General features: G+C 55.0%; 51 protein-coding genes and 1 pseudogene (2 of these 52 running past the window's edge). 17 read left to right on the top strand and 35 right to left on the bottom strand.

What is annotated here, in order from left to right; translation table 11 throughout:
- A protein-coding gene (gene ttcA / locus HC231_RS11655) for a tRNA 2-thiocytidine(32) synthetase TtcA (protein WP_208231111.1) crosses the window boundary here: on the top strand, nt 1–498 show its 3' portion. 438 nt of this gene lie to the left of the window's left edge; the window shows 498 of its 936 coding nt (coding positions 439–936); its start codon lies beyond the left edge, outside the window; it ends in the stop codon at nt 496–498.
- A 166-nt stretch (nt 499–664) separates the two neighbouring features.
- Here ttcA and HC231_RS11660 read toward each other — a convergent pair whose 3' ends face one another.
- The 8 genes from HC231_RS11660 to HC231_RS11695 all read right to left on the bottom strand — a co-directional run bounded on the left by HC231_RS11660 (nt 665) and on the right by HC231_RS11695 (nt 7,285).
- A complete protein-coding gene (locus HC231_RS11660) occupies nt 665–808 on the bottom strand; it encodes a hypothetical protein (protein ID WP_208231112.1) in 144 nt (47 codons plus the stop codon).
- A 223-nt stretch (nt 809–1,031) separates the two neighbouring features.
- Nucleotides 1,032–1,853 (bottom strand): amino acid ABC transporter permease, encoded by an 822-nt coding sequence (locus HC231_RS11665; RefSeq protein ID WP_208231113.1) that lies wholly within the window; start codon nt 1,851–1,853, stop codon nt 1,032–1,034.
- On the bottom strand, nt 1,843–2,598 hold the full coding sequence (locus HC231_RS11670; RefSeq protein WP_246494777.1) for an amino acid ABC transporter permease: 756 nt from the start codon (nt 2,596–2,598) through the stop codon (nt 1,843–1,845). Before HC231_RS11670 ends, HC231_RS11665 begins: the two co-directional genes overlap by 11 nt.
- A gap of 31 nt (nt 2,599–2,629) precedes the next feature.
- On the bottom strand, nt 2,630–3,487 hold the full coding sequence (locus tag HC231_RS11675) for a transporter substrate-binding domain-containing protein (protein WP_208231114.1): 858 nt from the start codon (nt 3,485–3,487) through the stop codon (nt 2,630–2,632).
- Nucleotides 3,484–4,395 (bottom strand): transporter substrate-binding domain-containing protein, encoded by a 912-nt coding sequence (locus tag HC231_RS11680; protein WP_208231115.1) that lies wholly within the window; start codon nt 4,393–4,395, stop codon nt 3,484–3,486. The genes HC231_RS11675 and HC231_RS11680 overlap by 4 nt, the downstream gene beginning before the upstream one ends.
- Before the next feature lie 7 nt (nt 4,396–4,402).
- A complete protein-coding gene (locus tag HC231_RS11685) occupies nt 4,403–5,086 on the bottom strand; it encodes a DUF1847 domain-containing protein (protein ID WP_208231116.1) in 684 nt (227 codons plus the stop codon).
- 337 nt (nt 5,087–5,423) lie between these two features.
- Nucleotides 5,424–6,065 (bottom strand): glutathione S-transferase family protein, encoded by a 642-nt coding sequence (locus HC231_RS11690; protein WP_208231117.1) that lies wholly within the window; start codon nt 6,063–6,065, stop codon nt 5,424–5,426.
- Nucleotides 6,062–7,285 carry an aminotransferase-like domain-containing protein gene (locus tag HC231_RS11695; RefSeq protein ID WP_208231118.1) on the bottom strand — a complete coding sequence of 408 codons (1,224 nt, stop codon included), beginning with the start codon at nt 7,283–7,285 and terminating at the stop codon, nt 6,062–6,064. The genes HC231_RS11690 and HC231_RS11695 overlap by 4 nt, the downstream gene beginning before the upstream one ends.
- Nucleotides 7,286–7,697: 412 nt before the next feature.
- Between HC231_RS11695 and HC231_RS11700 the strand changes: the two genes are divergently transcribed.
- A complete protein-coding gene (locus tag HC231_RS11700; RefSeq protein WP_246494778.1) occupies nt 7,698–8,486 on the top strand; it encodes an amino acid ABC transporter ATP-binding protein in 789 nt (262 codons plus the stop codon).
- A 374-nt stretch (nt 8,487–8,860) separates the two neighbouring features.
- On the opposite strand, the gene zntB is transcribed toward HC231_RS11700, so the two are convergent.
- Nucleotides 8,861–9,844 (bottom strand): zinc transporter ZntB, encoded by a 984-nt coding sequence (zntB, locus tag HC231_RS11705; RefSeq protein WP_208231119.1) that lies wholly within the window; start codon nt 9,842–9,844, stop codon nt 8,861–8,863.
- A gap of 197 nt (nt 9,845–10,041) precedes the next feature.
- Nucleotides 10,042–11,658, bottom strand: a complete 1,617-nt coding sequence (locus HC231_RS11710; RefSeq protein ID WP_208231120.1) for a peptide ABC transporter substrate-binding protein — start codon at nt 11,656–11,658, stop codon at nt 10,042–10,044.
- A 177-nt stretch (nt 11,659–11,835) separates the two neighbouring features.
- On the opposite strand from HC231_RS11710, the gene mpaA reads away from it, so the two are divergent.
- The gene (gene mpaA, locus HC231_RS11715; protein WP_208231121.1) at nt 11,836–12,585 is read left to right on the top strand and encodes a murein tripeptide amidase MpaA; all 750 of its coding nucleotides are present in this window, start codon (nt 11,836–11,838) and stop codon (nt 12,583–12,585) included.
- A gap of 41 nt (nt 12,586–12,626) precedes the next feature.
- Nucleotides 12,627–13,130 (top strand): thiol peroxidase, encoded by a 504-nt coding sequence (tpx, locus tag HC231_RS11720; RefSeq protein ID WP_208231122.1) that lies wholly within the window; start codon nt 12,627–12,629, stop codon nt 13,128–13,130.
- A gap of 309 nt (nt 13,131–13,439) precedes the next feature.
- On the opposite strand, the gene HC231_RS11725 is transcribed toward tpx, so the two are convergent.
- The gene (locus HC231_RS11725; protein WP_208231123.1) at nt 13,440–13,706 is read right to left on the bottom strand and encodes a DUF7660 family protein; all 267 of its coding nucleotides are present in this window, start codon (nt 13,704–13,706) and stop codon (nt 13,440–13,442) included.
- Between the two features lie 283 nt (nt 13,707–13,989).
- Between HC231_RS11725 and HC231_RS11730 the strand changes: the two genes are divergently transcribed.
- The gene (locus tag HC231_RS11730) at nt 13,990–14,553 is read left to right on the top strand and encodes a GNAT family N-acetyltransferase (protein WP_208231124.1); all 564 of its coding nucleotides are present in this window, start codon (nt 13,990–13,992) and stop codon (nt 14,551–14,553) included.
- An 84-nt stretch (nt 14,554–14,637) separates the two neighbouring features.
- Here the strand turns inward: HC231_RS11730 and tyrR are convergent, their stop codons facing one another.
- From tyrR to pspA, 7 genes are all read right to left on the bottom strand, one after another.
- Entirely contained in the window at nt 14,638–16,209 is a 1,572-nt protein-coding gene (tyrR, locus tag HC231_RS11735; RefSeq protein WP_208231125.1) for a transcriptional regulator TyrR, read from the bottom strand.
- A gap of 247 nt (nt 16,210–16,456) precedes the next feature.
- Complete coding sequence (locus HC231_RS11740; RefSeq protein WP_208231126.1) at nt 16,457–17,500, bottom strand: YcjF family protein; 1,044 nt, start codon at nt 17,498–17,500, stop codon at nt 16,457–16,459.
- Nucleotides 17,497–18,894: a YcjX family GTP-binding protein gene (locus HC231_RS11745; protein ID WP_208231127.1), complete on the bottom strand. Its 1,398-nt coding sequence runs from the start codon at nt 18,892–18,894 to the stop codon at nt 17,497–17,499. The genes HC231_RS11740 and HC231_RS11745 overlap by 4 nt, the downstream gene beginning before the upstream one ends.
- Before the next feature lie 18 nt (nt 18,895–18,912).
- Nucleotides 18,913–21,681, bottom strand: a complete 2,769-nt coding sequence (locus HC231_RS11750; RefSeq protein ID WP_208231128.1) for a DUF2339 domain-containing protein — start codon at nt 21,679–21,681, stop codon at nt 18,913–18,915.
- A gap of 206 nt (nt 21,682–21,887) precedes the next feature.
- Complete coding sequence (gene pspC, locus HC231_RS11755; RefSeq protein WP_208231129.1) at nt 21,888–22,250, bottom strand: envelope stress response membrane protein PspC; 363 nt, start codon at nt 22,248–22,250, stop codon at nt 21,888–21,890.
- Entirely contained in the window at nt 22,250–22,477 is a 228-nt protein-coding gene (gene pspB / locus HC231_RS11760; RefSeq protein ID WP_208231130.1) for an envelope stress response membrane protein PspB, read from the bottom strand. Before pspB ends, pspC begins: the two co-directional genes overlap by 1 nt.
- Before the next feature lie 129 nt (nt 22,478–22,606).
- On the bottom strand, nt 22,607–23,272 hold the full coding sequence (gene pspA, locus HC231_RS11765) for a phage shock protein PspA (protein ID WP_208231131.1): 666 nt from the start codon (nt 23,270–23,272) through the stop codon (nt 22,607–22,609).
- A 226-nt stretch (nt 23,273–23,498) separates the two neighbouring features.
- Between pspA and pspF the strand changes: the two genes are divergently transcribed.
- On the top strand, nt 23,499–24,494 hold the full coding sequence (gene pspF, locus HC231_RS11770) for a phage shock protein operon transcriptional activator (RefSeq protein ID WP_208231132.1): 996 nt from the start codon (nt 23,499–23,501) through the stop codon (nt 24,492–24,494).
- A 153-nt stretch (nt 24,495–24,647) separates the two neighbouring features.
- On the opposite strand, the gene HC231_RS11775 is transcribed toward pspF, so the two are convergent.
- The gene (locus HC231_RS11775) at nt 24,648–25,112 is read right to left on the bottom strand and encodes a hypothetical protein (RefSeq protein ID WP_425490538.1); all 465 of its coding nucleotides are present in this window, start codon (nt 25,110–25,112) and stop codon (nt 24,648–24,650) included.
- A 370-nt stretch (nt 25,113–25,482) separates the two neighbouring features.
- Between HC231_RS11775 and HC231_RS11780 the strand changes: the two genes are divergently transcribed.
- Nucleotides 25,483–26,043 (top strand): GNAT family N-acetyltransferase, encoded by a 561-nt coding sequence (locus tag HC231_RS11780; RefSeq protein ID WP_208231133.1) that lies wholly within the window; start codon nt 25,483–25,485, stop codon nt 26,041–26,043.
- A gap of 134 nt (nt 26,044–26,177) precedes the next feature.
- Here the strand turns inward: HC231_RS11780 and HC231_RS11785 are convergent, their stop codons facing one another.
- From HC231_RS11785 to HC231_RS11840, 12 genes and pseudogenes are all read right to left on the bottom strand, one after another.
- Nucleotides 26,178–27,656, bottom strand: a complete 1,479-nt coding sequence (locus HC231_RS11785) for a cellulase family glycosylhydrolase (RefSeq protein ID WP_208231315.1) — start codon at nt 27,654–27,656, stop codon at nt 26,178–26,180.
- A gap of 273 nt (nt 27,657–27,929) precedes the next feature.
- Complete coding sequence (locus HC231_RS11790) at nt 27,930–29,513, bottom strand: ABC transporter substrate-binding protein (RefSeq protein WP_208231134.1); 1,584 nt, start codon at nt 29,511–29,513, stop codon at nt 27,930–27,932.
- 33 nt (nt 29,514–29,546) lie between these two features.
- Nucleotides 29,547–30,533: an ABC transporter ATP-binding protein gene (locus HC231_RS11795; RefSeq protein ID WP_208231135.1), complete on the bottom strand. Its 987-nt coding sequence runs from the start codon at nt 30,531–30,533 to the stop codon at nt 29,547–29,549.
- Complete coding sequence (locus HC231_RS11800) at nt 30,530–31,555, bottom strand: ABC transporter ATP-binding protein (protein WP_208231136.1); 1,026 nt, start codon at nt 31,553–31,555, stop codon at nt 30,530–30,532. The genes HC231_RS11795 and HC231_RS11800 overlap by 4 nt, the downstream gene beginning before the upstream one ends.
- Nucleotides 31,552–32,457 (bottom strand): ABC transporter permease, encoded by a 906-nt coding sequence (locus tag HC231_RS11805; RefSeq protein WP_208231137.1) that lies wholly within the window; start codon nt 32,455–32,457, stop codon nt 31,552–31,554. The genes HC231_RS11800 and HC231_RS11805 overlap by 4 nt, the downstream gene beginning before the upstream one ends.
- On the bottom strand, nt 32,454–33,428 hold the full coding sequence (locus HC231_RS11810; protein ID WP_208231138.1) for an ABC transporter permease: 975 nt from the start codon (nt 33,426–33,428) through the stop codon (nt 32,454–32,456). The genes HC231_RS11805 and HC231_RS11810 overlap by 4 nt, the downstream gene beginning before the upstream one ends.
- Nucleotides 33,429–33,473: 45 nt before the next feature.
- The gene (locus tag HC231_RS11815) at nt 33,474–34,235 is read right to left on the bottom strand and encodes an SDR family NAD(P)-dependent oxidoreductase (protein WP_208231139.1); all 762 of its coding nucleotides are present in this window, start codon (nt 34,233–34,235) and stop codon (nt 33,474–33,476) included.
- Nucleotides 34,219–35,271 (bottom strand): ketopantoate reductase family protein, encoded by a 1,053-nt coding sequence (locus tag HC231_RS11820; protein ID WP_208231140.1) that lies wholly within the window; start codon nt 35,269–35,271, stop codon nt 34,219–34,221. The genes HC231_RS11815 and HC231_RS11820 overlap by 17 nt, the downstream gene beginning before the upstream one ends.
- Nucleotides 35,268–35,969, bottom strand: coding sequence for a creatininase family protein (locus tag HC231_RS11825; protein ID WP_208231141.1), 702 nt, complete (start codon nt 35,967–35,969; stop codon nt 35,268–35,270). Before HC231_RS11825 ends, HC231_RS11820 begins: the two co-directional genes overlap by 4 nt.
- Nucleotides 35,970–35,982: 13 nt before the next feature.
- Nucleotides 35,983–36,950 (bottom strand): annotated as a pseudogene (locus HC231_RS11830) (isoaspartyl peptidase/L-asparaginase family protein).
- On the bottom strand, nt 36,947–37,906 hold the full coding sequence (locus HC231_RS11835; RefSeq protein ID WP_208231142.1) for a MurR/RpiR family transcriptional regulator: 960 nt from the start codon (nt 37,904–37,906) through the stop codon (nt 36,947–36,949). Before HC231_RS11835 ends, HC231_RS11830 begins: the two are co-directional and overlap by 4 nt.
- 281 nt (nt 37,907–38,187) lie before the next feature.
- On the bottom strand, nt 38,188–39,183 hold the full coding sequence (locus HC231_RS11840) for a LacI family DNA-binding transcriptional regulator (protein WP_208231143.1): 996 nt from the start codon (nt 39,181–39,183) through the stop codon (nt 38,188–38,190).
- Nucleotides 39,184–39,528: 345 nt separating this feature from the next.
- On the opposite strand from HC231_RS11840, the gene HC231_RS11845 reads away from it, so the two are divergent.
- From HC231_RS11845 to HC231_RS11875, 7 genes are all read left to right on the top strand, one after another.
- Nucleotides 39,529–40,614 (top strand): OmpG porin family protein, encoded by a 1,086-nt coding sequence (locus HC231_RS11845; RefSeq protein ID WP_208231316.1) that lies wholly within the window; start codon nt 39,529–39,531, stop codon nt 40,612–40,614.
- Between the two features lie 45 nt (nt 40,615–40,659).
- On the top strand, nt 40,660–42,174 hold the full coding sequence (locus tag HC231_RS11850) for a glycoside hydrolase family 32 protein (RefSeq protein WP_208231144.1): 1,515 nt from the start codon (nt 40,660–40,662) through the stop codon (nt 42,172–42,174).
- A gap of 58 nt (nt 42,175–42,232) precedes the next feature.
- The gene (locus tag HC231_RS11855; protein ID WP_246494779.1) at nt 42,233–43,261 is read left to right on the top strand and encodes an OmpG porin family protein; all 1,029 of its coding nucleotides are present in this window, start codon (nt 42,233–42,235) and stop codon (nt 43,259–43,261) included.
- 644 nt (nt 43,262–43,905) lie between these two features.
- Complete coding sequence (locus HC231_RS11860) at nt 43,906–44,166, top strand: DUF485 domain-containing protein (RefSeq protein WP_208231145.1); 261 nt, start codon at nt 43,906–43,908, stop codon at nt 44,164–44,166.
- Nucleotides 44,166–45,749 carry a sodium:solute symporter family transporter gene (locus HC231_RS11865; protein WP_208231146.1) on the top strand — a complete coding sequence of 528 codons (1,584 nt, stop codon included), beginning with the start codon at nt 44,166–44,168 and terminating at the stop codon, nt 45,747–45,749. Before HC231_RS11860 ends, HC231_RS11865 begins: the two co-directional genes overlap by 1 nt.
- 92 nt (nt 45,750–45,841) lie before the next feature.
- On the top strand, nt 45,842–47,296 hold the full coding sequence (locus tag HC231_RS11870) for a CoA transferase (protein ID WP_208231147.1): 1,455 nt from the start codon (nt 45,842–45,844) through the stop codon (nt 47,294–47,296).
- Between the two features lie 203 nt (nt 47,297–47,499).
- Nucleotides 47,500–48,387, top strand: coding sequence for a LysR substrate-binding domain-containing protein (locus HC231_RS11875; RefSeq protein ID WP_208231148.1), 888 nt, complete (start codon nt 47,500–47,502; stop codon nt 48,385–48,387).
- 83 nt (nt 48,388–48,470) lie between these two features.
- Here HC231_RS11875 and HC231_RS11880 read toward each other — a convergent pair whose 3' ends face one another.
- Nucleotides 48,471–49,427 (bottom strand): aminoimidazole riboside kinase, encoded by a 957-nt coding sequence (locus tag HC231_RS11880; RefSeq protein WP_208231149.1) that lies wholly within the window; start codon nt 49,425–49,427, stop codon nt 48,471–48,473.
- Nucleotides 49,428–49,673: 246 nt separating this feature from the next.
- On the opposite strand from HC231_RS11880, the gene HC231_RS11885 reads away from it, so the two are divergent.
- Nucleotides 49,674–50,918 carry an MFS transporter gene (locus HC231_RS11885; RefSeq protein ID WP_208231150.1) on the top strand — a complete coding sequence of 415 codons (1,245 nt, stop codon included), beginning with the start codon at nt 49,674–49,676 and terminating at the stop codon, nt 50,916–50,918.
- Between the two features lie 6 nt (nt 50,919–50,924).
- The gene (locus HC231_RS11890) at nt 50,925–52,376 is read left to right on the top strand and encodes a glycoside hydrolase family 32 protein (protein ID WP_208231151.1); all 1,452 of its coding nucleotides are present in this window, start codon (nt 50,925–50,927) and stop codon (nt 52,374–52,376) included.
- A 362-nt stretch (nt 52,377–52,738) separates the two neighbouring features.
- Here the strand turns inward: HC231_RS11890 and HC231_RS11895 are convergent, their stop codons facing one another.
- The 3 genes from HC231_RS11895 to HC231_RS11905 all read right to left on the bottom strand — a co-directional run bounded on the left by HC231_RS11895 (nt 52,739) and on the right by HC231_RS11905 (nt 55,668).
- On the bottom strand, nt 52,739–53,596 hold the full coding sequence (locus HC231_RS11895) for a hypothetical protein (RefSeq protein ID WP_208231152.1): 858 nt from the start codon (nt 53,594–53,596) through the stop codon (nt 52,739–52,741).
- 163 nt (nt 53,597–53,759) lie between these two features.
- Nucleotides 53,760–54,674: a formylglycine-generating enzyme family protein gene (locus HC231_RS11900; RefSeq protein ID WP_208231153.1), complete on the bottom strand. Its 915-nt coding sequence runs from the start codon at nt 54,672–54,674 to the stop codon at nt 53,760–53,762.
- Entirely contained in the window at nt 54,655–55,668 is a 1,014-nt protein-coding gene (locus HC231_RS11905; RefSeq protein WP_208231154.1) for a formylglycine-generating enzyme family protein, read from the bottom strand. Before HC231_RS11905 ends, HC231_RS11900 begins: the two co-directional genes overlap by 20 nt.
- A 417-nt stretch (nt 55,669–56,085) precedes the next feature.
- Here HC231_RS11905 and sapA point away from each other — a divergent pair, with 417 nt between their 5' ends.
- Nucleotides 56,086–57,671 carry the 5' portion of an ABC transporter substrate-binding protein SapA gene (sapA, locus tag HC231_RS11910; RefSeq protein WP_208231155.1) on the top strand. Its footprint extends 124 nt past the window's final position, so the window shows 1,586 of its 1,710 coding nt (coding positions 1–1,586); the start codon lies at nt 56,086–56,088; its stop codon lies beyond the right edge, outside the window.

The following is a 57,671-nucleotide window of genomic DNA, read 5'->3' on the forward strand; positions in this document are numbered from 1 at the left end:
CTTGGTCATCACCGTGACGACATCTTGCAAACGCTGTTTCTGAATATGTTCTACGGTGGGAAATTGAAAGGTATGCCGCCGAAACTGATGAGCGACGATGGAAAACACGTTGTTATCCGCCCGTTGGCTTATTGCCGGGAAAAGGATATTGAGCGTTTCGCCGAAGCCCGTCAGTACCCGATTATTCCCTGTAATCTTTGCGGCTCGCAGCCCAATTTACAACGTCAGGTGATTAAAGACATGCTGCGCGACTGGGATAAACGTTACCCAGGCCGCATTGAAACCATGTTCAGCGCCATGCAGAACGTGGTGCCTTCCCATCTTGCCGATAATGCGCTGTTTGATTTCAAAGGCATACATCATGACAGTGAAGTCATTGACGGCGGCGATCTGGCCTTTGATCGCGAGGCGATCCCGCTGCGGCCTGCCGGCTGGCAGCCAGAGGACGACGACGAGATCGCCCCGCTTACCCGACTTGACGTACTCGAAATCAAATAGGCGCCCAAAACAAGCCGATAATCAAGTTAACGCGTTGATTAAAAAGCACAGAGAGGGTGTTAAGCCTCTTTGGGCAAGGCACTTTTCTCCTTCAGCCCCTGACATCGTTATGCCCGCGCAGGCGGGCATCTCTCCAATAGGCACCGACAGTGCATGACCGTGTTCGTCACCGGTGCGGCGGCGGATCGATAATCGGTTTTGGGTCGGGATCGGGGATCGGCGGCGGTTTAGGCAGCGGATCCGGAATCGGAATCGGGTCGGTGGGAATAGTGTCGACAAGCGGATATTCAGCCGCGCTCTGAATATTCATACCTTTCTCCTCGGTGTTGGATGAATTGACGTCAAATCCAGCTACTGATATGCCGATGAGACTGGCTGGCGGAACCAGCACCTGTCTATTAAGCATAGAAGCTGAGAGAGAAAGCACAAAAAACGCCTGATGCGTTCTGCGGAATAAGAGGCGATCCCTCGTCGCTCGGCGGCGTCAAGCCAGGATTTATCCCGTCGTCGCGCCAGCCGTTTGTCTGAAACATTCAACGCCCGATCAAACGCTTTTCCAACAGGCGCGTCATGCGGGCGATCGGGTAACAATAGTAGAAAAAAAACAGCAGCAGCGTGAAGTAAACCAGAATGGTGAAATCAATCCGCGCCACGGTATTACTGGCGATAGTGGCCATATCCACCACGTCATGCACGCCGACCAGCGAAGCCAGCGAGGTACTCATGGTGATGCTGGCATACACATTCATCCACGGCGGCAACATCCGGCGCACGCACTGCGGCAGGATGACGTAGCGAAAAATCTGGTTACGGCTAAAAGCCATCGACTGCGCGGTTTCCCACTGGCCGCTGGGGATAGATTGCACCGCACCGCGAAAAATCTCCGCGATGATGGCGCTGGCCGGCAGGCCAAGGCCAATCACCACTTTAACCCAATCGGGAAAAGGGATGTACCAATGCAGAAAAACGATTTCGAAGGGAAACACATAGGTGGTGAAGTAAATCAGCACCAGAATCGGCGCGTTGCGAAAAATCTGCACCCAGAGCCGGGTCAGCGTGCGCAACAGACGCGAGGGCGCCAGCGACAGGCCGCCCACCGCCACGCCCAGCATCGTGCCCAGCAGCATGGCCAGCGCGCTAATGCCGATGTTGACGCCAATCCCTTGAAACAACGCCGGTAGCCAGCGCCATAGCTGGATCACGGCAAACGGCGCGCTGTCGGCATTCGCCAGCAGCAGATTGACCGCTACGATCGCCAGCAGCGCGATCGCCCAGAAATCAGACAGCACGGCGCCGATAAGCGCGCGGCATTTGCCCGGCCGCACGCTACGTTTCACCACGATATCATTGACCATAGCCCGGCATCCTCAGACGGTTTTCCAGCCATCTTCCGGCGGCGCTGACCAGCCAGGTCAGCACGGCAAAGTAGACCAGAATCAGTAAGATTAGCTCCAGTACGTTGTCGCGCTGCGACCAGATCATAATCGACTGATAGGTCACGTCGCCAACGGCGATGGCCGAGGCGATCGCCGTCATCTTGACCAGATCCACCAGGTTATTAACGAGCGCCGGCAGAGAAAAACGCACCGCTAACGGCAGTTGTACATACCAGAAGATTTGCCGCCGGCTGAAGGCCATGGCGCGGGCGGCCTCCAGCGTAACCGGCGACACCGCCTCAATGCCGGCGCGCAGCGCTTCGGCATGGAACACCGCCTTATGCACCGATACCACCAACACGACCCACATCAACGGCGATATCGGGTTGCCGCCCTGACTGATATGCTGGGTAATCAGCATATTGAGCACCAGAAAGGCGCAATACAACTGCACTAACGTCGGCGTATTACGCACCAGTTCGACAAAAGCGCTGACCGGCGCTGTCAGCCAGCGCGTCTGGCCGGTGAGCGCCGCCGCGATGAGCACCCCCATCAGCAGGCTAAATGGAATGGTCAGCAAACAAAGTTCAAGGGATACGCCCATGCCGCTCAAAAACGCGGCCCGGTCAACCGGGTCCAGTACAAATGCATAGTTCAGGCCCAGTGGTTTAAAAAACGCCACCAATCCGGACAGGAAAGAATCAAGCAACGGCCCAGAATACATTGTCTCATCCTCCTTGCTACGCGAACCGAACTCAGAAAGCCGGCTCCGGCGGCGCGGCGTCGAATTCGCCGCGCTGCGCTTTGGCGTTGGCGGCGCGGAAATACTCGTCCGGCACGCCATAATGCCGCCCCAGACGCAGCAGCGAGCCGGAACGGTGCCAGTCGCGGATCACATCATCAACGAACTTCCGGGTATCGGCCTCGCCGCGCCGGGTCCAGATCACGGTCGGCGACGGGATCAACGGGTCGGGCGTTCCCAGCCGGTAGGCCTGCCACTGCGACGCGCTCGGCCCTTCCAGCACCAGATGCATGGCGGGCGAGATGTGCACCGACGCGTCGCAGGCGCCGCCCTTCAGCGCCAGCAGCGATTCGGGGATGCCGCGCAATCCTTTGACGATCGCGCCGTACTCCTGTAGTGGTCGAGTGAAGTTACTGCCCTGGGAAACGCAGGCCACCTTGCCCTTTAAATCCGACCAGCTCCTGACGCCGCTCTCTTTCGACACGATCGCCGCCCCGCCGACCAGATTATAGGGCGTCGGCGCATAGCTCAGCGCCTCGCTGCGCTCCTGGGTCCATTGAATATTGGCGATCAGCAGATCGACCTTGCCAGACTGCAAAAACTGCACGCGCGTCGAGGCGGTGACCGGCACCACCTCCAGCGTCACGCCCAGCCGCTGCGCGATATCCTGTCCCAGATCGGTCTGAAAGCCGCCGATCTTGCCGGTTTTCTGATCGAGCAAACCGAACGGCGGGGACGCCCCATCCACCCCGACCGCCAGTTTGCCGCGCGCTTTGATCTTATCAAGCGTGGCATCCGCCAGACTGAACGAAGAAAACAGCGGCAACAGCGTGACCGCCAGTACCGCGCGCAACAAAAAGATTTTTTTCATAGTTTTTGTACTTTCGTCAGTGATTCATCGTGCCTGTAACGCGGCGCGTCAGCGTTTGTCTCGGAGCCGACGGCGCTAAATTTTTTATGCAATTCCTGAAGCGCCGGCTGCGGCGGCGTAATGCCCAGCCGCTTTTCCGTTGCGATCAGCCAGCCGCTGCGGTGCCAGGTCTGCACCACCCGATCGACGGCGGCGATGGTGTCGGCCTCGCCTTTGCGCGCCCAAACCACCGAGTCAGCCGGCAGGATCTCTGCGGCAATCGGCGCGTGGTAGTCCGCCCATTCGCCGCCCTTGCGCACCAGCGGCTGCAACAGCGTGGAGTCATGCACCGCCGCTACGCACTGGCCGCCTTTCAGCGCCAGTAGCGAATCGGACGAACTCTTATAGCCTTTCGGCAGCGCGCCGTAATCGGCGGCCAGCGGCCGGGTAAAGCTGCTACCCTGGGAAACGCAGACGTTTTTACCGCGCAAATCCTCCCAACGGCGAATGCCGCTGTTGCGCGGCGTCAGAGCGGTGCCGCCCACGCGATAAAACGGCGTCGGCGCATAGCCGAGGCTCTGCGCCCGCTCAGCATTCAGTTCCATGGAGGCAATCAGCAAATCCACCTTACCGGCGATTAAAAACTGGGCGCGGGTGGCGGTTTGCACCGGCACCAGTTCCACCTCAACCCCTAAATCGCCGGCCAGACGGCGCGCCAATTCCGGATTCCATCCGGTCAACTGTTTGGTTACCGGGTCAATTGAGCCAAAATCCCCGCCGTTGATCATCACCCCGATAGCAACCTTGCCGCGGGACTGGATTTTATCCAGCGTGGCGTCGGCCTGCGCCATGCCCGGCAACAGCGCCAGCATGAGCGGCAAGAGCCGATTACGCCGCGCTACATTGCGAAAATATTTATTAATATCCATCACCTGTTTATTTCCTTATCGCCAGAGCCTGATCTTCCTCATTCAGCCGAACGCCCGCCATCACCCGGCTATAATAAGAGTGACTGGTGTTCAGCGCGCCGATCGGGTTATGCGCCAGCACCCGGTCTTTGACGATCAGGTAAGTGACCGGCGCCTGCGAATGTTTAATAAACAACGAGTCATGGCCGACGCACAGGCCGCTAATCACATTCAAATCCGTTTTTTCCTTATTGCATAATTCCGCCTGCATGATGGGATTACACATGGCCTCATACTGACCAGGCCGGATCTTATCCCGGTCTTTAATGCCGGCCTCGCACTTGTCCTGCGCGCCGACTTTGCACAGCACGCCGAATGCCTGTAGGCCGTTAGCGCGCAGGATATCGGCGAAGATGCGGTTTTCCTGAATCAGGCCGGCGCAGGAGGCGATGCCGATTTTGCGCGCGCCAATCTTTTTAGCGAAAACAATGATCTCTTCCACCCGCGTTAATTGGCCGTAGTACTGCCCTTCCACCTGCGCGGCGGCCAGCATAATCTTATTCACCGATTCATCGCCGGCATATCTGGTCAGGCTCTCCTGCAGCAGATCGTCGCCCTGTGGCGCAGTGGTCAGACACTTGCGCGGAAAGTCGCTGTCATGACGATAGCAATTGAGAAAATTACATTCTGTACAGCTAAATTTATTAGCCACCAAATAACTCCGTAATATATAGCGTGAGTATTCCCTACAAAATAAAAGGGAAATGCCGGTGTTGGAAACCAATGATTCCACATTTAGATAGTATAAATATGGCAATAAATAGAAATGCAGGCCGTGCGGACGCAGCGCTGAAAGCGCTGGCGGGTATGTAGTAATACAGAATTAACTATGCCAAATAGTGCTATTAAAAAAATACGAATTAATTATTCGATATTGTTGTTTGGCCAATAATCTTATCCATGCGGGAAATAACGCTACAATTTACCGTATCGTTTATTTCGCTCGGCAAAAATATATCAATTCCTTAACATAATTATAACCCGGTAATTTAGCCGTCGATATCCGGCAGCGGAATATCGCCGCTGAAATCCGGCACCTGATAACCGCGCTGAACCGCGGGCCGGCCGGCCAGACGCAGATACCAGTCGCGCACGTGCGGGTAGTCGTTCAGATTGATGCGCTGGTAGTGAAAGCGCGCCACCCACGGCCACAGCGCGATATCGGCGATGGAATAGTCGTCCGCCACGGTTTGGCGCCCGGCGAGGTGGTGATTCAGCACGCCATACAGCCGCTGCGCCTCGTCGTGATAGCGCTGTTCCGCATAGGCGGACTTACCGGGAAAGTAGTGCAGAAAATGGTGCGCCTGGCCAAGCATGGGACCGAAACCGCCCATCTGCCACATTAACCACTGCAAGGTGCGATAGCGATCGTCGCCTTGCGAAGCAAGAAAACGGCCGGTTTTATCCGCCAGATAGATCAGGATGGCGCCGGACTCCATCAACGCCAGACCGCTGTCGTTATCCACAATCGCCGGAATTTTACCGTTTGGGCTGATGGCGCGAAACGCCTCGCTGTGCTGTTCGCCCTTGCCGATATCGACAGCGTGCACCCGATAAGGCAGTTCCAGCTCTTCCAGCAGAATCGAGACCTTACGCCCGTTAGGCGTGTTCCAACTGTAGAGATCGATCATACGCTGACCTTCCGCACTTCGGCCAGCAGGGGATGCTGGCGCAACACGCCGGCCAGCCGGGCGACGCCGGTACGGATCTGCGCTTCGCTCTCCAGCGCGAAGCACAGGCGCAGCCAGTTTTGCGCCGCGTCGCCGTCAACCGCCCAGTCCGGCCCCGGATTGAACGCCACGCCGACCGCCGCCGCGGGTTCCACCAGCGTGCGGGTATCCACGCCCTCAGGCAGAGCCAGCCACAGGAAAATACCGCCCTTCGGCAACCATAACCTGACGCTATCGCCCAGTTCCTGCCGCACCGCCGCCGTCAGCACCGCCAGTTTACGCGCCAGCGTAGCGCGCAGACGGCGAATATGCGCGTCAAAGTGGCTGGCAAAATACTCCGCGATGATGATCTGGTCGAGCGCGCCGGTGCCGCCATCCGTTTTCAGCGACACCAGATGGCGCAGAATGACCGGCGACGCGCTCAGATAAGCCACGCGCACCGCCGGGGCTAGCGTTTTGGAGAAAGAGCCGACGTGGATCACCTGCTGCGGACTCAGCGCATATAGCGCCGGCGGCGCCTCATGGCCCTGCCAGACAATATCGGCATAACATTCATCCTCGACGATCAGAGTGCGGTAGCGCGCCGCCAACTGTAGCAACTGATGCCGTCGCGCCAGTCCGAGGATCGCGCCGGTGGGATTCTGTACGGTAGGAATGGTATAGATAAACTTCGGCGTTACGCCGCGCTGCGACAGCTCTTCGAGGATTGTTTCCAGCGCATCAATGCGAATCCCCTCATCATCCAGCGGAATCGCGACGATATTGACCTGACGGCCGCGCAGTTTGCGCAGCGCCCCGGCGTAAGAGAAGGCTTCCATCAGCACGGTATCGCCCGGCGTCAGCAGCAAATTGTTTACCAGATCCAGCGCCGGCCCGGAACCGGAAGTGATGAGAATATCCTCGATATCCGCCGTGATGCCGCGCGTCGCCAGCTTCTGGCTGACAAAGCGGCGCAGATTCTCATTGCCCTGCGGCCCGTGGCCCTGATTGTAAATCGCCAGACTGCGGCCTTCACGCCGGATGGCGATCTGCGCCGCGCTGACGAGTCCCTCCAGCGGGATTAGCTCCGGCGCGTTATGTCCGGCGTTAAACGTGATATCCGCCATGCCCTGCCAGACGGACGTAGGCTCTGGCAAACCGGGGCGAAACAGCGTGCGGGGATCGAACGGTATGGCATTCATTTTTTCATTCCTGAATAGCTGCGAATACCTGTTCTTATAACAATCGATTTTTTCTCACAAATAAATATAACAGCTATTGAATTGCGCTTGCCGAATAACGTCGAGCGGCGGCAATGATAATAGACGCGCAACCGTGGGAGAAAAAAGGAAAGCCGGCGTGCCGGCTCGTAAGCGAATTGACTGGCGTTTGGCGAGTATATTTAATTTAAAACTAATCAAAGGCGAATTAAGCATTTCGCTTTCACCTTTGATTCCCATTTAATTAATTCTGGTATCTTTTGATTTTATTTTCTTCCGCAGGGGGAACAGGCCAGCCCGTAGCCGAACTTAACCATCAGGATGACCTGCCGCTATTACCACGCGCTGCCTCATACCGTCCGGTATCGTCGGAATATATACAGGAGTTGACTTTATGATAGCTATGCCGCGATCTGTCCAGAGCAACCCGCAGGCGAACACCGCCTGGCCCCTGGTACGCATTCATGATGTCCACCTGACGCTCGGCAATACCCCGGTGCTGCAAGGCATCGATTTGCAGGTTTCCCAGGGGGAAGCGCTGACTATCATCGGCCCCTCTGGTTCGGGGAAATCGTCGATCCTGCGCTGCATCAACGGGCTGGTCACTCCACATCAGGGGGAGATTTTCATCGGCGATACCGGCGTGCACCAGTTGAAAAATGAAAGCGAGCGCATCGCCTTGCGTAAACGCATTGGTTTTGTGTTCCAGCAATACAACCTGTTCCCTCATCTTACTGTTCTGGAAAATCTGATGATTGCGCCCATCCGTATTCTGCGTCAGCCCAAAGAGCTGGTGAAAGCGCGCGCCATGGCGTTGCTGGCGCGCGTGCGGCTGGAAAACAAGGCCGACAGCTATCCCGGCGAACTTTCCGGCGGCCAGCAACAGCGGGTGGCCATCGCCCGAACGCTGACAATGGATCCGGAACTGGTGCTATTCGATGAGGTAACCTCTGCGCTGGATCCCGAAACCGTCGGCGAAGTGCTGGCGGTGATCCGCGAGCTGATTGGCGAAGGCATGACTTGCATCCTGGTCACACATGAAATGCGCTTCGCCCAGGAGGTCAGCGACCGCGTCGTGTTTACCGAACACGGCCTCATTATAGAACAGGGCACGCCGGAGCAAGTATTTCGTCATCCGCAAAATCTGCGCACCCACGCATTTATCAACGCGTTGAGCAGTTGAAGGCTTGCTTACCCGGCATACCGATTTAGTTGCCGCGCGCCGCTTCTTTTCCAGGGCGTTTCAGCGGATGATCCTGCGCAAGTGGATAGCGTATCTTGCGCCCTACGCCACGACGGCAGACGGCTGAAACGCACATAAAAAAATGCCGACGAAATCGTCGGCATGGTGTGAATCAATTGTGCTATGCAGTAATTCAAAAAAGGAAGTAAGACAATATGGAGCGCAACGCCCATCGCTTGACGTTGCATTCACCTGCGTTAGTGATAGTGCCGTACAACAGCATGAAAAATCTTGATATTGCTCAATATAGACGTTTTTTTTCGAGCGTTCGCAGAACTTCTGTGACGCGTTGCGCAATAACTATTATCAGCGGCTCACAACCATTTACTACGTTTTAACCACCAGGCAACGCCTACCACCAATCCCACCAACAATATACAGAAGGTTACAAATCCTAATGAGGAGTCGTTGCCGGGGATCCCTCCCAAATTGACGCCAAATAAGCCGGTTAAAAAGGTCGTGGGCAGAAAAACCATCGCCAGAAGCGACATCGTATAGGTTCGCCGGTTCATCGCATCCGTCATCAGCGTGGTGACTTCATCCGATAGCACCGTCGTGCGTGCGATACTGGCGTCCAAATCTTCCAGGCCGCGGCCTAATCTGTCGGCGATTTCCTGCATTCTGCGCCGGTCGTCATCCTGCATCCAGGGGAATTTCTCCACCGAAAGACGAGAAAATACATCACGCTGAGGCGTCATATAGCGCCTTAATACAATTAACTGCTTGCGGATCAGTGCCAGTTCGCCCTGCTGCGGCGTTTTCTGCTCCAGCAGATCCTCTTCCAGCGCGATAATACTTTCATGTAAATCATCGATAAAATCACTCGCGTGGTCGGTCAGCGCTTCCGCAATGGAAACCAGCCAGCTCCCACTATCGGTAGGGCCATGCCCCTCTTTCAGATCGTCCAGCACTTCATCAATGGCCGCCAGTTTTCGCCGCCGGGTAGAAATAATCAGGCTATCCGTAATAAAAATCCGCAGGGCGACCAATTGATCCGGCCGCGAATTCTCATTGCGATTAATGCTGCGCAGCGTAATCATCGTCCCCTCGCCCAACCGGGTGACTCTGGGGCGCACGCTTTCTCCCAACAGCGCATCCCGTACGCTATCCGGTACCAGGCTGGTTTCCGTCAGCCAGTCAGCACTATCGCGTTTTGTAGAGTCGAGATGCAGCCAGCAAGGTTTCGCGCTGGTTACCACGTCATCATCGATTATCGGCGCGATCCCGCCGTCGCCGTTCAACTGATACGCATAAACAGCACCGGTATGTTGTAGTTCTTTTCCTTTAAAGGGTTCCACGCTTGCCTCCGGTGATGATTCATTACTTCCGATACATCTTAACAATCATTTTTCTAAACTAATCAAACTGCGTCACCGCCGCAATAAACACCAATACGACCATACAGCATCAGGATTGCCATTGTCGGAAAGAGAGAAGCCCGGCTTCACGCCCCATGCGGAGGATGAAGCCGAGAGACCGCTCGAACGGTCTTTGATTAATGTTTAATGATATAAAGCGTGTGGCTGTACGCCACGTCTTCAGGGTTGGTGATGGGATAACCTTTAACCCAGGGCTTAATCAAACGGCCGTTGGTGTACTGATAGATTGGCGCGATAGGCGCTTCTTCCAGCAAAATTTGCTCGGCCCGGTTGTAATCGTCATTCAACGCCCGCGCATTGGTCTGATTACTGGCTTCCTCCAGCAGCTTATCGTAATCGGCGTTTTTAAAACGCGCCAGATTACCGCTGTGCTGTGAGGTTAATAACGACAGGAAAGTGGACGCTTCATTGTAATCCCCTACCCAGGACGCCCGCACCACGTCAAAATTACCGCTGTTGCGGCTGTCAATATACGTTTGCCACTCCTGATTAGCCAATTTTACGTCGACCCCTAATTTTTTTTTCCACATGGAAGCGATGGCGACGGCGATCTTCTGATGACTTTCCGATGAGTTGTACAGCAGCGACAACTTCAACGGTTTGCCTGGGCCGTAGCCCGCGGCGGACATCAACGCTTTGGCCTGGGCATCCAGTTCGGCCTGCGTATATTGCTGCAGCAGGCTTTCCGTCGGCTTAAACCCGGCGGTCACGTCAGGCGTAAAGTGGTAAGCCGGTTTTTCACCGGTTCCCAACACTCTTTCCGCGATGATTTTTCGATCGATCGCGTAAGAAAGCGCTTTTCTCACTCGCACGTCGCTCGTCGGCGCCCGTTGGGTGTTGAATGCATAGTAATAGGTTCCCAACTGTTCCGGCGTATAGACCTGGCCAGGCAAATCTTTCAACAGTTTCTGGTACATATTTTTAGGAAACGACTCGGTAATATCGATATCGCCGGCCAAATAGCGTTTCGTGGCATTCGATTCCTGATTGATGGGAACGAAAGTCACTTTGGTTAATTGGGTATGGGCGTGATCCCAATAATATTCGTTTGGCTCCAGCACCAGTTTTTCGTTTACCACCCGCTGCTGTAGTTTAAATGCGCCGTTTCCCACCAGATTGCCGGGCTTCGTCCAGTCATCGCCATATTTTTCTATGGTCGCCTGATGCACCGGAAACAGGCTGAAATTGGCGGTCAGACTAACAAAATACGGCACCGGCCTGTTGAGCTGCACCTTCAGCGTATGGTCATCGATAGCCGTTACCCCCAACTGGTCGGCGGGCAATTTGCCGTCAATAATTTGATCGGCGTTCACAATTCCGGCCAAACGGGCAAACCAGGCGAAAGTCGAGGAGTTTTCCGGCGCGACCAGACGGCGCCAGCTATAGACGAAGTCCTTCGCCGTAACCGGATCGCCGTTGGACCAGCGGGCATCATTGCGTAAGGTAAACATGAAAGTACGGTTATCGCTGGTTTGCCAGCGCTGCGCTACGCCAGGAATAATATTGCCGTGTTCGTCCTGATTGACCAAACCTTCAAACAGATCCCGCGAGACCTGCGCTTCCGGCAAGCCGACCGCTTTTATCGGATCCAACGATGCGGGCTCATCCTTGATATGACGGACAATTTCCTGCTTTTCAGCTAACGGGGTTCCAGCCGGAACTTGCGCCGCGGCGGCGTTCCCGGCCACAACCGCGAACAGCGCGGCATATAATGCGGAATAACCATGTCGCATAATAATTTATCTCAGATAATGATGAAGTTACTGAATAATATAATAGTCAGAAAACACGCGATGCGGCCAGAGTAAAGCGCTCATATTTGTGGTATTTAGTCCAATCCGCCTCACAGATGCTATTTTTAGCCTCAGCCGTTATGATGAAAAAAGTTAAAACCATCGATAGGCAAACAAATGGGAAATCACACTATCGCTCTGCGGGCTCGCCAACTACGTGGTCATCTTTCCTCTTTGGGCGAACCTTATGGGAAATCGCTATTGGGGGCGCCGCTACTCTATTTTCCGTCCGAATTGCCGCAGCAGAACAGCGGGCTGGTTATCGCCGGCACGCACGGCGATGAAACCGCATCCATAGCGACGCTCTCTTGTGCGTTGCGGAGCCTGTTGCCGGGACAGCGAAGGCACCATGTGGTTCTTGCCGTTAATCCCGATGGCTGCCAGTTAGGCGTGCGGTCAAATGCCAACGGCGTCGATCTTAATCGCAACTTTCCCGCCGAGAACTGGCAACCGGGTAATACCATATACCGTTGGAACAGCTATGCCGACGAGCGGGACGTGACGCTATCCACCGGGGCGGCCCCGGCCTCGGAACCGGAAACCAAGGCGCTGTGCGAATTGATTGAGAAACTTAATCCCGCCTGGGTTGTCTCTTTTCATGAGCCGCTCGCCTGTATTGACGATCCGCACCGTTCGGCATTGGGGCGGTGGCTGGCGCGACAATTTGATTTATCGTTAGTAACCGGAGTGGGTTACGATACCCCTGGCTCTTTTGGCAGTTGGTGCGCCAACCGAATGCTGCCGTGCGTTACCGCGGAACTGCCGCCGATATCGGTAGATGCCGCCAGTGAACGTTACCTCAGCGCGATGAACGCATTGTTATGTCATAATTTTGATACCAATGTTGCCGATAGTGCCCTAAACTGAGCAGCATGTTAATAACCTGTAAGTAATTAGAGGATGCATACATGTCACAGAACGTACATTTTCAAGGCAATCCAGTGCCATTGGCAGGCACTTTCCCCGCAAAAGGCGATAAGGCCAAGGCCTTTACGTTGGTTGCCAAAGATCTGTCGGACGTCGCTCTCAGCAGCTATGCTGGCAAACGTAAAATCCTGAATATCTTCCCTAGCATCGATACCGGCGTGTGCGCCGCATCCGTGCGCAAATTCAACCAGTTGGCGTCAGAACTGGATAACACGGTGGTTCTGTGTATTTCTGCCGACCTGCCGTTCGCGCAAGCCCGTTTTTGCGGGGCGGAAGGATTGAACAATGTGGTCGTGCTTTCCACCCTGCGCGGCGCCGAGTTCAAAGAAAACTATGGCGTCGCCATTGCTGACGGCGCCCTGAAAGGGTTAACGGCGCGAGCTGTTGTTATCCTGGATGAGAGTGATAATGTCGTGTACAGCGAGTTGGTGAACGAAATCACCACCGAACCGGATTATGATAAAGCGCTGGCTGCATTGAAGTAATCGCCTAAGTCAAAAGCAAAATCCGAAAAGACGCCGTTAATCGTTTTTTCGGCAAAAGTCCGCGAACCTATTGGCTAGCGGATTTTTTTTGGCTTCATTACCCTGCACATTTCTTGATTAAATTTACTTAACGCTATACGGGAGGTAGAAATAAAATGAATCGTCATGGATGGATATAATATAATTCGGGTATTCATCGAAAACTTATAACCTGTTACGCTCGCCATGAAAAATTCGATACGCTTGTATCATCATTAAAATAAACAACTCAGATAATCATCTGAGTTATAAAAATAATTTTATTTGTGTTTACTCGTAAGTTTTCGCAGCCATTAATATGTCAGAAAAAACACTCCAATTGATATTTTCAGGTAATGCTTTTCCACAATTTTCATAATAGCCCTCCATATCTTCAACCCAGGCGGCGATTGCTTCAAGGTAATCCGACAGATTGTGGTTTTCCCATCCATCAGCGTTCTCTTTGATATCACGGGCCAACCAAGATACCCGTTGTATAAATTCATTTTTAGTTTTAACCGGATGCAAATCATTCAAACGCTTATTCTCTATCGTCACCTTGATGCCCTCCTCTATTCAGGTTCCATTGCCTATTTTTAATGTACTCATTATATGATTTTTGTATTTTTTCTTCCATATGGCTTTACGCTAATCAGCCTTCAATATCGGTTGTACATTCATTATGGCTAGCGCGGCCTGATATGGACGACGTCAAATAATGGCGATCGCATGCTGGCATATATGTCGGACGAAGAGCAGGATAAAGATCGGTTGGGCGAACTGCCCAAGCTTGAGTTTCCGGTCTGAACGGAGAAATTGTTTTATTGATGGAGGCCAGAGTATGTTTTCCTTAACAACGCCACGGTTGCTCATCCGCCCTTGCAATACCGATGATGTTTCACAACTTGTGGACGCGGTACAGGAATCCGTGGAAACCGTAGGCCGTTGGTTGTCCTGGTGCAATGCCGAATATGGCGCAGCCCAAAGCACACAATGGGTTATGCAGTGCAAACATCATATCCAGGCTGGCGTTGCCTTTGACTTCGGCATATTTAATAAGACATCAGGCAAGCTGCTCGGCGCTATCGGCATCAATAATATCCAGCCGATGTATCAGATGGGCAATATCGGCTACTGGGTGCGCCAATCCGCGCAGAGACAAGGGATCGCGCTGGAAGCGGTAGAAACCATCATCCCCTTTGGCTTCAGACAACTGGGGCTAACCCGGTTGGAAATTGTAGCGGGAGAACATAACTACCCCAGCCGCCGCATTGCAGAGAATGCCGGCGCACGCTTTGAAGGCATCGCCAGGAACCGATTGATTGTCGGCAACCGCCTGATAGATGCCGCGATGTATTCGTTGATCCCGGCGGATATTCTGGGTAATGAAAAAGTCACACTGTAACTTAATCAACGATTGCGAATATCCATACCTCCGTCCGTAAAGGCCAAGCGCGCTACCTGCCCTGCGCCATGCGCGGTCAGACCGTTATGGCTCGTCCTCTTCGCCTGCGCCTTTGCGGCCGCTGAGACCATATTCCCGCAGTTTGTTGGCGATCGCCGTGTGCGATACCCCCAGGCGTTTCGCCAGCTTACGGGTGCTGGGATAGGTCTGATATAACCGGGTTAACACCGAGCGTTCAAAACGTTTGCTGATATCATCCAGCGACCCTTCCAACAGTTCTTCACTTTGCGGAATTTCAACCGAAAACGCCGGCAGTTCAATGTCCTGCATGCTTAGTTCATTGCCTTCCAACTGCGTCAGCGCGCGATAAATCGCATTTTTCAACTGGCGTATATTCCCCGGCCAGCCATACTGCGGCAGAAACTGGCGCAGATCGGCGGCCAGCTTCGGCCGCGGAATCCCTTGTTCATCGGCAAAGCGCGCCACGAACAGCTCCGTCAGCGGCATGATATCCGCCGGGCGATCGCGCAGAGGGGGTAATGTCAGCGTCAGAACATTAAGCCGGTAGTAGAGATCTTCACGAAATTCGCCGCGTTGCACCATTTCCAACAGGTTTTTCTTCGTTGCGCAGATAACCCGAACATCCACATGAACTTCGTGATCCTCGCCCACTCGGCGAAACGTTCCGTCATTGATAAAACGCAGCAGTTTGATCTGCATCTGCGCCGACATCTCGCCGACTTCATCCAGCAGCACCGAACCGCCGTTAGCCTGCTCGAAAAAGCCTTTTTTGCCTTCCAATGCGTTCGGATAGGCTCCCGGCGCATGGCCATAAAGCTCGCTTTCCATCACCTCATCGGGCAACGCCGCGCAGTTCAACGCCAGAAACGGCTTTTTCCCGCGCGGACCGTGTAAATGACAGGCGCGGGCCAGCATATCCTTACCGGTTCCGGTATCGCCGACGATCAGCAGCGGCGCATCCAGCATCGCCAGCTTACGCGCCTGTTCAACCACCTGACGCATTTTGGGGCTGACCGCCACAATATGTTCAAACGCGCCGTCATCATTAACCGACAGATCCTGCAATTGCCTTCCCATCCGTACGGCGGATTTCAGCATCACCAGCGCTCCCGCCGTTGATTTTTTACCGCCATCGTCTTCCTGGTGAATCGGGGTGATGTCCAGTAGAAAATCCTGGCCACGCACCACGACGCGCTGCGTTACCGAGGGACTTCCTTGCTCCAGCCACTCCGTGAAATGGTATCCGGCGATCAACGTTGAGATGAGCGTATTGCGAAGTTTCTCCACGCTGGCGCCAAACAGGCTGGCGGCCGCGGGATTGGACAGCTCAATTCTGCCTTTCATATCCAGCGAAAATACCGGCTCAGGCATGGAGTTGAGCAGCGCGTTTAACGCCCGGTGTTCACGTTCGGAAGGCATAAAGGCAACGGTTCGGACATCGCTAACGCTTTCAATACGACGGATTTCCGCCATCAAGGTCCGGAAATCATCAAAATCCAGCGTAGCGAAATTAAGATAAATACGACCGGCCGGATCGATCTCGATGCCGCGCAAATCAATATTGCGCGACGCCAGAAGATCCAACAATTCATGGGCCAAACCAATACGGTCTTCACAAAAAACTTCCAGACGCATCAATGACTACCTTCTTCATACGCGACAGGCCAATAATTACCGATAATACCCTTTCACTCCCATCGGATGAAGTAACGTGTCAGGAAAAGTTGACAGTCGCAGCGTCTCCTGCCACAAATTTCGCCATAATTCGCGCAATGCGCATATGCCAGCCCTGCGCCGCGCTTCATAACTGCCGACGAAAACGAACTACCAGTACAGATGCCGCGACATGGTCATGCGAACCCGCCACCGGGCAAGCAAGGCGCTATTTTGCCTTTTGCAGCGTCGCCTTCACCTGACCAATCAGCTCGCGGCGGAAATCCCCCAGACGCGGCTTGTCATCCAGCCAGGGCAGCGGACGGCACAATTCCATGGCTTTTATGCCCAGGCGAGCCGTCAACAAGCCGGCGCCGATCCCCTGCGCGGCGCGCGCCGACAGTCTAGCCGCCAGATCCTGCGACATCCAGTCCATGCCGATCTCCCGCACCAGTTCGGATGCCCCGGCGAAAGCGATATTCAGCAGCACCAGACGGAAAAGGCGGATACGGCTGAAATAGCCGAGTTCGATGCCATACAGCGCCGCAATGCGATTGATCAGCCGCAGATTTCGCCAGGCGATAAAAGCCATATCCACCAATGCCAGCGGGCTAACCGCGATCATTAGGGTCGATTCCGCCGCGGAACGGCTGATCTCCTGGCGCGCCTGACGATCTAATACCGGCTGCACCAGCCGGGCATACAGTTCGATGACTTCACGATCGTTATGCGTTTCATGCAACGAAGCCTGCCAGCGCTGCAACGCCGGGTGCCCGTTGTCCAGTCCGGCCTGCCGGGCCAGTTTTTCACAGAATTCACGCCCGCGCCCAATGCCGTGGCTATGCAGTAAATCGCGGGCGATATCGCGCTCTTCCGCCCGCTGGCGCAACCGGTACAGCCGCCGCCATTCAACGGCGACCGATCCCACGCCGGCGACGACAATCAAGCCGCCCGCCGCTATACCGCCCAACGCGATCCAATCCTGCTGAACCCATGAATTATGCAGTGATTGCACGCCCTGCGCGATGGCGCTAACGCCAAACAGCGTCAAACCGGCCATCACTAAGCGCCGCCACAGACTGCGTTTAGGGCGCAAGGCGGCGCTGACGGCCTCTTCGGCGGCCCCCTCTTCCGGCACTTCCTGCTCGCGGGAGACGGGCGCGAAGTGTTGCGCATCCTGCTCGTCAAACTCAACGCTGCCACGCAACTGCGGCTGAGGTTCCTCTGGCGAGGCCTGATCGAATGTCATGCGCGGTTTCAGTGGTTCGTTCATCGCAATTTATCTCCCAATAAAAACTCCATTACCGTATCCAGCCGGATATGGGGCAACGGCGCGTCCACCGTCATTTCACGAGGACGAAACTGATCAAAATGGAATCCCTGCTCTTGCCAGAACGCGGCGCCGGGCAACCGGGCGGGGACTTCCCCCGGATAGACGGTCAAAGGTTGACCGTCGCTCAGGCGATTCCCCTTTAACGCCGGTATTTTCTGCCCCTGGTGTTCAACCACGCCGCTTTGCGTCGACTGGACTGATGCAATCCCGGCGCAGTCCATGCTGATGCCTTCAAAAGCGGCATTCTGCCAGGCTTCCTGCACCAGTTGCTGCAGCAACGACACCAGATTCGCATGTTGATCGGCGGTAATGTGATCCGATTTGCTGGCGGCGAACATCAGTTTATCGATACAGGGCGAGAACAGCCGCCGGAACAGCGTGCGCTTGCCGTAATGAAAACTTTGCATCAATTGGGTTAACGCCAGCCGCATATCGTTGAAAGCGTGCAGGCCGCTGTTCAGCGGCTGCAGGCAATCCACCAACACAATCTGACGATCAAAACGGACAAAATGATGCTTATAAAACCCTTTCACTACCGATTGGCAGTAATAATCAAACCGCTGTCTCAACATGCCGATATTGGTTTTGGCGTCCGCCTGCGCCAGTTTGGCCTCTCCTAATTCGTCCACCTGCGGCCACGGGAAAAATTGCAGCACCGGCGCGCCGGCCAGATCGCCCGGCAGCACAAACCGTCCGGGCTGGATGAAATGCAATCCTTGCTGCTTGCAGCGGAGCAGATAGTCGGTGTAGGCCTGTGCAATCGCCGCCAGGTGATTTTCGTCCGCCGGCGCCAGCGGATCGAGCGATTCGCACAATTTCAGCCACGGCTTGGCCCACTCCAGGCGCTCGCCCTGTAGCAGCCCCGCCATCTGGCGCGACCAGCTCAGGTAGGTCTGTTCAAGCAACGGCAAATCCAGCAGCCATTCGCCGGGATAGTCCACGATCTCCAAATACAGCGTGGAAGTATCTTTAAAATGCCGCAGCAGGGAATCATTGGAGCGGTAACGCAGAGCCAGCCGGATTTCGCTCACGCCGCGCGTCGGCGTCGGCCAACTGGGCGGCGTACCATACAACGCCGCCATGCCTTCATCATAAGCAAAACGGGGAATGCCGAGATCGCGCTGCGGCACGCGTTTCGCTCCCAGCAATCTCCCCTCGCGCACCGCGGAAAACAGCGGCAGATGAGCGCCGCTGTGTACATTCAGCAACTGATTGACAAACGCCGTAATAAAGGCGGTTTTCCCGCTGCGGCTCAATCCGGTAACGGCCAATCGCAGATGGCGATCCACGCTGCGGTTAACCAGTGAATTAATCTCATTCTGTAATCGCTTCATTGGATAAACCATGACTCCTTAGATATTCCGATGCTTCGGCGGCAATGGCGCGAAATAGCCGACAATCAAGATGAGAATCGCCACGCCAATAAAGGCTACCGCCCGCGCCAGTCCGCCGCCGCCGGCGCTGTCCACCAGAAACAGTTTGATGATGGTCGCGCCCAGCAATAACGCCCCGCTTAACCACCCAACCCGCTGTTGTCGCCGAGTTGACCACACCATGCCGATCAGCGCGGAAAGCGACCATAAAAGCGCGAAGGTGGTTTGCACCAGACGGGAATGCCACAGCGCGTCGCCCGACCACGGGATCTGCGCATACCAGGCCAGCGACCTAAGCAGCAGGCCGTTCAGCAACCAGAAACTTAATAACCACAATCCGAACCGGCACTGCCCGCTTAATGCGCCATTCGGCGCCAGCTCCGGCCGCGTGCGACGATACCATAAGGTCAGCGCCGCCATACCCAATACCATGCCGGCTTCCAACGGATTAAACAGCGGGATATAGAATACGCTTCCTTCATGCCAGGCTATCTGGCCGTCCATCAGGTTAGCCGACGCCAGCAGAGTAAACAGGGCGGCGATCGGCGGCACCAGTCCCGTTCGGTTATACAGCGATCCCCAGGCCGTCAACGGCCACAGCCGATGACGCGCCGGCAACGCCAAAGCAATGATGATTATCGACAGCAGCGCAAACGTCAGCGCCGCGTCCCCTTCCTCCGCCGACGGCGGAATTAACGGATACAGATATTGCGATGCCAGCAAAAATAGAAAAACGATCAGCATCCAGAACAGCGAAAGATGGAATCCTTGCGTCAGCCGTAATGGCAGCGATGCTTCGTTGCGATGCAGCAAACCGTAGGCGACGGCGAAGCTCGCCAGCCAGCATCCCAACGCAACGCATTGTTCAGCGGCATTCAGCAACGGAAGCTGGCGGGAATCAGCGTGTTCTAACAACGCCAGCAGCATAGCGCCCCACAGTAACCAACTGCTGTGACGCAGCGCGGCCCAGTTGAGACGTTTCCCCGCGCTCTGCCAGATCAGCGCGGATGCGGCGACGGCCAGCAGCGCCAAAGGCGTATATAACAGCGCATGCGTATTCCAGGAGGATATAAATTCGCTGCGGCGCCAGAAATCTCCGATATAGGCATCCAGAGCAGAATCGACCGCATAAAGCAACCAGCCAAGCCAACCAGCAATGCCCAGGATAAAGAACCCCCGGCTTAGTCCTCTCCAATGCGTTTCCACCTGGCGATAGCGCTGCCAGCACAGGCTGGCGTACAACGCGCTCATCGCCAGGATGCCGAAGATAAACAGGAATGAGGTTGTCGACAGCGTCTCGAAAAACAGCGCATACCCGGCGGACAGCACGCCCAACAGCATAATGGCCGCCCCGCTCCGGCCCATGCCGCGTTGCTGTTGGTATAACCCCGCCCACAATACGCACAACCCTTCCAACAGCCAGGTCATTGAGGTCCACTCGGCGGAAAAAGCCAATGGCACGGCCAACGTCAGGAAACAACCGCCCAACGCGAACGAAAACAGTCCCAGCCGCGGCGTTCCGGTTCGGGTCTGCGTTCCCAGCAACAGGTAAAAGAGTCCGTAACCCAGCGCTGATAACGCCGGGCCGTATAGCCATTGCTGCACGATCAGATACTGTATGCCAAAGCCGATTAACGGCGGAGCAAACAGCAAAATGCCGTCGACAATCTGTTTGCCGGCCTGCTGATGCCGCAGGGAAAACCACAGAGCGCCCACGCCGAATATCAGAATATTGCTAATCAGGAATAGCTGGCTGCTAAGGTAGTAGTCCGGCTGATAATGATCCGTCCCCCAGAGAATCGCCACGCCGAAAGTAAAAATCAGCCCCAGCAGATTAAGTTCCCGCCACGATTGCCGCGCGCTGATAGCCAGAATGCCCAGCGACAGCAGTAAATAATAGGAAAACAGCACCACATGATTGCCACCGCCGTCCGACAGCAATACCGGCGCCAGATAACCGCCGGTACTGGCTAGCATCGCCAGACTCAATGAACGCTGTAGCACGGCCAGGCCGACGCTGGCGGCGCAAATCGCCAAAAGCAGCGCAAACGCCAGCGTATGGGGCAGCAGCAGATAAAGCCGAAACGCGCCGAATACCGTGATATACAAGGCTCCGACCGCGCCTCCTTGTAAAATCAGCGCATACAGCCGTTGCTTATGCCGGAGATACCAGCCAAACGACAGCAATCCGCCGCTGATCAATGCCGCTATCCCCAAGCGCCATTCGATCGCCAGCATATCGCGCTCAATGGTGTACTTCATCAGATATGCCAGACCGAAAAACAACAGCAAAATACCGATTTTGGCCAGCGGATTTCCCCGCAGCAGCCAACCGGCCAATGAAGAAAACAGGCCGGAATGCGATGGGGACGATGCGGTTTGTTCATTATCCGCGCTTGCGGAAGCCGAAGCGGCGGCGGACGGCGTCATACCGCGGTCCGCGATCGTGATGGAGCCGGCCGCTTTCGCCGGCGCATGATAGGTCCGCGCCGCGGCTGCGGGCGCTGCGCGCTCTGCCTCCGGAGCATCGTCCTCATTCTTCAATGAGGAAGGTTGCCGGCTCAATTGCGTAACCTGCGCCGAAACGCGCGCCAGCTCGGACTGTAGCTGTGCGACGGTTTGCCCAAGTCTTTCGGTTTGTCGTTGATTATGCGCGCTGCGCCGATACGCGCTCAGCACTACGATTGGCATCAAGATGACGTAGATCAGCAAAATAACAAAGCCGACTACAAACCATGAATCATCCATGAAGCACCTTATTATTTAGTTAAGACGGATGATGCGTTTGTACACGAATTTAGGATAACTCACAAACCTGACGCCATTGCCGTCCGGTGCGGGAAAACTCAGGCTCGACGCGGTATTATCGGCTAAAACTCGGAGAGTTCGGCGGGCGGATAATACCGGCGTCTTAAGCAAAGCATAGTCGCAGTTCAAGATTTCCGGTTGAGGATTTAAAGCCGGCGGAAGCGGTTCTCTACGCCAAAAGTATCGGAGGTCACGTAGCGTTCGATATTCCGCAGGCGTTGTTCGCTGGCACTCAGGACGGTGTCCGCCTCGTTCAATAGCTGGCTTGGCGTGCGGGACGACGCTTCATCGCGGAAACTGTCCGCCGGCGCGGGATCCAGCATAAAAGTCAGGATGATATAAGCCACGATGGTAAAGAAGAACAAGCCGAAAAACATCGACAGCACCACAATCACGCGCAGCAATTTTACCGGAACGTCAAAGTAGCGGGCCAGCCCCGCGCAGACGCCTTTCAGCATCCCCTCTTCCGGTATGCGGTATAAGGTTTTACCTGACCATGTATTTTTCATTAAGATTTTCTCCAGTCCGGATGCTCCGCGTCCAGAATTTCTTCAAGCGCCTGAATACGTTCACGCATACGGCGGGCATCTTCTGTCAGCCTCGTTAAACGCTGCATGTCGCTTTGTCCCAGTTGAGCATTGTTTTGCTTACGTTGGCTGTAATGCAGCCAAAGCCATATCGGCGCCACAAAAATCAGAAAAATGGTCAGCGGTATGGCAAGAAACAAAGCACTCATCGTATCTCCTTAATTATTATGTTCTCCGGTCATATTCCCTGCTCTTTCAACGCCGGGCTAAATAACGCCCCGCGTTGAAGGCGGCTGGGTATGCATGGCCGCCGCCGCCGTTGACGGCAGCCAGACCGGTTATTCTGCAGGTTTAACTTTAGCCTTAAGCGCCGCCAATTGCGCACTGATTTCATCATCGGCCTTCAGTTCGGCAAATTGCTGATCCAGCGACTTTTGTTTGCCCAGCCCGATGCTTTCCGCCTCGGCCTCCATGGTATCGATGCGCCGTTCAAACTGTTCAAAACGCGCCATTGCTTCATCCAGCTTCCCGCTATCCAACTGGCGGCGCACATCGCGCGACGAGGATGCAGCCTGATGACGCAGCGTCAACGCCTGCTGGCGGGCGCGGGTTTCGCTCAGTTTATTCTCCAACTCGCCGATTTCGCGTTTCATTCGTTCCAGCGTTTCTTCCACGCTTTCCGCTTCATGCTGTAATACCGCGATCAGATCCGTCAGTTTCTGTTTTTCAATCAGCGCGGCGCGGGCCAGATCGTCTTTATCTTTACGCAGCGCCAGCTCGGCTTTTTCCTGCCATTGCGCCTGTTGCGTATGAGCCTGTTCAATGCGGCGGGCGATTTGTTTCTTTTCTGCCAGCGCGCGTGCCGATGTGGAGCGAACCTCAACCAGCGTATCTTCCATTTCCTGAATCATTAGCCGCACCAGCTTTTGCGGATCCTCGGCTTTATCCAGCAGCGAATTAATATTGGCATTCACGATGTCGGCAAAACGAGAAAAAATACCCATAATCCAATCCTCTTAATGATTTCCAGCGTGCGATTACGCCTGATTTATGATCATCACCGGCCAATTACTGATGGTGATATGCTTAGCTTGTATCAAGAAGCGTGCCAATATTCATTTATTCATAACCTATTGAAAAATATAGGGTGAAAAGTTTTGACTATTTTTCAATACCAGATAGATTAGTCAAATAAACCAACTATTAGTAAAAATCGCACGGTGAATGCTGATGGCACATGAAAAAGAAAATCTACTGGGTGAAGCAAACAGTTTTCTTGAAGTGCTGGAGCAGGTTTCACAATTGGCGCAGCTCAATAAACCGGTATTGGTCATTGGCGAACGCGGCACCGGTAAAGAGCTGATCGCCAGCCGTCTCCACTATCTCTCCCCCCGTTGGCAAGGCCCGTTTGTTTCCCTGAACTGCGCCGCGCTGAATGAAAACTTACTGGATTCGGAACTGTTTGGTCATGAAGCCGGGGCGTTTACCGGGGCGCAGAAGCGCCATCTAGGGCGCTTTGAACGGGCGGACGGCGGTACGCTGTTTCTCGACGAACTGGCCACCGCGCCCATGCTGGTGCAGGAAAAGCTACTGCGCGTCATTGAATATGGCGTACTGGAGCGCGTCGGCGGCGGCCAATCGCTACAGGTGGATGTGCGCCTGGTGTGCGCCACCAATGATGATTTGCCCGCCCTGGCGGCCAGCGGGAAATTCCGCGCCGATCTATTAGATCGGTTGGCGTTTGATGTCGTTCAACTGCCGCCGCTGCGCGAACGTCAGCAGGACATCATGCTGCTGGCGGAGCATTTCGCCATTCAGATGTGCCGCGAATTACACCTTCCCTTGTTCCCCGGCTTTACTCCGCATGCGCGCGACATGCTGCTCGCCTATCCCTGGCCGGGGAATATTCGTGAATTAAAAAATGTGGTTGAACGTTCGGTTTACCGGCACGGCAGCAGCGATCTGCCGCTGGATAGCATTATTATCAATCCATTCCGCAAAAAAGCGTCCCCCGCAGCGGACAGCGCGGAACCAACGCCGGCAGACGGGATCCCTGCTTTCCCGTTGGATATGAAGCAGTGGCAGCGCGCCCAGGAGCAGACGCTGCTGGAACAGGCGCTGACAAGGGCGCGCTTCAATCAGCGCAAGGCTGCGGAATTACTGGGGTTAACGTATCATCAACTGCGCGGCCTGCTGAAAAAGCATGGCATTAGCGTTAATGAATGAAGTGTTAATAAGGGCATCCAGGATTTACCCTGATATTTAACCTTTCTTTTGCACAAGATAACCGAATGGAAGCGCAGCTACAAAAGGCGACATTTGCCATTTATCATTACGGTCGGCTCTGGCCGTGCGTTCCCGGCTGATTATGTAATTCGGTTATGTGAAGTTGTATACAACCTGCACAATAATGGTTTTCTCGCCATTCAAAGTATCAACATAAACGGACTCTTGAGGGTCACTACTGCGCCAACACACTGACTCAAAGTCGCATTTATCCTGCTTGTATCCTATGGACGTCAGATAATCTTCAATTTTATTGGTTTTCTTCGTACCATAAAATTTAACGGCGTACACATGCGCGGCAGGCCCGGCAATATTGGCAAAATCAAACGAATAGCGGGTGGAAATTCTCGGCATTTTCTTCAGTATATCAGGGGTATAAAAATCATATTCCCGTTTATCCCGCTCGGTATAATGGGCGCTCCCGGCAAACTCCATTTTAACGTAGGGCCAGATACAGGCGAGCGCAATGACAACAATAATAATTATACCACTGAGTATCTTAAGTGACTTACGCATAGGGTAATGGCGACCATCGATAATGTCGTTTCTTTTACTCATCCTTAATCTATTTCCTTTTTAATTTATATAAAATTAACGATTTTGTTCCCATAGATATTTTACATCTCTGGTTCGCGCCTCTGGTGTATGCCTTTAACGAAAGCGCTTGCTGTTCGTTTGAAACATCTGCCTGATGTAGGTAATCAATGGCGAAAAATCGGCGTTATTAACGGTAACGCTTTCCTGTAATACCATTGATATTCCTTTATTTTTTCTACGCTGGCCTTGATAATATTCATTTGTATTTAAGATGTAAACGACAGTATTTGGTAAGGCGGTAGTATTACGCGGCCTGCTGAAAAAGCATGGCATTAGCGTTAATGAATGAACTGTAGGCAATCAGCGCCTAACTAAATCGAGAAAGCAAATTATGCAGTCCATATCAACCGAACGATTAATTCTGCGCCAATGGCGACCGGAAGATCGCGACGCTTTCGCCGCAATTTGCGCCGATCCGCAGTCGATGGAATTTCTTATGCCGCTACCCACGGCGGAAAACAGCAACGGATGGATCGATCGGCAAATTGCCCATCAGGCCTCTCATGGTTTTTGCTTTTGGGCGGTGGAAAATAAAATTTCCGGGGAATTTATCGGCGCGGTCGGTCTGGTCCGGGTCGGCTATGACGCGCACTTCACGCCCGCCGTCGAGATTGGCTGGCGCATCGCCCGCCAATGCTGGGGAAAAGGGTATGCGCCGGAAGCCGCGCGCGCCGCGCTGGCGTTCGGTTTTAACGCATTGAAGCTGGATGAAATCGTCGCCACTACCGTCGCCGCCAACGTCAAATCACGCCGCGTTATGAGTAAGCTAGGCATGACGCATAATCCCGCCGACGATTTCGACTACCCGCGCGTCCCGGCGGGACACCCGCTCAAATCAGTAATGTTATATCGGCTATCGCTCCAGCGCTGGATGAACGGTCAAAACAGCTAACACATTGAGTGAAACAGATTCCCGCCGGCGCGGGAATGACGGTTTTGCCAGCAAAGATGAATAACCCTCTCCTCGCATCCTCTTGCCGGGGAGAAGGTTCAACCAACTAAAAACTCCGGTTTCTCCTGCCGCCGTTAAGGCTCAGTTCCCCATATGAGCGAACCTTTATGATAGACGGTCATCTTATCCCAGTCGGTAAAAGTGGCGACGTCGCCCTTATAGGAATAATCATTGCTTTCGTCATAGTTGCTCCAGTCCGCCGGATGAACGCGCGCCTGCACCTCGCCGCTTTTTCCGCCGGGCGGAATTTCTCCGGCTTCACGGCTAAACGATATCTCGACATAGCAATTTGCCTGAGCATTGCCGCCGGGGTGCGCTTCAGTGGCGGCAATCACGTTACCGGCGCCCACATCGGCCCAATCGATGTAGACCCGGTCGGATGATTTACCGTCATCGTTAAAATAGTAACGAACTTTCAGATCGCTCAGATTAATCGCGCTGCTGCCGGTATTTTGGATATTGAACGCCAGATGAATGGCATTATCGGAAGGCTCGCTGTTCTTATTAGAATATTGCAGAACCAGTTTTGTCGTCTGTTCCGCCGGCGCCTCGGTATCCGCTTCGCCGAGGATCTGCTTTCTGACGAATTTTCCCGACGCCGTCAGATCCGCATCCGTCCAGCCGCCGCTGGGGCTTGCCCCCGGCGCCAAAGCGGACGAAACTTCCGCCTTGTCCGACAGCGACCAGTTAACCCAACTGATGCCGCGTGCATTGAGGAAATCCAGCCAAATCCGGGATTCCGCCAGGAAAGGCCCGCCGTCGCCGGCCGCTTCGCTGGTTCCCCATTCACTGACGAAAATGGGTATGCCCCGACGCTGAGCATCATCAAGCCGCTCGCGTAAAGACAACTTATGCGTGCCGGCGTAAAAGTGTAATACATACATGGTATTCGCGTCCGGCAGCGGATTATCGGCCGCATCCTGAACATCCTGGCTCCACCGTCCCGTACCGACCAGAATAATGTTATCGGGATCTTTCGCCCGGATCGTCCGCGTCAACTCCAACGCGTAAGGCCGGATTTGCTTATTCCAGGTCACATTGCCGTTTGGTTCATTGGCAATTTCATAAATCACATTCGGCGAATCGCCATACCGCTCGGCCATTTCATTAAAAAATGTTTTCGCCTCTGTTTTATGCTTATTGGGATCACCATCCGACAAAATATGCCAGTCAATAATAATATAGAGGCCGAGACTCTGCGCCGCATCCACCGCTTCCCTGACCTTGTCGGCCACCGATTTATCGGCGATATATCCATCTTCTTCCGTATACATCGCCAGCCGGAATACCGAGATCCCCCAGTCATCCCGCAGCCATTTCATCGCATCTTTATTGACGTATTGGCCGTACCATTGCAGACCGTGTGAACTCATGCCCCGCAGCTGTACCGAGTTGCCGTGCGCATCAACCAGCCGCCCGCCGGCGATGGATAACTGTCCGTGCGCCTGCACCGGCGTTTTCGCATACGCCGGCAATACTGGGGAAAAACCGCACAATAACGCGACCGATATCATCATCAGCCCCCGGCCAGCCGTTTTTTTCAGGTCTCCCATCCTCATATTTTCTGCTCCTTCGTGGCCATGTCATCAAATATTAAGTATGTAAATCAGCTAAATAGTTCAATGAAGCATGGTTTATCGGGCAAAAAGCCTCCGTCTTGACGAATGTTATCCGCCGGAAACGTCATATTCGAAGATGAGAAATGAAGGCGAAACGGCATCAGGGAGAACGCAGGAGAAAAGCGATAAGCGGCGTATGCGCGATACATACGCCGCCTGTTCAGGCAGGTTAGTTTGCTGCGGCTTTCGCCACAGCAAGGCCGTCATCTATTTTTTCACGGCAGGATGGATGAAAAACGGCAGCGTTTCTTCATCCACTCGCGGCGTAAAGGTGACGCTATTGGCGCGGGAAGCCCAAACCGACGACAGTTGCACCACCGGAATGATGTCATAATTATCCAGCGTTGAAGTCATCGCCTCCTGGAACAGCTGCTTGCGCCGATCGTTGTCCAGCGTCCGCATGGCGGTGGCAATCAGCTCATCGCTTTTGGGATTGGAAACGTGCGATACGTTGAACGCCCCCAACCCTTTGCTCTTGTCATTGGTATGGGCGATTGAAGACAGCGTATAGCCCGCTTCACCGCTTACCGAGCCCCAGCCGGCCATGGTCATGACGTAATCGCCGCGCGTACGGGCGGGAACGAATACGGTACGCGACAACGCATTAACCTGCGTATCGATGCCGATACGGGCAAACATCTGGCCCAGCGCCGTACAGGTCGCGCCATCGCCGGGGAAACGGTCGCTGGTGCAGTGCAGCGGCAGTTTGAAACCATCAGGATACCCCGCCTCCGCCAGCAGTTGACGCGCTTTGGCGACGTTGTACTCAAGCTTCGGCGGGTTTGGCAACGCGCCGAAGAATTTATCGTCAATCAGCTGGTTGGCCGGTTTGGCGAAGCCTTCCAACGCGCGGTCGGCAATCGCCGAGCGGTCGATGGCCAGCGACAACGCCTGACGAACCAGCGGTTTGCTCAGCGGATTTACCTCCAGCGGCTTACCGGCTTTGTCGGTAACCAGATCGCTGTGCGCACGCTGATCCGGATAGAGCAGAAAGACGTAGATCGACTGCCCCTGCACGACGCTGACGTCGCGGTTACGACGCATTTTCTCCACGTCGGAGAAAGGGACGTAGTTCACCACGTCCACGCGTTTAGACAGCAGCGCCGCCACGCGCGCGGCATCATTGGAAATTTCGGTAAAGACGACCTTATCCCAGTCCGGCTTTCCGCCCCAGTAGTCGTCGTTACGCGTGACTTCAAAACCGGTTCTTGCTTTAAAGCTGGCGAATTTGAACGGCCCGGTGCCGATCGCCGCTTTACCGCTGTTGAAATCTTCCACCGTTGCTTTACCGATCGAATGCGGCAGAATGCTGATCCGCGCCAGATCCTGCGGCAGCGCGGGGTTCGGCACGCTGGTCGTGACCTGAACGGTCAACGGTCCGGTAACCTCGACCTTGGTAATATTACGCGTATTAATCACCAGCCCGCCGTCAGGGCCGGCGGCGCCCGGTACGCGATCCAGCGAGAACTTCACATCCTCGGCCGTCAGCGGTTCGCCATTGTGGAATTTGACATTAGGACGAATGGCGAATTCCCATGTGACGTCGTTAATGGGATGCCAGCTTTCCGCCAAACCCGGCGCGATTTGCAGGTTCTCATCAAAGGTTACCAGCGCTTCATAAATGTTTTTAATGGCGGCGATTTGATGCCCCAACGCCATATAGTGCGGGTCCATCGCTTCCGGGCCGGCGCGTACGCCGATTTTCAGATCTTGTGCCTGCGCGCTGCCGACTGCGAGAGAGACAGCCAGCGATAACGCGGTAATTAATGTCCTGGATTTCACACCTACCATAATGCCTACTCCTTAATGAAGAATGGGTACCGCCTAAGTATTAAGATGACAAGCAGAAAAATGCCCCGACTCCACCTCGCGCAGCGCGGGCTCCTCCTGAGAGCAGCGGGCCATCGCATGCGGGCAACGGGGGTGAAACTTACAACCTTTCGGTGGCGACAACGGCGAGGGAATCTCCCCCTTGATGGGAATAAAGGTCTGACGCCGGGAGTTGAGCGTCAGCATGTTGCCCAGCAACGCCTGGGTATAAGGATGATTGGCCCGGCTAAATACGGCCTCCGCCGGCGCCAGTTCCACCAGTTTGCCCAGGTACATGATGGCCACGCGATCGCTCAGATGGCGCACCACGCCGAGATCGTGACTGACGAACAGATAGGTCAGCCGCAGACGTTCGCGCAGATCCATAAACAGGTTGATCACCTGCGCCTGAATCGATACGTCCAGTGCGGCGACGGCTTCATCGCACACCAGGAATTCAGGCTGCATGGCCAACGCGCGGGCAATGCCGATGCGCTGGCGCTGACCGCCGGAAAACTGGTGCGGGTAGCGGAAACGGTAAGCCGGATCGATGCCGGCCTGGTTCATCATTTCACAGACGTACTCATCCTGCTCGGCGGGCGAGATCAGACGGTGAAACAGCGGTCCTTCGGCAATAATGCGGTTGATGCGGTGCCGCGGATTCAGCGAGGCATAGGGATCCTGAAAGATCATCTGTACCCGCGTAGTGAGTTTCACTTCCCGGCGTCCCTGGGTGACGGCTACCGGTTCGCCGCGGAAAGTGACGCTGCCCGAAGTCGGCGCATGAATACCTGCGATCACGCGCGCCAACGTCGACTTACCGCAGCCGGATTCGCCCACCAGCCCCAGCACTTCGCCCTGTTTAATATTCAGCGACACGCCGTTAACCGCGTGCACGGCCGGGGCGTTAACCGCTCGCCCCAGCAAACGGGCCAGACGCTGATCCAACGACAACGGCAGCGGAAAACGCTTGTCGACGTTATTCATTTCCACCAGATTCATGAACTGACCTCCTGTTGCGCGGCGGCATGTTCGATAGCGCGGCGAGGATGAAAACAGCTCGCCGTCTGCCCATCGGCCCAGCATTGATGCCGCGGCGGCGTGCGGCAAACCTCGCTGGCATACGCGCAGCGGTTGCGAAAGGCGCAGCCGTCATCCAGCCCCAGTAGCGAGGGCGTCATTCCGGGGATCTGTTTTAAGGGTTTGCCCTGCTCGCCCTGTCCCGGAAGAGACTCAATCAACCCCAGCGTGTACGGGTGAGCGGGATGATCCAGCACCTGATCGGTGGCGCCGGACTCCACCACCCGCCCGGCATACATCACACAGATGCGATCGGCCAATCCGGCCACCACCGATAAGTCATGGGTGATCCAGACCAGCGCCACGCCCTCATCGCGAGCCAGCCGCTGTACTTCGGCCAAAATCTGCCCCTGGATGGTGACATCCAGCGCCGTCGTCGGCTCATCGGCGATAATCACGTCGGGGCGGTGCAAAATAGCGGTGGCGATGGCGACACGTTGCCGCATCCCGCCTGAGAGTTCATGCGGATAGGCGCGCAGCCGTTCATCCGGCGCCGGAATACCGGCTTTGACCAGCGCTTCCCGCGCCCGCAGCATCGCCTGTTTGCGCGGCACCCGCTCATGTACGGTAATGGCTTCAATCATCTGATCCGCCACCCGCATGACCGGGTTCAGCGTCATCATCGGATCCTGAAAAATCATCGCCATGCGCACGCCGCGCAGCGGACGCAGCGATTTTTCAGACAATCCCACCAGTTCCGTCTCGCCCAGGCGAATACTGCCGCCGTGAATTTTCCCCGGCGGATCGATAAGCCCCATGATGGAAAAACCGGTGACGCTTTTGCCGGAGCCTGATTCGCCCACCAAGCCCAGGATCTCGCCGCGGCGTAGCGCGAAATCCACGCCGTTGACCGCTTTGATGGTGCCTTGCTCCGTGCTGAAGTATGTTTGCAGGCCGCTCACGCGCAGCACTTCTTCACGATGGCGTTCTATATTTACGTTCATTTGCTCAACCTCGGATTCAGTACATCGCGCAGCTGGTCGCCGACCAGATTGATCGCCAGCATCAAAATCACCAGCGTGATGCCGGGGTAAACGCTCATCCAATAACGGCCGCTGAGCATATATTCGAAGCCGCGATAGATCAGACCGCCCAATGACGGCTCGGTGACCGGCAGCCCCACGCCAAGAAAAGAGAGCGTGGCTTCCAACACTATCGAACTGGCGATCTGGACCGACGCCACAACGATCAGCGGCGGCAGCACATTCGGCAGCAAATGGCCGAACATAATGCGCCGGGCGGGCAGCGGCACCGCGCTGGCCGCTTCGATATATTCTTTCTGCCGTTCAGCGAGCGCCGCCCCATGCACCGTGCGGGCGAAATAGGCATACTGCGCCGCCACCAGCGCCGCGATAACCTGAAACTGTCCCTGCCCCAGTATCGCCACCAGCACCAGCGCCAGCATCAGCGGCGGAAACGAAAGTTGCAGATCGACGATGCGCATCAATACCGCTTCGGTACGGCCGCCGATAAAACCCGCCATCAAACCGATTAACGCGCCAATCATCATCGCCGCCATACCGCTAATCAGGCCGATGGTCATGCTCAGACGCATGCCGTAGACGATGGCGCTGTAGAGATCCCGGCCGTCGGCATCGGTTCCCAGCACGTGCACATAGCCGCCGGTGCCGACCGAACCGGGGCTCAGCCGCGCATCCGCCAGTTCCAGAATCGACTGGTCGAAAGGATTCTGCGGCGTGATCCACGGCGCGAAGATCGCCATCAGCACCGCGATGAACAGCACCAGCAGCGCCAGGCTGGCGATATGACTGCGCCGGTAATTGCGCCAGACTTCGCGCAGATAACTTTCCCGGCGCAGCGGGGTATGTGGAGTGACGTCGCTCATTTTCGGCTCCCAAGACGAATTCGCGGATCAAGCAGGGAATACAGCATGTCGACCAGTAAATTAATGACGACGAACATCGCGGCGACCAACAGCAAATAGGACACCACCACCGGCTGATCCAGCGTGCGGATAGAATCGATGACCAGCTTGCCCGCCCCCGGCCAGGAGAAAATGGTTTCCGTGACGACGGAAAACGCCACCATCGCGCCGAACTCCAGCCCCAACACCGTAGTCAGCGGGATCAGTATGTTGCGCATCACATGGCGCAGCAGTATCCGCATCGGCGGCACTCCCTTGGCGCGGGCGAATTTGACATAGTCGGACAGAATCGCTTCCCGCACGCCGGCGCGGGTCAGACGGACAATCAGCGCCAGCCGGAACAGCGCCAAATTAACCGCCGGCAGCAGCAAATGCGCCCAGCCGTCCAGCGTCAGCACCGACCACGGAATACCCAATACCGTCACCGTTTCGCCTCTGCCGCCGGAAGAGAACCAGCCCAGCTCTACCGAAAAGATCAGGATCAGCATCAGCCCCATCCAGAATCCCGGCACGGAAAACGCCAGCACGCTGCCGCCCATAATGCTCTTACTCAGCCAGGAATCAGGACGGTAGCCCGCGTACATGCCCAACGGAACGCCGATGATAATGGTCATCGCCATTGCCACCACCGCCAGTTCAAGCGTGGCGGGCAGATATTCCAGAATTAGGCCCATCGCCGGCACGTTATAAATAAACGACTCGCCAAAATCGCCGTGCAGCGCGTTACGCAGAAAAACCAGATATTGCTCCCACATCGGCTTATCCAGCCCATAGCGGGCTATGGTTGCTTCGCGTAGCGCCTGATCCGCCTGTGGATTAATCAAAATATCGATGGGGTTGCCAATGGCGTACACCGCCATAAAAACCAGGATCGACATCAGCAGCAGCACCAAAAGCGACTGCCAGGCTCGAACAGTAAAAAAACTCAACATATCTCTATCCTTTGCGGCGCGATCGCTGGGGAATCAGCGCGATCGTCATTTCCCGCCGTCTACCGCCAACGTCTGGCCGGTAGTCCAGCCGCTGTGTTCCGAAGCCAGAAACAGCACCGCCGGCGCGATATCGCCGGCGACGCCGGTACGCCGCAGAGCAATGCTCTCCAGCAGCGCTTTTTGTCCCTCGGCGCCATAGGCCTCCCACTGAAGTTCGGTGGTTGGATTGGAGCGGACGAATCCGGGCGCTACCGCATTAACGGTGATGCCATACGGCCCAAGCTCGTGCGCAAGCTGGCGCGTCAGCGCGACTTCGGCCGCCTTGCTGGCCGCATAAGCCTGGATCCCGGTCAGGCTTATGCCCAGCCCGGCGATGCTGGAAATGGTGACGATACGTCCCCAGCCTTTACGCTTCATTGCGGGAACCACCGCCTGCGAAAACCAGAACATGGCGTCGCTGTTAACCGCAAAGATCCGCCGCCACGCCTCCTCGCTAATGGCGTCAATCGGATGCCCCGTCTGCCCGCATACGCCGCCGGCGACATTGATCAGCACATCTACTTCCCCGACGGATTTGACGAAGCTCTGTATTTCCTGACGTTGCGACACATCCACTACCGCCGTTTGAATATCGGCCTCCGGCGCCTGCGCCCGACAAAACGCCAGGCTTTGCGCCAATCCCGCGCTATCTATGTCGCATAGCCACAGATCCGCCCCCGCCTGCGCCAGACTGGCGGCGATTTCACGGCCAATCCCCTGGGCCGCGCCGGTAACAATTGCCTTGCGGCCATCAAACCTTATCTGCATAGCGTGTATTCCTCTGGGCCGCACGTAGAACACTCAGGTTTCCCCAGACGCGGGGAAGCCCATCTTCACAGGCATGAATCAGTTCAATCAGCCGCCGGGTTAATGGCACGGCGATACCGTGCCGCCGCGCGGCGTCCAGAATCGGCCCCAATTGGGCATCCACTTCGGTTCGACGCTGGCGTATCGCCAAGTCACGCCAGATACCGCTGTGCGTTTTTGTGGAGCGGCGGTTGTGTTCCACCATGGCATCCAGGCTGGCCAACGCCAGAGGCATCGGCGCATCGGGCGCATAGGCTGAAGGTTCGAACCCATCGAAAGCCTCCAGCGCGACGCCCTCGGCGGCGGCCACGGCGGCGATCTCCTTGCCTAAACTGATGAACACGTCGCGGTAATTTGGATGATCCAGACATTCCCAGATGGCGCCATCCGTTAAGGCAGTGGCGTAGAGCATCGCGCCGTACACCAGTTTGCCCCACAGATATCCCCAGATATTGTCGGTAAGAACGGCCCGGTCATCGAAGGTCTGCAACAGCGCGTGAACAGACTTAACCCGTTCGGTGGTTCGTCCGTCCAATTCGCCCACCACGACTGCGGCCCGGCCGCCGTACATGATATGACCGGGATAGAGATAGTCGGCGCCGAAGTTCACGAAGCACCCCATCGTCCGTTCCCGCCCCAGCACGGCGGCGATATCCAGTTCGTTCAGCCCGTTCTGAGCCGATACCACCACGCCGTTTTCCGTCAGAAACGGGCGCAGTTGCCGGCAGGCGAAAGCGGTGTGATGCGCCTTGACCGCTAAAAAGATTAGGTCGTAGCGTCCTTGCAGGTCTTCCGGCGTATACGCGCGCACCGCCAAATGCTGCTCGCGGATCGGGCCTTCGATATAAAGCCCGCCGCTATTCATGGCATCCACATGCATCTGTTCCTGATCGACAAATACAACCGGATAGCCGGCGGCGGCAAAAGCGGCCCCCAGGCTGGCGCCGATGGCGCCCGCGCCCCAAATCAGAATGGGAGTTTGCTGATCGGCATTCATACCCAGCCGTCCTCCAACAGTTGGCGCGTCTCGTCAACCGCGACCTGCCACAGTTGCTGCATCGTCTCGTCCGGTTTCTGGTAGTCGCCGCCGTAATTGCCGTCGCCTAGATAGCCGCGGGTTTCCAGCGGATCCAACATGCGCAGGCGCTCCAGATCGACCATCGGCTTCGCCCCGGACGGCGATGGCGCATGGGCCAGGCGGGTGATCGGGAAGTTTTCCATCCACGAGGCGTGCGACGCCACCGGGTCGATCTCCTTGACTTTTGCCCAGGTTTTGGGCGCATTCCACCAGTTGTGAAAGCGAACGCGATGGCCGGTATGCCGGGCCGCCCATTCCAGAGCCACCGCGGCGGCAGGCTGATTGCCGCCATGGCCGTTCAAAATCATGATGCGCCGGAACCCGTGGGCCGATAGGCTATCCAGTAAATCGGTTATCAATGCGGCATAGGTAGACACTTGCAGCGTCATGGAGCCGGGATACGCCATAAAATAGGGCGCCAGCCCGAACGGCACCGCCGGATAAACCGGAATGCCCAATGGCTCGGCGGCGGCGGCGCCGACCTCTTCGGACAAAATGGCATCGACGCACAAACTCAGATAGGCATGCTGCTCGGTGCTGCCGATGGGCAACACCACTCGGTCGTCATGCTGCAAATAGCTTTCAATATGTTGCCAATTACAATCGCGGACTCTCATTTTTACATTGCTCCTAACGATAAATGGCCACGTATAGCGGCGCGCCGATACGGGCATACCCGCGGTACATACCGGCGGTATTAAACGGCAGGGCGACATTACCCTCGGCGTCAACGGCTATCAGTCCGCCCTGCCCGCCCAGCTTGAGCTGGTTCTCATGGATTACCCGGCGGGCGGCTTCTTCCAGCGTCAATCCGGCATAGCGCATCAGCGCGCAGACGTCGTAAGCCACTACGCCGCGAATAAAGGTTTCTCCGGTTCCGGTTGTCGCGACCGCCGCGGTACGGTTATCCGCATAGCAACCCGCGCCGATAACCGCGCTGTCGCCCACCCGCCCCGGCGCTTTATTGGTCATGCCCCGGTTGAATTGGCGGCGGCGAGGTTTCCCCGTAAATCACGCGCCACGGCGCCGACGGTGCCGAACTTGGTTCGCGTATCAATAGGTTCGCCGGTATTGATCAAATCCGCGCCGTCATGATCCAGCACCAGACGCATCCCCCCCAGCTTCTGTACTTCATGCAGCTGTTGCAGACGTTCGGGCGTGTCGTAATAGGTCTGTTCCACCATCGCCAATCCGGCGCCGCGGGCGAATTCATCCGCGCCGGCGCCGGTTAACAGCACATACTCGCCTGATTCCATCAGCGCCCTGGCCGCTTCAATCGGGTTACGCACGTGACGCAGTTGAGCGACCGCGCCCGCCAGCAGCGATTCGCCATCCATAATGGAAGCATCAAGTTCATGGTCGGCATTGCTGGTGTACACCGCGCCTTTGCCCGCGTTGAACAGCGGACAATCCTCCAGTTGCCGCACCGCCTGAGTCACCGCGTCCAGCGCGCTGGCGCCGTCCGCCAGCGCCTTCTGTCCGGCGTCTAACACTGCGCGCAATGCGTCTTCATACTCGCGCTCTTTTTGCGGCGTGATTTTTAAGCGGTTAACCGTTCCGGCGCCGCCGTGAATAGCCAATATTGCGTTGTTACTCATTCTGCGTTCTTCCCCTTTCGCCGCCTGTTGCGGCTTTTCTGGCTATTACCGCCGCTGAACCGTTCATCGGTTTCCGCAGCCGGTTGATCGAGATAAAAATAAGGAAGCAGTTGCCCCGTCAGTTCCGCCGCGCTATTCAGTCCTTCCGGCGTTCGGTGCGCCATTGCGGCGGCCAGCGCTTCGATCAGCGCTATCGGGGCGACCATCGAACTGGAAAGCAACTGATGCTCCGCCGCCGCCAGCAGCGTGTGGTCGGCCAGCCCGACGAGCGGAGAACTTGGACGATCGGTCAGCGCCAGAATCGATGCGTTGCGCGAACGCGCAAAATGCATGATGCGGATCATGTCCGCGGAATAACGCGGGAAAGAGATCGACAGCAATAAATCCTGCTCGCCGATTTTCTGCAAATGGTGCAACGCCATTTCCGCACCGCCATAACTCGCCAGCGCATGAATATTCTGGCAATAGGCGGAGAAGCGGAAAGCGGCGATATTCGCCAGATGGATGCTGGTTCCCAGTCCGAAGCAATACACGTTGCGCGCGGAAGTAATCATGCGGATGGCCTGCTCAAGGCCGCTGCGGGTGGTTCGATCGCGCGTCTGGCCGATACTGACCTGCGAGCCGGACAGCGACTCATGCACCACCTCGTCCAACTGAGAATCGCGCCCCAGTTCATTCCGCAGCTTTTCCACCGGCGCCATCGACGGTTTGAATACCTGAAAAAGCGCATGACGAAATTCCGCATAGCCGGAATACCCCAATGCGACGGCAAAACGGTTGGCCGTGGCGATGGAAACCCCGGTGGCGGCCGCCAAACTCTCAATATTGCCGGAGGCGACCTGAAAGGCATTCTCCAGCACATAGTTGGCCAGTCTGCGCTGCGCGGCCGGCAGGCTGGGGGCGATGTAGGCAACCTGCTTGATGACTTCTGCTTCCAGATAATGCGATGTCGGCATCGGTTCCACCTGTTCGATTCAGTATGTGAAAAAGATAATTCATAAAAGCACATTTCATGAAAAATAATTTTCTTATGGCAGAAAATAATGGCCGCAAAAAATAAATTTCTCTTTTTAAAACAAAATATTATGTAATGAAAATAATTTTACGCCAGATTGGTATTAATGAAAATAACCTCTCACGCCGCCGGGGATGGCGGGGCTTTATCGCAACGCGGAAAGCGGCCGCAGCGCGGGTAAAATACTACCGGCCGCCGGGTGATGGGCGTGAGCCGCGGCGCCTACAGCGATTCGCGCCGCAGAAGCGGGCTGGCTATTTTGGTGATGTCGATGGTTTCCAAACGATTGATAATATGCAGCGTCGATTGGCGGCCTATTTCATAGTGCGGGAGTTGTACCGTGGTCAGCGCGGGCAGGAAAAGATCGCCGATGCCGACCAGATTGTCGTAGCCCAGAACCGCGACGTCTTGCGGGATGCGTATACCTTTTGACAGCAAAGTTTGATACACCAGAAACGCCACTCTGTCGTTGCCGCACACCACGGAATCAAACCGGGGTTTTCCGCGGTCAAAATACTGCTCGATAATCGTCACGGCATCGATGTAATACTCGTCGCCAAGACGGAGATGATGCTGCCACAGCTGTTGCGGATCGAGGGAAAATTCGCGGCAGGCGCGTTCAAGTCCCTGACGCCGCCGGGCGCTGGCCAGCCTCTCCTTCGGCAGATGAATGCACAATGGCTTACGGTAGCCCGCGCTGAGCAGAGCATGAACGCCGTCGTATTGTCCCTGTTCATCATCCGGTATATAGCTGGCTACCCCGCCCTGCTCGCTTTCGCAATTCGCCAGGACGCAGGGCAGGCTCAGCAGTTTTTTCGGTACCGGCACCGTGCGCAGTCCCATCGTGGTGTAAATAATCCCGGCTGGCCGGTGCGACAACAGTAAATCGACGATATCGTCCACACAGTCAGACATGAACATATTGACGACAAAGCTGTTCCAGCCGTGAGCGCGGGCCGTTTCTTCAATCGATAGGGTCATTTCAACTGAAAACGGCGTGGTTACGGTATCCAACGCCAGCACGCCAATGGTTTTCGGCGTGGCTCTGGCGCCACGGATTTTTTTCGCCGACAAATCGGGCACATAATTCAATGCCTCGATAGCCTGCTTAACGCGCTGATACGTTTCCGGCTTCAAACTATCCGGACTGTTCAACGCCCGCGATACCGTCATCAATGAAACGTTCGCCAGCTTTGCCACATCTTTTAAAGAAGCCATGCCGTCCCTTATTCCGTTGGTTAGTTCACAAAAACCCGCGACCTTATTCGCGACATGCCTGTCGATAACCCGAACCAGGCGATTTTTATGTGGTATGGGTTCGATTTTGGGTTATTTATTATATTCATGTCTTTAACGCCGTAATGAACCGATTTTTACTGATAAACATGACGGCGATCTCATAAAACCAATGTTAACGTTAACTATTGTGATTAACATCAGAATTCTGAAATTCCTCATCTTCTTTCCCCTCCCCGGTGAATGTTAACGTTAACTCGCGCAATTTGCTGACTACCCGGAGTAAATATGCGCCCCCACCAATAATGATGATGAGACCAATACGTGATGAAAAATACATATCTCTGTATTTCGCTTGCGCTGTTTGCAGGTCAGGCCGCGGCGGTAACAACGGAAAACGCCGCAGAAGCAGAACAGGAATTGCCGTCCGACAATAAAAACACCGGCAACTGGGACGTCGCCGCCCTGGGAACGACAGCGGCGGACGGCCAGCAACAAGATAATGTGGATATCGCCCGTATATCCCAGGAGCAGCAGTCGGTGCATTGGAATACGGTCGACAGTTCCCTGGATGCCGGAGGCCTGCACGGCAATATTGGCAGTAAAATCGAAATAGATGACACCCGCTGGAAAAACAACACCAAAAACGGCGGCAAATTTAAATTAGCGCTCATTCAGGCATGGTTGCGTCACGATGAATTACCGGGCTGGTATTTTGGTTATTGGAACGCCCGCGAAGATAGCTATAGCGGTCAATTTTCCAATCAGGATTACGGTAGCACCAATACCATTAACGAAATGTATATCGGTAAAATTAATGAATTTTATCGTGGTAATTGGGGGGTGGAAGTCCTGGGCGGAACGGAAAGCGCAAGCAAACGCTGGAAAGGCCGTCTGAAATTATGGGGAGAATCGCGTTTCACCGATAAATGGTCGGTTTCCGGCTATATATTCCGCGAATACCAACCGCAAAGCAACGATTCCGGCAACGGCGATCTGGAACACCACATCATGGAAATGGAGCCGGCGCTTCAATACCGGGTGAATCCGGATTTAGGTCTTTATATTCGCCCCTATTATTCCTGGGAAAAACAGGTTCGCCAGTCTTGGGGAAATATTATTGAAGAAGAATGGAAAGTGACTGCCGGATTATGGCGTAACTGGTATCCCCTGCTGACCTCGCTGTACGTCGGCTTTGGCAATGACAAAATATACAATCAGGCCAATCGATCGGAAGTCTTTTACAACGGGAAATACAATTTTATCGGCGCGACCGCCAGTTATCCCATTGTCGATAATCTACGTCTGTACGGCGAATTTAAAGCGCAGTTCACCAAATCGTATGGTCAATGGACCAATGAAGGCCATTCCTGGAATCCCTTTACTATCGTCGGTATCGAATACAGTTTCTGATGCATTCACTCATATGAAAATAATCTTTTAGTAAGCGAGATCACCATGTTTGCACCAAATAAAATTACCGCGGCTATTTTGATGGTTTTAATAACCTCGCTGAATGCCGCCTGCACCACATCCGCGTCGGCCGACAGCCAAAGTTCGGCGGCTAAAGAAGCCGGCGCAGAGGTTCACCGCGAAGTGAACGCATTTTTCCCGCGCGTGCCCGGTTCTTATATCGGCGATCCGATGCCGTACTCCGAGAATAACCAGTTTTATATTTTTCATCTTAATGATATTCGCGGCGGCAAAGATCTGGGCGTGCACGCTTTTCATTTGTTATCGACGAATAATTTGTATAACTACCAAAATCTGGGCGAAGTTATCCCCTATATTAACGATCTCGACAGCCCTGAACTGCTATTAGGCACCGGCTCGGTGATTAAAGTCGGCGATACTTATCACGCCTGGTATACCGCCCATAATCAGAATGTTTTTCCGGTGGAGTCGATTATGCATGCGACCAGTAGCGATATGCGCCACTGGACCAAGCACCCCAAAGACACGTTCCTGCCGGGAGAAAACTACCGGGCGAATGACTTCCGCGATCCGCACGTTGTCTATATCCCCGAAGAGCAACGCTACTGGATGCTGATCACCACCCGTCAGAACGGCACCGGCGTGATCGTCAAATATACCTCGACCGATCTGACTAGCTGGAAAGATGAAGGCGTACTGTTCCGCAATGATACGACAAGCCATGACGCCAATCTGGAATGTCCGACGCTGGTTTATTTCAACGGGCGGTGGTATCTCAGCTTTAGCGACCAGTGGCCGCACCGCCTGACGCAATACCGCATGGCGGAATCGCCGAACGGTCCTTTCGTTAAGCCGGATAATTTCTATTTTGACGGCCCCGGCCTATACGCGGGCAAATTGGTTGAAAAAGACAAGCGGCTGTTCGTTTTTGGTTGGGTGCCGACCAAAGCCGGCGAAGATAACGCCGGCAATATCGACTGGGCGGGCAACCTGATTGCCCATGAGTTAACCGCCGCGCCCAACGGCCAGCTAAAAACCAGACTACCGCAGGAAATAGCGGATGTATTCGCGCAAAAAGCCCCGCAACCCAGCCAACTGCATCCGCTATTGGCGAAAAACAGCGCCGCGTCATTTGGGGAAATCAGCAGTCAGGTATTTTCTCCATTGACCGGAACCACCGAAATTACCGGTAATTTTCCTATTAGCGGCGACGGCGCGATATTCAGCTTCGGCATGGATGACGATATACCGCAGAACGCGCCGCTGAATGTCGTATTTAATAAAAAAACCAACAAGGTTCTTTTTTATACCGCAGGAATAAACGATCTCCCCAAACGTAAGCCGGAAATGGGTATAGAAACGCCATTATCCGACAATATTAATCTGAAAATAATTATTGAGGACTCCATTGCCGTGTTCTACATCAACGACAATATCGCCTTTAGTACGCGCATGTACCATATTTCCGGCAAGAAATGGGCGATCAGCGTCCCCCAGAGCAATATCGATACCGGCGATCTGCGTATTCGGCATTTTTAATTACCGAGTCGCCTTATTTCTCACTGCATTGCGGTAGTTTTTCGCAAGGGAATTATTTATGAAAACGATTATCTCTAAAAAATGGGCGCTGCTCGCCATTACCGTTTTACCCATGACCGGTCAGGCGGCGATGGATGTCATGCGTAATGATGAAGGCACCGTAATTGGCGTCAATCCCTGGTCCTATCTGGATGAAAACGTTATGTGGACCACCACCCAATCCTCCTATGCCCACGGCGGCAAGGTACACGGCAATATCAAAAGCAAGTTCGAAGTTACCGATACCAACTGGAAAAACAACACCACGCATGACGGCTCGGATAACTTTGTTCTATCGCAGGCCGTGTTGCGTCACGATAGCCTTCCCTCCTGGTATCTGGCCTTTTACAACGGGCGGGAAACCGAATATCAGGGCAGTTTTACCAGCCAGAAATATGAACAGCAAACCCAGCGCACGCAGTTGATTTTTGGCTACAACCACCAGATTGGCCGGGGAGACGTAGGCGCGGAGCTGCTGGTCGGCAGCGAATCGCTGAATGAACGCTGGCAGGCGCGATACAAATTATACGGAACCTATCGCCTGACCGACCGTCTGTCGGCGTTCGGCTATTTCTATCAGGATCTACAGCATAAACGCTCCGCCGGCGCGGATTGGATTAATGACACGGATGTCACCACCAGCGAAATTGAACCCGGTCTGCAATATATTATTACCGACAGCACCGGCGTCTGGCTGCGCAGCCGCTATAGCGAAGGCAAGCTGGAACGTAAACAATGGGGAAATATCAACGATCGGGACTGGAGTACCAGCGTAGGCGTCTGGCATAACTGGGACAACAGCCTGACCACCACCCTGCATAGCGGCATCGGCCACTACCGCAAATACAATGCCCGCCCCGAAGACGGCGAAGTGTTCCAGAACACCCGCTATAAATATGTCGCGCTAGGCGCCAACTACCCAATCAGCAAGCGATTTAATATTTCCGGGGAAGTAAAAGCCTCGGATGATAAGCAATCCGGCAGTTGGGTCACCGGCGGCAAAGCCATCAATATGTCCTATATGCTGTCAGCCGACTTCAATTTCTGATCTTGCGGTACGGCTGTTTCGGTGCGCCGGTTCGGCGGCGCGCCGTATTGTAAAACGCGCCGGATTTTTAGATAGCCCGCATTTGCAAGCCAATAGATGGCATGGTGAAAAAGCGTGGTTTTTCATTTACGCGCCGCGCGGCATGAGAAAATTTTTATATTTTTTAGTTATTAGAAAAGTAATTTATATTTATTCCAACTTCCCCTAAAGAATGTGTCGTATGAGGGAATAAATTATGCCAACTTTGCGTATGCAGAGGAAAAAATTCGCGGAATAGTAAAAAACCTCAATATTACAGCTATATTTTCCTGCGCTTTTGCGCCACGGGAAATACGCCGCAATCTGACGATCCGCAGCATGCCTGATCTTAGTGAGTATAGATAACCATTCTGGTGCGCAATGCACTTATGAGGGGCAGGAAAATAAGCCGGATTTACGCCATCAAAAAAACAGATTGCACACATCATATTTAATCGATTCTACATATCGCTACCGCTGGCTAGTATCGGGATAAGCGGCAATGACGCGCGCCGCAACGGAAGTTTCCGGGGATATCTCCTGAATAATTCAGCGCGGCTAGTGCGTCTGCCCCTGAAGCCGAACGGATATAAGTCATTCCATTCATTATGCGGGAAAGCACCAGTATGAAAAAGAGTTCTGCACAATTAACAAATTCAGCAGATAAAGATGAATCATTGCTAATGGGGGTAATATTTACCTGCGTGCAAATAGTTATTTTTTTTAGTTTCGTCCTTATTTGCGCCTTTAACGTTCCGCTATTAAGCCGGGAATTTTTAAATTCCGGCATACCGCTGTCCTTTGTTCTGGGAATGCTGGTTATCGTCAGTGGAATCATTTTAACCGCCGCGTATGTGGCTATCGCTAACCGGGCCTCGGAGAAATAATGATGAAGATGTTGATTTTTCTTTGTTCGCTGCTGGCGATGAATTCAGCGTATGCGGATACCGGCGTCGCCCAGGGAGCCAGTTCCACCGCTATCACGCTGTTCCTGCTGATTATCGCCGTCACGCTGTATATCACCTGGTGGGCGGCGAAAAGAACGCGAACGGCCAGTGACTTTTACAACGCCGGCGGTCAAATATCCGGCTTCCAGAACGGTCTGGCCATCGCCGGCGACGCCATGTCCGCCGGCGCGCTGCTGGGACTAAGCGCGCTGGTGTTCACCAGCGGTTTCGACGGTCTGATCTATGCCATCGGCTACACCACCGGTCTGCCGCTTGTGGTATTCCTGATGGCGGGCAGAATGCGGCGGATGGGCAAGTTCACCTTTATCGACGTCGTCTGTTCGCGCCTGGAGGGCCGCTCCGTACGCGTGTTTTCCGCCTGCGCCTCGCTGATTATCGTGCTGTTTTATCTGATTGCGCAGATGGTGGGCGCCGGTCAACTGATACAGATGCTCTTCGGCATCGATTACGTTTACGCCATTATGCTGGTCGGCATTCTGATGGTGCTATACGTCACGTTCGGCGGCATGATGGCGACCACCTGGGTACAGATCGTCAAGGCGGTGCTGATGATCTGCGGCTGTTTGTTCATCAGTTTTCTGGTCATGAAGAGCGCCGGTTACAGCTTTAGTCAATTGCTGAACGACGCGGTGGGCGTTCATCCGTCCGGCCAAAATATTCTGCTGCCGTCGGCGCTGGCCCGCGATCCGGTATCAGGTATTTCCCTTGCCATCGCGCTGATGCTCGGCACGGCCGGCCTGCCCCATGTTTTGATGCGCTTTTTCACCGTGCCCGATGCCCGCGCCGCGCGTAGCTCCGTACTGTGGGCCACCATCTTTATGAATGGCTTCTATGCGATGATTTTCATCATCGGCTTCGGCGCGCTCTATCTGTTGCGTACTCAGCCGCAGTTGTTCGATGCGAGCGGAGCGTTAATCGGCGGGACCAATACGGCGGCGCTGCATCTGGCCTACGCTCTCGGCGGCGATCCCCTGTTCGGTTTCCTGTCCGCCGTGGCGTTCGCCACCATTCTGGCCGTGGTCGCCGGTCTGACCATTTCCGGGGCGTCGGCTATCAGCCATGATATCTACGGTTGCCTGTTCGGCAGAAAACCCGGCTCGGAGCAGCGCGAAATGCGCATTATGAAAGCCGCCGTGCTGGTGTTGGGCATCATTGCCGTGCTGCTGGGCATCGCGTTCAAAGGCCAGAATATCGCCTACATGATTAGCCTGGCGTTCTCTATTTCCTGTTCCTCCACCTTTCCGGTGCTGATTCTGGCGATCTACTGGCGGAGATTTTCCGCCCGCGGCGCGGTATGGGGCGGAGCGACGGGACTGATTGCATCGCTGGCGCTCACCATATTGGGGCCGTCCGTTTGGGTAAAAGTATTGGGATACGCCGCGCCGGCATTTTCCATCGATCCGCCGGCGATTATTACCGTGCCGCTGGCGTTCACGGTCGCCATCGCGGTTTCACTGCTGGAACGGCGTCCGCTGCAATATGCCCAGCGCCAGGTCTCCTGAACCGCGCCTGTTTTTCATTTTTATCGATTATTCATAATTAATCCGCCGGCGGTCCGCGCGCCGCCCGGCGTCAACACCAGGGAAACCACAGCATGAGTAAACAATTTACCGCCCAATCCGGCGCCTTCGCCGAATTGATGAACATTCGCGGCGGCGCGCCGCTGCCCGACGACGAAGTAAAGGTTACCGGCGGCGATCCGTTCTTCGCCACGCCGTTTCGCATCGGCGAAACGGCGGCGGCGGCGTTGGCGGCCCGCGGCGTCGCCGCCAACGATTTGTGGGAGTTGCGCACCGGCGAACGGCAGCGCATCGCCGTGGACGTCCGCGCGGCGGCGGCGACCTCGCTGGGCGGCGGCGATATGACGCTGCGCCGGGACGAGAACGGCGTATTCCAGCCCATCCCGGTTTCCGATGCCATCAAACATATGGTGTCGCTAACGCAGCCGTGGCAAACGGCGGACGGCGGTTGGCTATTGCCGCATACCAATCTGCCCCATCTTGAGCGGCGTATACTGGACGTTTTGCAATGCGAGAGCACGCCGGAATCAATTAGCGCAGGGGTGCGGCGCTGGAACGCCGATGAGTTGGAAGAAGCGATAGCGGAGGCAAAAGCCTGCGCCGGCAAGGTCCGCACCGCCGAAGAGTGGCTGCGCCATCCGCACGGCGCTTATCTGGCTTCCCGTCCGGTGGTGGAGATCACCAAGATCGCCGACGGCGAGCCGGAACCGCTGCCCGCCGGCGACCAACCGGCTTCCGGCATTCGGGTGCTCGATCTGACGCGTATCCTGGCCGGCCCGACGGCGGGAATCGGTTTTGCCGAGCACGGCGCCGACGTACTCATGGTGACCGCGCCGGATCTGCCGCAGGTTCCCGCGTTCGTGCGCGATACCAGCCACGGCAAACGCAGCTGTTTCCTCGATTTCCGCCAGCCGGATCAGGCGGCCAAGTTAGCGGAACTGGTGCGAGACAGCGATGTATTTATCGACGGCTACCGGCCGGGACGACTGGCGGCGCATGGTTTTGGCGTTGACGAACTGATGAATATGCGACCGGGTTTGATCCACATTTCCGTCAACTGTTTCGGCTCAGGCGGTCCCTTCGCCGACCGTGCCGGCTGGGATCAGGTCGCGCAGGCGGTAACCGGTATTTGCCATACCCACGGACTGGCGATCGGCGCCGGCCAGCCCAAGCTGACGCCGGTATTTATGTGCGACTTTCTGACCGGCTTTCTGGCGACGTTCGGCGGCATGTTGGCGCTGGCGCGGCGCGCGCGCGAGGGCGGCAGCTATCGCGTTCAGGTATCGCTTTGTCAGTCGGCGATGCTGTTGCAGCGTCAAGGCTTGCTGGATGACTTTGCCGGCGCGCCGGGCCGGCTCAGCCCCGAAGAGTTCGAATCGCTGGCGGTATGCGACGAAAACACCTGCTACGGCGATCTGAAGTCATTAGGACCGGTGCTGGATATGTCCGCCACGCCCTGCCGATGGTTCGGCACCACGCCGTCGTTGGGCGGCGATCGGCCGATGTGGCGTACGCGGCGCGGCGCATAGCGCCCTCCCCGACTGCACCATCATGGCGCAATGCGCCATGATGCGTACGCTTTCTGGCGACAAAAAGCGGCGCATGACAGCGCAAAAATCGTATCTCATTGAATAATGATATTTAATTTCCCCATTAAACGTGGCGCGATTTTTGCAACCATCTGTATATTGAATGACGAAATCGATAATCGATTCAATTTTCGGATGATGATATGAAAATCTGCGAACTGATGACCTTTGCCGCCGTCGCGCGCTGCGCGAATATCACGGCCGCCGCCAGAGAACTGAATACCGTGCAATCCAACGTCACGACGCGCATTCGGGCGCTGGAAAACCATATCGGCCTACCATTGCTGGAGCGTCACAGCCGGGGCGTGGCGCTGACCGGCGCCGGGCAGCGTTTACTGCCCTATGCGCAGCAGGCGGTCGCCCTACTGGACGAGGCGACGCGGGTCGCGCGCGATGAGGGCGAGGCGCAGGGACCGCTGGTGCTGGGCTCGATGGAAACCACGCTCGCCGTGCGCCTGCCCGACGTGCTGGCGCGTTTTCATGCGCGCTATGCCGACGTACAGTTGGTGATGAAAATCGATTCGACCGCCGCGCTGGTCGAACGCGTGTTAAACAACGAAGTGTATGGCGCGTTTGTCGCCGGTCCGATTGACCACCCGCTGCTGAGCGTAGAACCGGCGTTCGAGGAGGAACTGGTGCTGGTTACGCCGCGTCGCTGGCCGACCTTGCAGGCGTTTCGTCTGGATAGCCAGCCGGTGACGGCGCTGATGTTCCGCATGGGCTGCGCCTACCGGCAACGCCTGGAGCAGCTATTGGTCTATCTCGGCAGGCCTTCGTTCCAGCGGCTGGATTTCGGCTCGCTGGACGGCATCCTCGGCTGCATCGGCGCCGGCGTGGGGATTACGCTGCTGCCGCGATCGGTGGTGGAAAATTCCGGCCTGGCCGCCAGTTTGCAGGTGCATACCATAGACGAGTCGATCGCGCGCGTCTCGACGCTGTTTATCCGCCGCCGGGAGGCGCAGCAAACCACGACGATGCGCTTGTTTCTCGACTGCCTGAGTGAAGAAAAGCCCATGCCGATAGCCGTTTAGCGCATTAAAAATGCCTTATCGCGCCGTTGCGCGCGCACAGGATGCAAATCCTACCGATATTGCGTTTATTTGCGTACTCGTATTCACTTCACGGCGACGCGACATTCCGCTTCCGCCTGATAGCTAACCAGCGTGTCCCGGTACGGCAATGCGGTCATCGCGCCTTTCGAGGTGGTCGCCAGCGCGCCGCAGGCCTGAGCCTGCGCGATGATAGCCGGCAGCTTCGCGCCGTCCCGCCATTGCGCGCCCATCTCGCTCAACCCGGCCAGCAGGCCGGCGACAAACGCATCCCCGGCGCCGGTGGTATCCACCGCCCGCACGGCGCGAGCCGGATAGAATGTCATTTGACCGGGGCGTCCCGCCCAGGCGCCGGCCTTACCCTGGGTTACCACCAGCAGCGACGGGCTGATTTCATTACCCAACGCCGCCATCGCCCGGCCGACGTCCTCAATCTCCGTGATCAGCGTCAGTTCTTCATCAGAGAGTTTCACCACATCGGCCAGCGCCAGCGCCTGTTTTACGCAGGTTCGCATCCGGCCGCGGTCCGGCCACAGATCGTCGCGCAGATTGGCGTCAAAACTGAGCCAGCCGCCGGCCTGCCTGACTGCCGCCATCGCCTGCAACGTGGTGGATCGCGATGGCTCCGCCGCCAGCGCGATGGAACAACAGTGCAGCCATTCCCCAGCGGAAAAAGCGGGTAAATCGGCAGGCTCAAGAAACAGATCGGCGCCCGGCCGCACCATAAAGGTAAACTGCCGTTCCCCCTCTTCGTTCAACGTAACCAACACGATGGAGGTGCGATGCAGAGCGTCGTAGTGCAGGTATGAAGTATCGACGTTTTCTTGTTGCAGCACTTGCTGCAAACGATGGCCAAAGGGTTCATCGCCCACGCGGCCAATAAACGCGCTGTTGCCGTTTAACCGGGCTATGCCGACGGCCACGTTAGCCGGCGCGCCGCCGGGACAAGGTAATAAACGCTGCATATCATCAGCGAACAGATCAATTACCGCATCGCCCAACACCCAGACTTTACTCGCCATAAACACCTCAATAACGCTTTGATTATCAAATAAAATGTATTACCGTGCCGTCCCGCATTCTTAGCAGGAAAGTCGCTTCGGACGGAATTGGAAATCGCTCTTGAATGGAATTTAGCGGGTTGCGAAATAAAATAAAATGTTAACGTTAACTTTCATGATTAACATCACATTCCAACAACGAACTGCTTTAGTTTTTTCATAGTTAACGTTAACAATTCAGCCATCGACCTGTCAGGAGTCACACTGATGAACGCTGAAACAAGAAAAACCTATATTTTATTAAGCTGCCTCTTTTTCTTTTTTTTCTTTACCTGGTCATCGACCTGCTCATTGTTATCCATCTGGCTAAACCAGTACGTAAATCTTAGAGCCACCGATACCGGCATCATCTTCTCGGCGATTTTGCTGGTGTCGTTCTGCTCGCAACCGATTTATGGTTACATCCAGGACAAACTGGGGCTGGGTAAACACCAGCTATGGTTCATTGCTCTGCTGCTGATATGCAGCGGGCCGTTTTTTATGCTGTTCGCCGATCTTCTGCGTTTCAACATTTATCTCGGCAGCATTGCCGGCGGTTTATATATCGGCGCGACTTTCAACGGCGGTATCGGCCTGCTGGAAGCCTATATTGAACGTTTTTGCCGCCTGAAAGGCATTGAATATGGCCGCTCCAGAATGTGGGGATCGCTGGGTTGGGCCGTCGCCACCTTCTTCGCCGGCATCAACTTCAACATTAATCCCTGGTACAACTTTGCGCTGGCCTCCCTTTCCGGCGGACTGTTCCTGCTGTGTCTGAGCCAGGTACGCATCGCCAAAGAAAATGCAATGAGCCAGCTTCAGTTCGGCGATCCGTCAAAAATCACCTTGGCCGACGCCGTCGGGCTGCTGCGCCTGTCGCGTTTCTGGGCGCTGGTGGTCTTTGTTATCGGCACCTGTATTTACGGCGTATACGATCAACAGTTCCCGGTCTATTTCGCTTCACAGTTTCCCGATTTGCACTCCGGCAACAGTATGTTCGGCTACCTGAATTCACTACAGGTATTCCTTGAAGCCGGCGGCATGTTCCTTGCCCCGTTCCTGGTTAACCGTATCGGCGCCAAAAATGGTTTGATTTTAGCCAGCGGCATTATGGCGTTACGCGTTATCGGATCCGGTCTGGTCAACGGCGTCGTGCTCATTTCCTTTATGAAACTGCTGCACGCCGTTGAATTACCCATCCTGTTGATTTCTTTGTTTAAATATAACAGCCTGAACTTCGACAAGCGGTTATCGACAACGATTTACCTGGTAGGCTTCACCTGTATCAGTTCCGTGGTTAGCAGCCTGCTGTCCCCTATCGTAGGTTACAGCTATGAGCTATTCGGTTTCGCCCGCACCTATCTGTTTATGGGCGGCATGGTTCTGTTCACTACGCTGGTTTCCTGTTTTCTATTGGAACCCAATAAGACTGTCCAGACGTCCCCAACTTTGACCCCGCGCACAATAAAGTGAGTTGCTATGATTGAATTAGTAGAAAAAGCCAATAGTTATATTGCCGCTACGCGGCCTTTAATCAACATGGAGTGGTATCCCTCCTGGCATTTGGCGCCGACTGTCGGCTGGATGAACGATCCGAACGGCCTGGTTTGGTATGACGGCATGTACCATGCGTTTTATCAGCATTATCCCTATGAAGCCGTCTGGGGGCCGATGCACTGGGGCCATGCCCGCAGCTACGACCTGATCCATTGGGAACATCTGCCGGTGGCGCTGGCGCCATCGGGCGCAGACGACAAAGACGGCTGTTTCTCCGGATCGGCGGTAGATAACAACGGCGAACTGTCGCTGATCTATACCGGTCACGTCCACGAGGGCGACCGCGCCAGCGATGCGGGACTACGACAGGTACAGTGTCTGGCCACCAGCCGCGACGGCATTCACTTCACGCCGCAGGGCAAGATCATCGACGCGCCGGCAGGGATCCAGCACTTCCGCGATCCGAAAGTCTGGAAAATGGGCGACTACTGGTATGTAGTGCTCGGACTGAAAGTGGAAAACCGGGGTGAGGTTCGTCTGTGGCGCTCAACCGACCTGCGTAATTGGGAGCCGCAAGGCCTGCTGGCTCGTTCGGCGCCAGGCGAAAGTTACATGTGGGAGTGTCCGGACTTTTTCCCGTTGGGCGATAAATGGGTATTGCTGTTTTCCCCGCAGGGAATGAAAGCCGAAGGCTATCGCAACCGCAATCTATTTCAGAGCGGTTATTTGGTCGGCACGTGGCAGCCCGGCGGTGAATTTGTTATTGAAACGCCATTTACCGAGATCGACGCCGGTCACGATTTCTATGCGCCGCAAACGCTTCTGTCGCCGGATGGCCGCCGCATTATGCTGGGCTGGCTGGATATGTGGGAATCCCTGATGCCGGAAAAAGAACATTTGTGGGCGGGTATGCTGTCGATGCCGCGCGAGCTGACGCTGACGCCGGACAATAGGCTGCGGGTTGTGCCTGCGGTGGAAATCGACGCCTGCTGCCAAAAAGATCAACAACGGCGCGACCTGGAGTTGAAGAACAACCGCCTGCCGTTGATTTCGGACTGCGCCGCACAGTTCGTGACGCTGGATATCGACTTACAGGCCAGCGATGCCGAGAAGTACGGCGTGTCGCTCGGCAGCGAGCCGAACAATGAGCAAGGGCTGTTTATTTACGTGGATAACCAGGCCCAGCGTCTGGTGCTGGAGCGCCGCTACCCGGCATATAACATCAGCGGCTACCGCAGCGTGCCCCTGCCCGCTTCCGATAGCCTGCAGCTGCAGATCTTTTTCGATCGTTCTTCGGTTGAAGTCTTCGTCAATGATGGCGAAAGTTGTCTGAGCAGCCGCATCTACCCGCAGGAACAGGAACGCCATCTGAGTCTGTTCGCCCAGAACGGCGCGGCCCGCATCAACAGCGTCAGCAACGGGAAAATCAGCTGATCGTTTTTGCCGCCAAACTATCAGGCATGCCAGCAGACAAGGCGGCATGCCTGATAACATGTCAATAAGAAACCGGATCTCGTTCCTTAAACCAGCGGCGTTAAGCGGCCAGGATAGCTATGGCGGCCATAAAAAAAAGCCAGCAGAGGCTGGCTAAAATAATACTGGAAGCAATGTGAGCAATGTCGTGCTCTTCTTCAGTGCCTGGGAAGAGGCGACTTCTGAAGCGCGAAAGTGATGATAATGGTTCTCAGTATCACCTGTAAAGCACTTTGTTGAGAATTTTTCTCATTTCCATACTGATTATAGGGTTCTTTCCTGACTGCTCACGCTCTTTTTATCGTGTTTTCACTCGATGCGCGTTATTCGTTCTCATTGTTTTTTAACGTCCGCGGCGCATACTTCTGCACAAAATCCTCCCAGCTATCGGCCAGTAAACTCAAATGCTGCAACTCCGTATCCAGCGTCGGTAAAGCGCGGTTACTATTCCTGAGCATCATTTCAAACTGATCGAGCATATCCACGGCGTTGCATGTGCAGTCGGCAATGGATAATGCCTGCCGCATTTCAATCTGCGCATGATAGGTTCCCCGCTTTAGCGCATCCATGTCGCTCTGTACCGCCTCCGCGTGCTTTTCATCCCCCAGGCCGGATGCAAGTAAATACTCCGCTCTGGCCGCGCCCAGTCGTATACAGTCCCGGCGCGAGACAAGCTCTCTGATATAGTTGTCGATAACTTTTGATGCAGCGGGCTGATAGGCTTCGGTGATAAAAGCCGTTTTGATAAAAGAGAGCTTCTCTTTTTTCATCGCTATTTCAAAAGATTCCACCATCGCCGTCTTTTCGCCATCCAGCGGGCTTGAGAAGGCATCATGCAACGCATTGGCGAGTTCATTGGCCGACGCATGCGTCCCTTCCATAGCGATGATAAAGAAAGACGCGGCCAAATCAGAGACGCGATCCAACGGATCGCAAAGCGAGCTATTTTTTAACTGCTTTATCTTCTCGCTTTTTGCGCTAATTTCTTCTTCGGTTAACACCGGCAATGGAGTCTCGGCTTCATGTTGCGCGCTGCCGATGCATTCATCTGCGGCGTCAATGGCTTCGAATGTCGTCATGGCAGCATCAACCGGAAAATCAGCGGCATTATCGGCAACATCCTCTTCCGATTTCTGTGAAAATTCGACGTCAGGGGTACGATGAGGCCTGATACCGTCCATCCAGCTTGCTCCATTTTTCGAACAACGTCTTAGCTATAACGGCAGCCCATTGACAGGATTTAGTAAATAATCCGTATTTATGCCGATTAACGTCGCCAAACATGATCTATGGCAAAAAATCGCCTGTTACATGTCGTCCCAATGGATGGGCGTGGCGGCAGCCTTACTCTTGATTCTCTGGCTGCGAATGACTTTCAGACCACGTAGCGCAGCGGAAAGCATATCTACTTTTCAGATTTTCGCTCGGGCCGAAAGTAATCGTCGCCGCGCCGCCTTCCATTAAAATTGTCTGCGATGTAATAAAACTTCTATTGCGATGGACAGCAGTCCATTCGAAGCCGTTTGACGCCATATCATAAAAGCCCAACGGGGTCGGCGGGAATTGCCCCACCGGCATAAGCTGCTGATCAAGACTGCTGCCTGTGGAATTAGCAACTATTTTTTGCGCCGCGCTGGCAACGTTGCGGCCAATATCGATCACTCCATTATCTGTTGGAAACAGCACCCGTTTACCGCCGTTGCGCGCCGCATACTCCCACTCAATCCTGTCAGGCAGACCCGCTTTTTGTCCGACCCGCTCGCCTAACCAGCGGCAATAACTTTCAGCCTGGGCGTAAGTCACTTCAGCCGGCGCGTCGTCTGGCGGCGTCGGCTCCGACTCGTCTGGGGCCTCTCGCGCCGGCAAGCCGGCACTGACCAAATAATGGTCAAACTGCCTGTTGGTGATTTTTGTTTTGGTCAGCGCAAAATCCTTAACGTAGACCGACATTGGGTATGAGTACAGTTGCTTAAGCGGCAAGGCATAGCTGCGCCCCTGTTCATCTTTGTCGATATACCCCATATCATATTCTCCGCCTTTCAGCGCGATGAGCAGATCGCCCAGCTTCGATTCATTGATGCTGTCATCCGCGCTTTTGGCTGGGGTAAAAAACTGGCGAACCGACTCAGCGTAAGCGCTGATCTCTTTTTTATACGGAATATTGGAGAAAAGGGTAAAGGTTCTGGAGAAAAGCATAAACGGCAATATATAAGCCAGAACCAACGACGTAAGATAAATTTTAGTTCCGCGTTTCATCATGACTCCATATTGCGCAGCGAGCGGTGATCTTTCCTTTGCCACCCGGCAGATTATCCGGTTGGATCCCGGCAAAATCCCGATCGTGGACGGTAACCCCCTTCCCCAAACTATCGGCGTAAAATGCCAAAGGGCGAATAACTTTAGCCGGTCCTTCCTCACTATAGGAAGGTTCAGAGGGACCGACGGGATCAATCGCGAGCGAGTTTCCCCGCGCTTTTTCACTGTACCAGTCGTAAACCCATTCCTTGCCATTGCCGATAAGATCGTAAATGCCCAGCGGATTCGGCGTTACCGAGCCGACATTCACAACATTGGCGTCTAACATAAACAGGTTAGAGAATATCTCTCTATCTTCAGGCACATTCCGCCCTGGCTGGATGGTGCCGTCATCGGTGGCGAAGCCATTATATTGCCCGCGGTTACGCGCGGCGTATTCCCACTGCGCTTCGGTCGGCAAATGCATCGGCTGATTAACCTGTCGCCCAACCCATTGACAATAGGCTTCGGCGTCCTGCCAACTTATTTGCGCAGGAAACTGCGCAAATGGCGGGCTATGCCTGATATTCCAGAAGAGATAGTTTATATACTGCCCGGAGGGAAACGGATTGACCAATCGCTGATGAGCGGCCAGAAAGAGATCGAAATCCTGATTGGTGATTTTGTATTTCGATAAAGCATAGTCGCTCAGCTGGACGGGATAGACCGGACTACCCGCGCATGAGGCTATCAGAGGATAGTTGCGGCAATCATCAGGCCCCATGGTAAAACGGCCGCCGTTGATAGCAACCATATTCGCCAACGCGCGCTTCACCAAATCGGCCTGGAGGATTTTCACCATGTCAGCATCGGGCACAATCGGCTCCGACGGCTCATAGGATTCATCGTCTTTATCAACGCCAAAGTAGAAATCATAAAAATAAATGGCTTTAGCCATCCCGCCGCTGTAGAGCATCGAAACGATCAGCACCAGCAATACAGAGCTGACTTGAAGCATTCTCAGGGAGACTTTGATTAAAAATTTTATGCTACTGCGAACTATACTCATCCCGTTATCCCATCCATTTTTTGCGTTACTGCATTAATCCGAAACGAGTATTAAATTAGCAACCCTGCCATCCTTTATCCCCGATAGGCCGATGTACAGACCCTCGCAGGCGGACTCTATAATAAGAAATCAAAAAATCGGTTATTTTACAACAAATTACCGGGATTATTATAATATTTCCGCCCCGTCCGAAAATTGATAGCGCTCGGCACCCAATCCAGGGCGAATCGCTGACCAAACGGACATAGCGCGACATCCGTTGCCGGTAAAAATGGTCGGAAAGTCGTCATACGCGCATAACACTGTGGGGAGGATCGGCATAGTGCGGTACACTCTGTCTATTACGTATTGACTGAAAAATCTCGTATGTCTGGAAAAACCTGTTTCGCACTGGCATTAGCCTGGCTGGCGATACCTGCTTTGGCGTCCTCTTTTCCCTCGGCCCCGGCTGCCCCGGCACCGTTGGCCGATATCCGCCAAAGTGGTTTCGTCTATTGCGTAAACGACGTGCTGAATACCTTTAATCCGCAAATGGCGCGCAGCGGCGTCACGATCGATACCCTGGCGGCTCAGCTTTACGATCGCTTGCTGGATGTCGATCCCTATACCTACCGGCTGATGCCGGAATTGGCCCAGCATTGGGAAGTGCTGGATGACGGGGCGACGTATCGTTTTTATCTGCGCCGCGACGTTTATTTTCAAACCACCAACTGGTTCAGCCCCACCCGTAAACTGAACGCGGATGATGTCCTGTTCAGCTTCCAACGCATGCTGAATAAAGATCACCCCTATCATGACGTCAACGGCGGCGAGTATCCCTATTTCGACAGTTTGCAGTTCGCCGATTCCGTCAAGAGCATTCGTAAGCTGGGGGAATACAGCGTTGAAATTCGCCTGAACAAGCCAGACGCCTCTTTTCTCTGGCATTTGGCAACGCACTATGCGCCGATTCTCTCCGCCGAGTACGCCCAGGTTCTGGCTGAGAACGATAAGAAAGAGTTATTGGATCGCGAGCCGGTCGGCACCGGTCCTTATCGGTTGGATGAGTATCGCAACGGACAATATATTCGTCTAACGCGTAACGACGCCTACTGGCGCGGCCAGCCCCGCATGCAGCAGGTCGTGGTTGATCTCGGTTCGGGCGGTACTGGCCGCCTGTCTAAATTGCTGACCGGCGAATGCGATATTCTGGCTTATCCCGCCGTTAGCCAATTGGCGATTTTACGTAACGATCCGCGTTTGCGCCTGTCATTACGTCCAGGAATGAACGTCGCCTATCTGGCGTTTAATGTGCGTAAACCGCCGTTGGACGATCGCCGCATGCGCGAAGCCATTGCGCTGGCGATAAACAACGATCGGCTGATGCAATCAATCTATTACGGCACGGCTGAAACGGCCGCCTCGATTTTGCCGCGCGCTTCCTGGGCCTATGATAATGACGCGAAAATAACCGAATACAATCCGGCGAAATCCCGGCGGTTATTACACGAGTTGGGAATAACCAATATCAGTCTGCGCCTGTGGGTGCCCAGCGCGTCGCAATCCTACAATCCCAGCCCGCTGAAAACCGCAGAGCTGATCCAGGCCGACCTGGCTCAGGTTGGCATACAGGTGACGATTGTGCCGGTTGAGGGCCGCTTTCAGGAAGCCAGGCTGATGGAACTCAGCCACGATTTAACCCTTGCCGGCTGGACGACGGACAGCAATGACCCGGACAGTTTTTTCCGTCCGTTATTGAGCTGCGCCGCTATTCCGTCCCAAACCAACTATGCTCACTGGTGCGATTCCGGTTTTGATGAAGTGCTGCAAAACGCCCTATCTTCGCAGCAATTATCAAAACGCATCGAATACTACCAACAGGCGCAAAAAATACTGGCTGACCAACTGCCGGTTTTACCGTTGGCATCCTCCTTACGCCTGTTGGCTTATCGTTATGATATGAAAGGGATTGT

The sequence above is a fragment of the Brenneria izadpanahii genome, assembly GCF_017569925.1.
GTDB classification, from domain to species: Bacteria; Pseudomonadota; Gammaproteobacteria; order Enterobacterales; family Enterobacteriaceae; genus Brenneria; species Brenneria izadpanahii.

Excerpts from the sequence above, each read along its gene's own strand:
- HC231_RS11660 (WP_208231112.1), bottom strand. The coding sequence starts at position 808 with ATGAATATTCAGAGCGCGGCTGAATATCCGCTTGTCGACACTATTCCC.
- HC231_RS11665 (WP_208231113.1), bottom strand. The coding sequence starts at position 1,853 with ATGGTCAATGATATCGTGGTGAAACGTAGCGTGCGGCCGGGCAAATGC.
- HC231_RS11670 (WP_246494777.1), bottom strand. The coding sequence starts at position 2,598 with ATGTATTCTGGGCCGTTGCTTGATTCTTTCCTGTCCGGATTGGTGGCG.
- HC231_RS11675 (WP_208231114.1), bottom strand. The coding sequence starts at position 3,487 with ATGAAAAAAATCTTTTTGTTGCGCGCGGTACTGGCGGTCACGCTGTTG.
- HC231_RS11680 (WP_208231115.1), bottom strand. The coding sequence starts at position 4,395 with ATGGATATTAATAAATATTTTCGCAATGTAGCGCGGCGTAATCGGCTC.
- HC231_RS11690 (WP_208231117.1), bottom strand. The coding sequence starts at position 6,065 with ATGATCGATCTCTACAGTTGGAACACGCCTAACGGGCGTAAGGTCTCG.
- HC231_RS11695 (WP_208231118.1), bottom strand. The coding sequence starts at position 7,285 with ATGAATGCCATACCGTTCGATCCCCGCACGCTGTTTCGCCCCGGTTTG.
- HC231_RS11700 (WP_246494778.1), top strand. The coding sequence starts at position 7,698 with ATGATAGCTATGCCGCGATCTGTCCAGAGCAACCCGCAGGCGAACACC.
- HC231_RS11710 (WP_208231120.1), bottom strand. The coding sequence starts at position 11,658 with ATGCGACATGGTTATTCCGCATTATATGCCGCGCTGTTCGCGGTTGTG.
- mpaA (WP_208231121.1), top strand. The coding sequence starts at position 11,836 with ATGGGAAATCACACTATCGCTCTGCGGGCTCGCCAACTACGTGGTCAT.
- tpx (WP_208231122.1), top strand. The coding sequence starts at position 12,627 with ATGTCACAGAACGTACATTTTCAAGGCAATCCAGTGCCATTGGCAGGC.
- HC231_RS11730 (WP_208231124.1), top strand. The coding sequence starts at position 13,990 with ATGTTTTCCTTAACAACGCCACGGTTGCTCATCCGCCCTTGCAATACC.
- tyrR (WP_208231125.1), bottom strand. The coding sequence starts at position 16,209 with ATGCGTCTGGAAGTTTTTTGTGAAGACCGTATTGGTTTGGCCCATGAA.
- HC231_RS11740 (WP_208231126.1), bottom strand. The coding sequence starts at position 17,500 with ATGAACGAACCACTGAAACCGCGCATGACATTCGATCAGGCCTCGCCA.
- HC231_RS11745 (WP_208231127.1), bottom strand. The coding sequence starts at position 18,894 with ATGAAGCGATTACAGAATGAGATTAATTCACTGGTTAACCGCAGCGTG.
- HC231_RS11750 (WP_208231128.1), bottom strand. The coding sequence starts at position 21,681 with ATGGATGATTCATGGTTTGTAGTCGGCTTTGTTATTTTGCTGATCTAC.
- pspC (WP_208231129.1), bottom strand. The coding sequence starts at position 22,250 with ATGAAAAATACATGGTCAGGTAAAACCTTATACCGCATACCGGAAGAG.
- pspB (WP_208231130.1), bottom strand. The coding sequence starts at position 22,477 with ATGAGTGCTTTGTTTCTTGCCATACCGCTGACCATTTTTCTGATTTTT.
- pspA (WP_208231131.1), bottom strand. The coding sequence starts at position 23,272 with ATGGGTATTTTTTCTCGTTTTGCCGACATCGTGAATGCCAATATTAAT.
- pspF (WP_208231132.1), top strand. The coding sequence starts at position 23,499 with ATGGCACATGAAAAAGAAAATCTACTGGGTGAAGCAAACAGTTTTCTT.
- HC231_RS11775 (WP_425490538.1), bottom strand. The coding sequence starts at position 25,112 with ATGAGTAAAAGAAACGACATTATCGATGGTCGCCATTACCCTATGCGT.
- HC231_RS11780 (WP_208231133.1), top strand. The coding sequence starts at position 25,483 with ATGCAGTCCATATCAACCGAACGATTAATTCTGCGCCAATGGCGACCG.
- HC231_RS11785 (WP_208231315.1), bottom strand. The coding sequence starts at position 27,656 with ATGGGAGACCTGAAAAAAACGGCTGGCCGGGGGCTGATGATGATATCG.
- HC231_RS11790 (WP_208231134.1), bottom strand. The coding sequence starts at position 29,513 with ATGGTAGGTGTGAAATCCAGGACATTAATTACCGCGTTATCGCTGGCT.
- HC231_RS11795 (WP_208231135.1), bottom strand. The coding sequence starts at position 30,533 with ATGAATCTGGTGGAAATGAATAACGTCGACAAGCGTTTTCCGCTGCCG.
- HC231_RS11800 (WP_208231136.1), bottom strand. The coding sequence starts at position 31,555 with ATGAACGTAAATATAGAACGCCATCGTGAAGAAGTGCTGCGCGTGAGC.
- HC231_RS11805 (WP_208231137.1), bottom strand. The coding sequence starts at position 32,457 with ATGAGCGACGTCACTCCACATACCCCGCTGCGCCGGGAAAGTTATCTG.
- HC231_RS11810 (WP_208231138.1), bottom strand. The coding sequence starts at position 33,428 with ATGTTGAGTTTTTTTACTGTTCGAGCCTGGCAGTCGCTTTTGGTGCTG.
- HC231_RS11815 (WP_208231139.1), bottom strand. The coding sequence starts at position 34,235 with ATGCAGATAAGGTTTGATGGCCGCAAGGCAATTGTTACCGGCGCGGCC.
- HC231_RS11820 (WP_208231140.1), bottom strand. The coding sequence starts at position 35,271 with ATGAATGCCGATCAGCAAACTCCCATTCTGATTTGGGGCGCGGGCGCC.
- HC231_RS11825 (WP_208231141.1), bottom strand. The coding sequence starts at position 35,969 with ATGAGAGTCCGCGATTGTAATTGGCAACATATTGAAAGCTATTTGCAG.
- HC231_RS11835 (WP_208231142.1), bottom strand. The coding sequence starts at position 37,906 with ATGCCGACATCGCATTATCTGGAAGCAGAAGTCATCAAGCAGGTTGCC.
- HC231_RS11840 (WP_208231143.1), bottom strand. The coding sequence starts at position 39,183 with ATGGCTTCTTTAAAAGATGTGGCAAAGCTGGCGAACGTTTCATTGATG.
- HC231_RS11845 (WP_208231316.1), top strand. The coding sequence starts at position 39,529 with ATGAAAAATACATATCTCTGTATTTCGCTTGCGCTGTTTGCAGGTCAG.
- HC231_RS11850 (WP_208231144.1), top strand. The coding sequence starts at position 40,660 with ATGTTTGCACCAAATAAAATTACCGCGGCTATTTTGATGGTTTTAATA.
- HC231_RS11855 (WP_246494779.1), top strand. The coding sequence starts at position 42,233 with ATGAAAACGATTATCTCTAAAAAATGGGCGCTGCTCGCCATTACCGTT.
- HC231_RS11860 (WP_208231145.1), top strand. The coding sequence starts at position 43,906 with ATGAAAAAGAGTTCTGCACAATTAACAAATTCAGCAGATAAAGATGAA.
- HC231_RS11865 (WP_208231146.1), top strand. The coding sequence starts at position 44,166 with ATGATGAAGATGTTGATTTTTCTTTGTTCGCTGCTGGCGATGAATTCA.
- HC231_RS11870 (WP_208231147.1), top strand. The coding sequence starts at position 45,842 with ATGAGTAAACAATTTACCGCCCAATCCGGCGCCTTCGCCGAATTGATG.
- HC231_RS11875 (WP_208231148.1), top strand. The coding sequence starts at position 47,500 with ATGAAAATCTGCGAACTGATGACCTTTGCCGCCGTCGCGCGCTGCGCG.
- HC231_RS11880 (WP_208231149.1), bottom strand. The coding sequence starts at position 49,427 with ATGGCGAGTAAAGTCTGGGTGTTGGGCGATGCGGTAATTGATCTGTTC.
- HC231_RS11885 (WP_208231150.1), top strand. The coding sequence starts at position 49,674 with ATGAACGCTGAAACAAGAAAAACCTATATTTTATTAAGCTGCCTCTTT.
- HC231_RS11890 (WP_208231151.1), top strand. The coding sequence starts at position 50,925 with ATGATTGAATTAGTAGAAAAAGCCAATAGTTATATTGCCGCTACGCGG.
- HC231_RS11895 (WP_208231152.1), bottom strand. The coding sequence starts at position 53,596 with ATGGACGGTATCAGGCCTCATCGTACCCCTGACGTCGAATTTTCACAG.
- HC231_RS11900 (WP_208231153.1), bottom strand. The coding sequence starts at position 54,674 with ATGATGAAACGCGGAACTAAAATTTATCTTACGTCGTTGGTTCTGGCT.
- HC231_RS11905 (WP_208231154.1), bottom strand. The coding sequence starts at position 55,668 with ATGCTTCAAGTCAGCTCTGTATTGCTGGTGCTGATCGTTTCGATGCTC.